Source organism: Silanimonas sp., from assembly GCF_027531545.1.
Taxonomy (GTDB): Bacteria; Pseudomonadota; Gammaproteobacteria; order Xanthomonadales; family Xanthomonadaceae; genus Silanimonas.
In genome coordinates, this window is the sequence record NZ_JAPZSC010000030.1 from 1 (window position 1) to 57,671 (window position 57,671).

Annotated in this window: 42 protein-coding genes (1 of these 42 running past the window's edge); 17 read left to right on the forward strand and 25 right to left on the reverse strand. The window is 70.6% G+C overall.

Annotated features, from left to right (window positions below; all coding sequences use genetic code 11):
- Positions 1 to 262: 262 nt before the first annotated feature.
- Entirely contained in the window at positions 263 to 1,474 is a 1,212-nt protein-coding gene (gene tyrS, locus O9280_RS14050) for a tyrosine--tRNA ligase (RefSeq protein WP_298344056.1), read from the reverse strand.
- A 168-nt stretch (positions 1,475 to 1,642) separates the two neighbouring features.
- Here tyrS and O9280_RS14055 point away from each other — a divergent pair, with 168 nt between their 5' ends.
- Both O9280_RS14055 and O9280_RS14060 read left to right on the forward strand, forming a co-directional pair.
- A complete protein-coding gene (locus O9280_RS14055; RefSeq protein WP_298344060.1) occupies positions 1,643 to 2,929 on the forward strand; it encodes a peptidoglycan DD-metalloendopeptidase family protein in 1,287 nt (428 codons plus the stop codon).
- A gap of 6 nt (positions 2,930 to 2,935) precedes the next feature.
- Positions 2,936 to 4,078 carry an anhydro-N-acetylmuramic acid kinase gene (locus O9280_RS14060; RefSeq protein WP_298344063.1) on the forward strand — a complete coding sequence of 381 codons (1,143 nt, stop codon included), beginning with the start codon at positions 2,936 to 2,938 and terminating at the stop codon, positions 4,076 to 4,078.
- A 15-nt stretch (positions 4,079 to 4,093) separates the two neighbouring features.
- Here O9280_RS14060 and O9280_RS14065 read toward each other — a convergent pair whose 3' ends face one another.
- The 3 genes from O9280_RS14065 to O9280_RS14075 are packed head-to-tail and all read right to left on the reverse strand — an operon-like array spanning position 4,094 to position 6,528.
- A complete protein-coding gene (locus O9280_RS14065) occupies positions 4,094 to 4,378 on the reverse strand; it encodes a hypothetical protein (RefSeq protein ID WP_297876013.1) in 285 nt (94 codons plus the stop codon).
- A 28-nt stretch (positions 4,379 to 4,406) separates the two neighbouring features.
- Positions 4,407 to 5,768: an MFS transporter gene (locus O9280_RS14070; RefSeq protein WP_298344065.1), complete on the reverse strand. Its 1,362-nt coding sequence runs from the start codon at positions 5,766 to 5,768 to the stop codon at positions 4,407 to 4,409.
- On the reverse strand, positions 5,758 to 6,528 hold the full coding sequence (locus O9280_RS14075; protein WP_298344068.1) for an exodeoxyribonuclease III: 771 nt from the start codon (positions 6,526 to 6,528) through the stop codon (positions 5,758 to 5,760). Before O9280_RS14075 ends, O9280_RS14070 begins: the two co-directional genes overlap by 11 nt.
- A 134-nt stretch (positions 6,529 to 6,662) precedes the next feature.
- On the opposite strand from O9280_RS14075, the gene pyrE reads away from it, so the two are divergent.
- Positions 6,663 to 7,313, forward strand: a complete 651-nt coding sequence (gene pyrE, locus O9280_RS14080; protein ID WP_298344071.1) for an orotate phosphoribosyltransferase — start codon at positions 6,663 to 6,665, stop codon at positions 7,311 to 7,313.
- A 6-nt stretch (positions 7,314 to 7,319) separates the two neighbouring features.
- Positions 7,320 to 8,021, forward strand: coding sequence for a DUF4124 domain-containing protein (locus tag O9280_RS14085; RefSeq protein WP_298344074.1), 702 nt, complete (start codon positions 7,320 to 7,322; stop codon positions 8,019 to 8,021).
- A gap of 48 nt (positions 8,022 to 8,069) precedes the next feature.
- On the opposite strand, the gene O9280_RS14090 is transcribed toward O9280_RS14085, so the two are convergent.
- Genes O9280_RS14090 through coaBC form a run of 3 tightly spaced genes read right to left on the reverse strand, consistent with a single transcriptional unit; the run spans position 8,070 to position 12,088 of the window.
- Positions 8,070 to 10,394, reverse strand: coding sequence for a phosphomannomutase/phosphoglucomutase (locus O9280_RS14090; RefSeq protein WP_298344079.1), 2,325 nt, complete (start codon positions 10,392 to 10,394; stop codon positions 8,070 to 8,072).
- 15 nt (positions 10,395 to 10,409) lie between these two features.
- Positions 10,410 to 10,877 carry a dUTP diphosphatase gene (dut, locus tag O9280_RS14095; RefSeq protein ID WP_343228764.1) on the reverse strand — a complete coding sequence of 156 codons (468 nt, stop codon included), beginning with the start codon at positions 10,875 to 10,877 and terminating at the stop codon, positions 10,410 to 10,412.
- Positions 10,874 to 12,088 (reverse strand): bifunctional phosphopantothenoylcysteine decarboxylase/phosphopantothenate--cysteine ligase CoaBC, encoded by a 1,215-nt coding sequence (gene coaBC, locus O9280_RS14100; protein WP_298344082.1) that lies wholly within the window; start codon positions 12,086 to 12,088, stop codon positions 10,874 to 10,876. The genes dut and coaBC overlap by 4 nt, the downstream gene beginning before the upstream one ends.
- Positions 12,089 to 12,179: 91 nt before the next feature.
- On the opposite strand from coaBC, the gene radC reads away from it, so the two are divergent.
- Together radC and O9280_RS14110 are read left to right on the forward strand one after the other, a co-directional pair.
- The gene (gene radC / locus O9280_RS14105; RefSeq protein WP_297867635.1) at positions 12,180 to 12,854 is read left to right on the forward strand and encodes a DNA repair protein RadC; all 675 of its coding nucleotides are present in this window, start codon (positions 12,180 to 12,182) and stop codon (positions 12,852 to 12,854) included.
- 56 nt (positions 12,855 to 12,910) lie between these two features.
- Positions 12,911 to 13,903 carry a hypothetical protein gene (locus O9280_RS14110; RefSeq protein WP_298344085.1) on the forward strand — a complete coding sequence of 331 codons (993 nt, stop codon included), beginning with the start codon at positions 12,911 to 12,913 and terminating at the stop codon, positions 13,901 to 13,903.
- A 77-nt stretch (positions 13,904 to 13,980) separates the two neighbouring features.
- Here O9280_RS14110 and O9280_RS14115 read toward each other — a convergent pair whose 3' ends face one another.
- Positions 13,981 to 15,765 carry a hypothetical protein gene (locus O9280_RS14115; protein ID WP_298344088.1) on the reverse strand — a complete coding sequence of 595 codons (1,785 nt, stop codon included), beginning with the start codon at positions 15,763 to 15,765 and terminating at the stop codon, positions 13,981 to 13,983.
- A gap of 231 nt (positions 15,766 to 15,996) precedes the next feature.
- Between O9280_RS14115 and argS the strand changes: the two genes are divergently transcribed.
- Together argS and O9280_RS14125 are read left to right on the forward strand one after the other, a co-directional pair.
- Positions 15,997 to 17,760 carry an arginine--tRNA ligase gene (gene argS, locus O9280_RS14120; protein ID WP_298344092.1) on the forward strand — a complete coding sequence of 588 codons (1,764 nt, stop codon included), beginning with the start codon at positions 15,997 to 15,999 and terminating at the stop codon, positions 17,758 to 17,760.
- On the forward strand, positions 17,760 to 18,395 hold the full coding sequence (locus O9280_RS14125) for an SPOR domain-containing protein (protein ID WP_298344095.1): 636 nt from the start codon (positions 17,760 to 17,762) through the stop codon (positions 18,393 to 18,395). The genes argS and O9280_RS14125 overlap by 1 nt, the downstream gene beginning before the upstream one ends.
- Positions 18,396 to 18,417: 22 nt before the next feature.
- Here O9280_RS14125 and O9280_RS14130 read toward each other — a convergent pair whose 3' ends face one another.
- Genes O9280_RS14130 through speA form a run of 3 tightly spaced genes read right to left on the reverse strand, consistent with a single transcriptional unit; the run spans position 18,418 to position 23,333 of the window.
- Positions 18,418 to 20,478 carry a tetratricopeptide repeat protein gene (locus O9280_RS14130; protein ID WP_298344098.1) on the reverse strand — a complete coding sequence of 687 codons (2,061 nt, stop codon included), beginning with the start codon at positions 20,476 to 20,478 and terminating at the stop codon, positions 18,418 to 18,420.
- A 54-nt stretch (positions 20,479 to 20,532) separates the two neighbouring features.
- The gene (locus tag O9280_RS14135; protein WP_298344101.1) at positions 20,533 to 21,408 is read right to left on the reverse strand and encodes an NAD(P)-dependent oxidoreductase; all 876 of its coding nucleotides are present in this window, start codon (positions 21,406 to 21,408) and stop codon (positions 20,533 to 20,535) included.
- Positions 21,409 to 21,416: 8 nt separating this feature from the next.
- A complete protein-coding gene (speA, locus tag O9280_RS14140) occupies positions 21,417 to 23,333 on the reverse strand; it encodes an arginine decarboxylase (protein ID WP_298344104.1) in 1,917 nt (638 codons plus the stop codon).
- A 223-nt stretch (positions 23,334 to 23,556) separates the two neighbouring features.
- Here speA and speE point away from each other — a divergent pair, with 223 nt between their 5' ends.
- On the forward strand, positions 23,557 to 24,414 hold the full coding sequence (speE, locus tag O9280_RS14145; protein WP_298344107.1) for a polyamine aminopropyltransferase: 858 nt from the start codon (positions 23,557 to 23,559) through the stop codon (positions 24,412 to 24,414).
- Positions 24,415 to 24,488: 74 nt separating this feature from the next.
- Here speE and O9280_RS14150 read toward each other — a convergent pair whose 3' ends face one another.
- Positions 24,489 to 24,827 (reverse strand): P-II family nitrogen regulator, encoded by a 339-nt coding sequence (locus O9280_RS14150; protein WP_297867625.1) that lies wholly within the window; start codon positions 24,825 to 24,827, stop codon positions 24,489 to 24,491.
- 68 nt (positions 24,828 to 24,895) lie between these two features.
- Positions 24,896 to 26,251 (reverse strand): ammonium transporter, encoded by a 1,356-nt coding sequence (locus O9280_RS14155; RefSeq protein ID WP_298344110.1) that lies wholly within the window; start codon positions 26,249 to 26,251, stop codon positions 24,896 to 24,898.
- 213 nt (positions 26,252 to 26,464) lie between these two features.
- On the opposite strand from O9280_RS14155, the gene O9280_RS14160 reads away from it, so the two are divergent.
- The 4 genes from O9280_RS14160 (at position 26,465) to O9280_RS14175 (ending at position 33,682) form a co-directional block, all read left to right on the forward strand.
- Positions 26,465 to 26,734, forward strand: coding sequence for an accessory factor UbiK family protein (locus tag O9280_RS14160; protein WP_298344113.1), 270 nt, complete (start codon positions 26,465 to 26,467; stop codon positions 26,732 to 26,734).
- 9 nt (positions 26,735 to 26,743) lie between these two features.
- The gene (locus O9280_RS14165) at positions 26,744 to 28,372 is read left to right on the forward strand and encodes a YifB family Mg chelatase-like AAA ATPase (protein ID WP_298344116.1); all 1,629 of its coding nucleotides are present in this window, start codon (positions 26,744 to 26,746) and stop codon (positions 28,370 to 28,372) included.
- Positions 28,359 to 30,122: a potassium/proton antiporter gene (locus O9280_RS14170; RefSeq protein WP_298344119.1), complete on the forward strand. Its 1,764-nt coding sequence runs from the start codon at positions 28,359 to 28,361 to the stop codon at positions 30,120 to 30,122. The genes O9280_RS14165 and O9280_RS14170 overlap by 14 nt, the downstream gene beginning before the upstream one ends.
- A gap of 209 nt (positions 30,123 to 30,331) precedes the next feature.
- Complete coding sequence (locus tag O9280_RS14175) at positions 30,332 to 33,682, forward strand: S8 family serine peptidase (protein WP_298344122.1); 3,351 nt, start codon at positions 30,332 to 30,334, stop codon at positions 33,680 to 33,682.
- Positions 33,683 to 33,788: 106 nt separating this feature from the next.
- Here O9280_RS14175 and aceA read toward each other — a convergent pair whose 3' ends face one another.
- Both aceA and aceB read right to left on the reverse strand, forming a co-directional pair.
- Positions 33,789 to 35,090, reverse strand: coding sequence for an isocitrate lyase (aceA, locus tag O9280_RS14180; RefSeq protein ID WP_298344125.1), 1,302 nt, complete (start codon positions 35,088 to 35,090; stop codon positions 33,789 to 33,791).
- Between the two features lie 50 nt (positions 35,091 to 35,140).
- Positions 35,141 to 36,826, reverse strand: coding sequence for a malate synthase A (gene aceB, locus O9280_RS14185; RefSeq protein ID WP_298344128.1), 1,686 nt, complete (start codon positions 36,824 to 36,826; stop codon positions 35,141 to 35,143).
- A gap of 154 nt (positions 36,827 to 36,980) precedes the next feature.
- Between aceB and O9280_RS14190 the strand changes: the two genes are divergently transcribed.
- Genes O9280_RS14190 through O9280_RS14200 form a run of 3 tightly spaced genes read left to right on the forward strand, consistent with a single transcriptional unit; the run spans position 36,981 to position 39,310 of the window.
- On the forward strand, positions 36,981 to 37,982 hold the full coding sequence (locus O9280_RS14190) for a LysR family transcriptional regulator (RefSeq protein WP_298344132.1): 1,002 nt from the start codon (positions 36,981 to 36,983) through the stop codon (positions 37,980 to 37,982).
- Between the two features lie 45 nt (positions 37,983 to 38,027).
- Positions 38,028 to 38,603, forward strand: a complete 576-nt coding sequence (locus tag O9280_RS14195; protein ID WP_298344135.1) for a sigma-70 family RNA polymerase sigma factor — start codon at positions 38,028 to 38,030, stop codon at positions 38,601 to 38,603.
- Positions 38,604 to 38,617: 14 nt separating this feature from the next.
- The gene (locus O9280_RS14200) at positions 38,618 to 39,310 is read left to right on the forward strand and encodes a hypothetical protein (RefSeq protein ID WP_298344138.1); all 693 of its coding nucleotides are present in this window, start codon (positions 38,618 to 38,620) and stop codon (positions 39,308 to 39,310) included.
- Between the two features lie 8 nt (positions 39,311 to 39,318).
- Here the strand turns inward: O9280_RS14200 and O9280_RS14205 are convergent, their stop codons facing one another.
- On the reverse strand, positions 39,319 to 39,885 hold the full coding sequence (locus O9280_RS14205; protein WP_298344141.1) for a DUF805 domain-containing protein: 567 nt from the start codon (positions 39,883 to 39,885) through the stop codon (positions 39,319 to 39,321).
- 196 nt (positions 39,886 to 40,081) lie between these two features.
- Between O9280_RS14205 and ppk2 the strand changes: the two genes are divergently transcribed.
- Positions 40,082 to 41,224 carry a polyphosphate kinase 2 gene (gene ppk2 / locus O9280_RS14210; protein WP_298344144.1) on the forward strand — a complete coding sequence of 381 codons (1,143 nt, stop codon included), beginning with the start codon at positions 40,082 to 40,084 and terminating at the stop codon, positions 41,222 to 41,224.
- 3 nt (positions 41,225 to 41,227) lie between these two features.
- Here ppk2 and pbpC read toward each other — a convergent pair whose 3' ends face one another.
- The 9 genes from pbpC to O9280_RS14255 form a co-directional block, all read right to left on the reverse strand.
- Positions 41,228 to 43,594, reverse strand: coding sequence for a penicillin-binding protein 1C (gene pbpC, locus O9280_RS14215; protein WP_298344146.1), 2,367 nt, complete (start codon positions 43,592 to 43,594; stop codon positions 41,228 to 41,230).
- A gap of 34 nt (positions 43,595 to 43,628) precedes the next feature.
- Positions 43,629 to 49,547, reverse strand: a complete 5,919-nt coding sequence (locus tag O9280_RS14220; protein ID WP_298344148.1) for an alpha-2-macroglobulin — start codon at positions 49,545 to 49,547, stop codon at positions 43,629 to 43,631.
- A 132-nt stretch (positions 49,548 to 49,679) separates the two neighbouring features.
- Positions 49,680 to 53,042, reverse strand: coding sequence for an EAL domain-containing protein (locus O9280_RS14225; RefSeq protein WP_298344150.1), 3,363 nt, complete (start codon positions 53,040 to 53,042; stop codon positions 49,680 to 49,682).
- 61 nt (positions 53,043 to 53,103) lie between these two features.
- Entirely contained in the window at positions 53,104 to 54,045 is a 942-nt protein-coding gene (locus tag O9280_RS14230) for a pirin family protein (protein WP_298344152.1), read from the reverse strand.
- A 120-nt stretch (positions 54,046 to 54,165) separates the two neighbouring features.
- A complete protein-coding gene (locus tag O9280_RS14235; RefSeq protein WP_298344156.1) occupies positions 54,166 to 54,789 on the reverse strand; it encodes a 1-acyl-sn-glycerol-3-phosphate acyltransferase in 624 nt (207 codons plus the stop codon).
- Positions 54,786 to 55,211, reverse strand: a complete 426-nt coding sequence (arfB, locus tag O9280_RS14240; protein ID WP_297866530.1) for an alternative ribosome rescue aminoacyl-tRNA hydrolase ArfB — start codon at positions 55,209 to 55,211, stop codon at positions 54,786 to 54,788. The genes O9280_RS14235 and arfB overlap by 4 nt, the downstream gene beginning before the upstream one ends.
- 42 nt (positions 55,212 to 55,253) lie before the next feature.
- Complete coding sequence (locus tag O9280_RS14245) at positions 55,254 to 56,510, reverse strand: heme biosynthesis HemY N-terminal domain-containing protein (RefSeq protein WP_298344159.1); 1,257 nt, start codon at positions 56,508 to 56,510, stop codon at positions 55,254 to 55,256.
- Positions 56,507 to 57,472: a uroporphyrinogen-III C-methyltransferase gene (locus O9280_RS14250; RefSeq protein WP_298344161.1), complete on the reverse strand. Its 966-nt coding sequence runs from the start codon at positions 57,470 to 57,472 to the stop codon at positions 56,507 to 56,509. Before O9280_RS14250 ends, O9280_RS14245 begins: the two co-directional genes overlap by 4 nt.
- Before the next feature lie 43 nt (positions 57,473 to 57,515).
- Positions 57,516 to 57,671: the 3' portion of a uroporphyrinogen-III synthase gene (locus O9280_RS14255; RefSeq protein ID WP_298344163.1), read on the reverse strand. The gene runs 600 nt beyond the window's last position; 156 of the gene's 756 nt are visible here — the last part of the coding sequence; its start codon lies beyond the right edge, outside the window; the stop codon is at positions 57,516 to 57,518.

Here is a 57,671-nt window from a genome sequence, read left to right on the forward strand (position 1 = left end):
CGTTTCGCCCGAGGGAGCCGCACACTATACAGCAGTTTCGAAGTTCGTCAACACCGTAAAGCGAAACTTTCTTCTCAACCCCCCTCCGCCGCGCCGCTCGTTTCCGAGCCACCCTGCGAAGGGGCGCGAACTATAGGCAACCGAGGGAGGGCGTCGCAAGCCCTTCACGGTGTTTTGTCCGCCAAGGGCGATCGCCGTTCAGTTTCGGCCGCGAAAACGCGGCCGAACGCGCATCAAAACTGAACGACGGGGCGCGAAGCCCTCAAGCCACCACGAGGCGGATGCGCGCGAAGGTGCGCTTGCCCACCTGCAGCACGGCTTCGAACCCGGGCTCGAACAAGCGCTGAGGGTCTTCGAACACCTCGCCATCAATACGTACAGCGCGCTCTTTCAGTTTGCGCATCGCCTCGGAGTTGCTCGGCGTCAGTCCGGCCTGCGTCAGAAGGGCGGCGATTCGCAGCCCTTCCGCCGGTGCCGCGAGTTCCGTCAGCGGCAGCTGTGAGGTATCGCCTGCGCCGGTGACCACCGCCTGCCAGCCCGCGATCGCCTTTTCGGCCTCGGCCACGCCATGGAAGCGGACCGTCAGTTCGCGCGCGAGGCGCAGCTTCAGATCGCGCGGATGGAGGGTGCCACCCGCGACGTCCGCCTTCAGCGTGGCGAGCTCGGCCAGCGAAATCTCGAAGCTCAGCAGCTCGATCCATCGCCACATCAGCTCGTCACCGATCTTCATCGTCTTGGTGACGATGTCGATGGCTGGTTCATTGATGCCGATGTAGTTGCCGAGCGACTTGCTCATCTTGTTGACGCCGTCGAGGCCCTCGAGCAGCGGCATCGTCATGACCACCTGTGGCGCCTGCCCGTGGTGCTCCTGCAGGCCGCGGCCCATCAGCAGGTTGAAGCGCTGGTCGGTGCCGCCCAATTCCACGTCAGCCTTCAGCGCCACCGAGTCGTAGCCCTGCACCAGCGGGTAGAGGAACTCATGGATGGCGATCGGCTGCTGGCCGCTGAAGCGCTTTTGGAAGTCGTCGCGCTCCAGCATGCGCGCCACGGTGTGCTGGGCCGCCAGCTTGATCATGTCGGCCGCGGACATGGCGCCGAACCACTCACTATTGAAGCGGACCTCGGTCTTCTCGCGGTCGAGGACCTTGAAGACTTGGTCGGCGTAGGTCTTCGCGTTCGCCAGCACGTCCTCGCGGGTCAGTGGCTTGCGGGTGGCGCTCTTGCCGGTCGGGTCGCCGATCATTCCGGTGAAATCGCCGATCAGGAAGATGACCTGGTGCCCGAGGTCCTGGAACTGCCGCATCTTGTTGAGCAGGACGGTGTGGCCCAGATGCAGGTCGGGCGCCGTCGGATCGAAGCCCGCCTTGATGCGCAGGGGACGGCCGGTGGCGAGGCGGGCGGCGAGGTCCTCGAGCTTGATGATGTCGTCCGTCCCGCGCGCGAGTTGCGCAAGGGCGGTGTCCGGCGTGGTCATGGGCGGCACTTCATGAAGATGAAAAGGTGAGCAGGGGCCCGGTTCGGGCGCCAGCGCGTTAACCTCAGGTTAAACGCCGGGGCCAAAAAAACCAATCGCTTCAAAGGTTTGACGATGGTTTTCCGCTGTGGGTAAGTTACGGCCGTTTCCGTCCTCCGGAGTTGCGCCTTGTCGAATGCCCGCCGTCTCGCGCCCAAGGCGCCGCGAGCCCTGCCGATCGCCCTCGCGGGCGCCCTTGCCGTGCTGCTGGGTTCGATCGTTCCGGCGCTGGATGGCGCGATGGAGCGGGAAGCCCAGCCGGAGCGCGTGACGCAGGCCATCGCCCTGCCCCCGCCGCCGGCCGCAACGGTCGCCAGCGCGCCGCGCAATGACTGGCAGACGGTGCGCATCGCTTCCGGCCAGACCCTCGGCAGCGTGTTCGCCGACCTCGGCTTGCCCGCCAGCACCATGCATCGCGTGCTGGAAGTGCCGGAAGCCAGCCAGATGGCCACGCGTCTGCGCGTGGGCAGCGAACTCGCCTTCGAGATCGGCGCGGACGGCGAGCTCAAGGGCCTGCGCTTCGACCAGGACGAGAGCAAGCGCGTGCAGTTGGCGGTCTCGGAGGACGCCATCGAGCGCGAAGTGATCGAGCGGCCGATGGAGCGCCGGGTGGTGATCGCCGGCGGCACGATCCGCAGCTCGCTGTTCGCTGACGGCGCCAAGGCCGGCCTCAGCGCCGCCGTCATGAACGACATGGTGAAGGCGCTGCAGTACGACATCGACTTCGCGCAGGACCTGCGTGAAGGCGACGCCTTCCAGATCGTCTACGAGGAACTGTGGCGCGAAGGCGAGCGCCTGCGCGACGGCGGCGTGGTCGCGGTCAACTTCATCAACCAGGGGAAGCCGTACACGGCAGTGCGCTTCGAACATAACGGCCAGCAGGAGTTCTTCGACCTCGACGGCCGCCCGCTGCGCAAGAGCTTCATGCGCACGCCGATCGAATTCGCGCGCCTGAGCTCCGGCTTCGGTGCGCGTCGCCATCCGATCCTCGGCCGCATGCGCATGCACAAGGGCGTCGATTACGCCGCGCCGACCGGCACACCGATCTTCGCGGCCGGCGACGCGCGGGTGAAGTTCGCCGGTTGGCAGAACGGCTATGGCCGCACGGTCATCCTCGACCACGGCAATGGCATCACCACGCTGTATGCGCACATGTCGCGCCTCGGCAGCTATCGCGTGGGCCAGCGCGTGCAGCAGGGCCGCACCATCGGCTACGTCGGCACCAGCGGCCTGTCGTCCGGTCCGCACCTGCACTACGAATTCCGCGTCAACGGCGTGCACCGCAACCCGTTGACCGTGACGATGCCGAAGCCCGAGCCGCTGACCGGCGCGGCGCTGGCCGAGTACCGCCGCGCCACCGCCCCGGCGCTGGCCCAGCTGAAGCGCATCGAAGGCTTCCAGCTCGCGGCGCGCTGACCGGCCGTGCCTTCGCAGGGCGACGCGCTGTTCGTCGGGCTGATTTCCGGCACCAGCGCCGATGGCATCGATGCCGCGCTGATCTCGGTTTCGCCGCCCATCGTGGGCACCGCGCCGCGCATCGCGGTGCTGCGCGCCCGCACCACCCCTTACGAACCCGACCTTCGCGCCACGATCCTGCGCGTCTCGCAAAGCGAGGCCACGGTGCATCTCGATGAGTTCGGCGCGCTGGACAGCGCGATCGGCGAGGCTTTCGCGCAGGCGACCCTGGCGCTGCTGGACGAGGCCGGCATCGCACCGGCGCAGGTGCGTGCGATCGGCTCGCACGGGCAGACCCTGCGGCACCGGCCGCGGCCGCCGCACCGGTTCACCCTACAGGTGGGCGACCCGAATGTGATCGCGGAGCGCACCGGCTGCGACGTGGTGGCCGATTTCCGCCGCCGCGACGTGGCCGCCGGCGGTGAAGGCGCGCCCTTGATGCCGGCTTTCCATGCCGCCGTACTCGGCGACGCCCGCGAAGTGCGTGCGGTGTTGAACCTCGGGGGCATCGGCAACCTCACCCTGCTCCCGACGACGGGCCCGGTGCGCGGCTTCGACACGGGCCCGGCGAACGGATTGATGGACGCGTGGTGCTTCGAGCACACCGGCCATGCCTATGACGCTCACGGCGCCTGGGGCGCCACCGGCCGCGTGCTGCCCGGGCTGCTGCAGCGCTGCCTGGCCGAGCCGTGGCTGGCCCTACCACCGCCCAAGAGCAGCGGCCGCGACCAGTTCCATCTGGGCTGGCTGCGCGAGCGGCTGGAAGGCGACGAGGCGCCGCAGGACGTGCAGGCGACGCTGGTGGAATTCAGTGCGCGCAGCATCGTCGATGCGCTGCGTGCCACGCAGCCGGACACCACGCGTCTGATCGCCTGCGGTGGCGGCGTGCACAACGCCCTGCTGATGGCGCGCCTTGCCGCCCTGCTGCCGGGCGTGGCGGTGGAAAGCAGCGCCGCGCACGGCATCGACCCCGATGCGGTCGAGGCGGCGGGCTTCGCGTGGCTGGCCTGGCAAACGCTGGAGGGGCGGCCGGGCAATCGCCCGGAAGTGACGGGGGCCGCCGGCCCGCGCGTGCTGGGCGTGATCGTTCCGGGGCGTCGCGGCGACTGAACCCTGCCGGCGGAATCAGCTGCCTTCGGAAGGATTGCGCGTGTACGCCGGCGCGTCGTTGGGCAGATCGGTCATCGCGTTCATGGCTTCGTAGAACGCGCGGGCTTCCTCGTCGTTCCACGCGCCACGCAGGCGGGCGATGTCGCCCGGCACCGGCGGCGGCTCGGGCTCGGCCATGCCGAGCGCCTGCTTGAGCAGGTGCAGGATCACGTCGTTGAGCGGCCAGCCCTTCTGACGGGCCAGCTCTTTCAGCCGTTCGGCCACACGCTCATCGATGTCGCGGACGAGGAAATCGGCCATGGGGGCGGGCCGCGCTCCGTGGAAGGGATCAGGATTTCGAGCTTACGCCCGCGGGCGCATGGCGCGCCAGCCACGCCACCAGCGCGATCGCGGGCACAGCCAGCGCTGCGGTGCCGGCGAAGAACAAGGCGTAGGCCTCCATCAGCGGCCGCGTCTGGGCCAGCGTCTCGACGATGACGCCGGAAAAGCCCTTCATCACCTTGCCAAGCAATGCATAAAACGAACTCAGCAACGCGTACTGGGTGGCGGTGTAGCCGACGTTGGTGAGGCTCGACATGTAGGCGATCAGCGCGATGCCGGCGAAACCGGCGCTGAAGTTGTCGATCGCCATGGCGATGCCGAACACAACGTTGTTCGCACCGGACAGGGCGAGCCAAGCGAACGCGAGGTTCGACAACGGGCCCAGCACCGCGCCGAGCAGCAGGGTCGGGAACAAGCCGAGGCGCAGGGCGGCCACGCCCGCCGCCGCGGTGCCGAAGAACGTGGCCGCGAGGCCGATGCCGCCACGCACCTTGCCGATCGTCTGCTCGGCGATGCCGAGATCGGCATACAGCGGGTTCGCCATCGGCCCCATCACGAAGTCGGCGAGGCGGTACAGGCTGATCGCGGCGAGGACGGCCAAGGCCATCTGCCGGTGCTGGAGGAAGAAGGCGATGAACGGGCCGAGGATGGCGTCGTAAAGCCCGCGCGGCGTCCACAGCGGCGGAAGGCCCACCGTCGACGACGGCCCGGCGCTGCGCGGTTCACCGACGAACAGCACCACGACGAGGCCGGCGAAAGCCATCGCGGCGAAGGCGGCGTAGGACGAGGCCCAACCAACCTGGGCGGCCACGAGGAAGATCAGGGCGTCGGTCAGCAGCAGCGCCGTGCGGTAACCGAGCTGGTAGGCCGCGCTGAGGATCGCCAGCTGGTCGCTGCTCTCGGCGCACTCGATGCGCCAGGCGTCGATGACGATGTCTTGCGTGGCGGAAGCGAGGGCAACGCCCAGCGCAATCGCCCCGAACAGCTGCAGATGGCCCTTTGGCGTGAGGATCGCCATGGCGAGCAGGCCGAGCACCACCCCGCCCTGCGCCAGCAGCAACCAGCCGCGGCGCCGACCGAGGCGGCCGAGCAGCGGCACCGTGGTGCGATCGACCACCGGTGCCCAGAGGAACTTCACGGAATAGGCGATACCGACCCACGAGAGGAAACCGATGGCCCCCAGCTCGATGCCCTCGGTGCGCAGCCAGAAGCCCAGCGTGTTCCCGACCAGCATGAAAGGCAGGCCGGCGGCGAGGCCAAGCACCAGCAGCAGCGCCACCTTCGGATCGCGCACGCCGCGCAGCACTTCGCGCCAGCCGGGGCGCGGGGCCGCTGCAGGCGTCGAGGTGGCGGTTGAATCAGTCGGCATAGTCGACGACGAAGGGCGCGTGATCAGAGAAGCGCGGTTCCGGGTGGATCGCGCAATCCTTCAGCCGCGACGCCAGACCGGGGCTGACCAGCTGGTAATCGATGCGCCAGCCGACGTTCTTGGCCCGGGCCGCGCCGCGCTGGCTCCACCACGTGTAGTCCTGCCCGTCCGGGCGCAGGCGCCGGTAGGCGTCGACCCAGCCGTCTTCTTCGAGCAGGGCTGTCAGCCACTGGCGCTCTTCCGGAAGGAAACCGGAGTTCTTCTCGTTCGACTTGGCGTTGCGGATGTCCTTCGGCGTGTGCGCGATGTTCCAGTCGCCGCAGACCACCACATCGCGGCCCGAGGCCAGCAGCGCCTGCAACTGCGGCCGGAACCAGCGCATCACTTCGAACTTGAAGCCTTGGCGCTCGTCGCCCGAGCTGCCGGAAGGCAAGTACAGGGAAACGACGGACAGGTTGCCGATGCGGGCCTCCAGCCAGCGCCCCTCTTCGTCGAAGGGCGCCCAGCCGAGGCCGGTGGCGTACGCATCCGGCTTCGTGCGGCTGTAGACCGCCACGCCCGAATAGCCCTTCTTCGTCGACGCGTCGCGAAACGCCACGTGCCAGCCCGCCGGACGGAACAGCGCGTCGGCCAGCTGGTGCTCCTGCGCCTTGGTCTCCTGCACGCACAGCACGTCGATGCCGGACGCAGCAAACCAGTCGAAGAACCCCTTGCTGGCCGCGGAGCGCAGGCCGTTGGCGTTGAAGCTGCAGATGCGCATGAAAAGGCGGGTCAGGGATCACAGCCGGATTGTCGCCGATCCGGCCGTGCCGCCGCGCGTCGCAGCCCTGCAGATGCGCGGGGAATGGGCTTTCCGCTAGCCTGACGACCTTTCCGATCCATGCCGGAGCCCGCGTGAGCACCTACCGCCAAGCTTTCCTCGATCTGTCGCTGCGCGCGGAAGCGCTGCGCTTCGGCGAGTTCCACCTGAAATCCGGCCGCACCAGCCCCTACTTCTTCAATGCCGGGCAGTTCAACACTGGCGCCACGCTGTCGGGCCTCGCCGACTGCTACGCCGAGGCGCTGCTGGAGAGCGGCGTGGCCTTCGACATGCTGTTCGGCCCCGCCTACAAGGGCATCCCGCTGGCCACCGCGCTGGCGATGGCGCTGGCGAAGCGCGGCCGCGACGTGCCGGTCGCGTTCAACCGCAAGGAAGCCAAGACCCATGGCGAGGGCGGCACGCTGATTGGCGCCCCGCTCAAGGGCCGCGTGCTGATCGTCGACGACGTGATCACCGCCGGCACCGCCGTCCGCGAGTCGGTGGAGATCATCCGCGCTGCCGGTGGTACGCCCTGCGGCGTGCTGATCGCGCTGGACCGCCAGGAGCGAGGTGCGGAAGGCCAGCGTTCCGCGGCCCAGGAGGCCTCGGCGGCACTGGGCGTGCCGGTGGTCTCGGTCGCCCGGCTGGACGACCTGTTCACCTTTGTCGCGGACCGCCCCGAACTGGCCCTGCATCGCGAGCGCCTGCTGGCGTATCGTGCGGCCTACGGTTCGATCGACGGATGATCTGGCATGGCCCGTACCGCCCTTCCCCGCCGCGTGATCCGGCCCGCCGCGCTCGCGGTCGCCCTGCTGGCCGCCCTGCCCATCGCCATCGCGCCGGTGGCGGCCCAGGGCACCGAAGCAACCGCGGAGAAGAAGCTCTACCGCTGGACGGATTCCAGCGGCAAGGTCCACTACACCGACGCCCTGCCGGCCGACGTGGTGAACCAAGCGCGCGCCGAACTGAGCGTGGCCACGGGCCTGGTGCGCAGTACCGTCGACCGCGCCCTGACGGCCGAAGAACGCCGCGCCGCCGAAGCGGAGGCCCTCCGTGCCGCCGAGGCCCAGGCGCGCGTCGAGAACTCACAGCGCTCCGAAGAGGCAAAGGTCAGCAGCTTCCGCACCGAAGAGGACCTGCGCATGGCCTACATCGACCGCCAGAGGGTCATCGACGAGACGCTCGAAAGCCTCGAGGCCGCCATCAATTCGCAGCGCGGCAGCCTGCACCAGCAGCTGGGCGTCGCTGGCGATGCCGAGCTGGCCGGCCGCCCGGTGCCGCGGCGCACGATCGACGTCATCCTCGAACTGCGCGAGGAGGTGCAGAAGCAGGAGCAGGCGCGCGTCGAGCGTGCGGCGGAGCGCCAGGTGCTTGGCGAGGAGATGGAACGGCTGGTCGTGCTGTTCCGCGAGCGCCAAGCGGCCCGCGAGCGCGGGATGGCCACCGAGATGTAACCGCCCGGTGCCGGGTCCGCGAGCGGACACCGGCGCGAGGGGCTGGGATCAGAACGGCAGGGTCAGATCGCTCCGGATAGCGAGGATCGCGGCGCGGAAACCTTCCTGCACCCGGGCCAGCGCCTCCTCGTTGTCCGCCTCGAAGCGCAACACGAGGATGGGCGTCGTGTTCGAAGCTCGAACCAGCCCCCAGCCATCCGGCCAATCGGCGCGAAGGCCGTCGATCGTGGAGACGCGGGCCCCTTCGAAACGGGCCCCGGCCACGAAGGCCTCGATGAAGGCATGCGGCTCGCCCTCCTGCATCTCGATCTTGAGCTCGGGCGTGCTGGTGGCCTTCGGCAGCTCGGCAAAGACCGCTTCCGGCTCCTCCGCGCGGGTGGCGAGGATCTCGAGCAGGCGCGCGGCCGCATAGAGGCCGTCGTCGAACCCGTACCAGCGCTCCTTGAAGAAGAAGTGGCCGCTCATCTCGCCGGCGAGCTCCGCCTCCGTCTCCTTCATCTTCGCCTTGATCAGCGAATGACCGGTCTTCCACATCAGCGGGCTGCCGCCATGGCGCAGCACGTAGCCGGCGAGGTGCCCCGAGCACTTCACGTCGTAGATGATGCAAGCACCCGGGTTGCGCTCCAGCACGTCGGCCGCGAACAGCATCAGCAGGCGATCGGGGTAGATCATCTCCCCGTCGCGGGTCACCACGCCGAGGCGGTCGCCGTCGCCGTCGAAGGCGAGGCCGATGTCGGCACCGGCGCGCTGCACCGCCTGCACGAGGTCCTCGAGGTTGTGCGGGTCGCTCGGGTCCGGATGGTGGAAGGGGAAGGTGCCGTCGATGTCGCAGTAAAGCGTCTCGACATCGGCGCCGATGGCTTCGAGCAGGCGCGGGCCGAGATCGCCGGCCACGCCGCTGCCGGCGTCGACCACCACGCGAAGGCGGCGCTCGATCTGGATGTCGCCAGCGACGCGGTCGATGTAGTCCTGGCCGATGTCGACGGTGTCGAGTTCGCCGCGGCGCTCGGCCACCGGCATGCGCCCTTCCGCGATGCGCACGTAGAGATCGCTGATCGCGCCACCGGACAGGGTTTCGCCGTCGACGACGATCTTGAAGCCGTTGTAGTCGGGCGGGTTGTGGCTGCCGGTGACGGCGATGGCGCTGCCGAGGCGCAGGTGGTGCGCGGCGAAATACGCGACCGGCGTCGGGACCATGCCGACGTCGGTGACGTCGATACCCGACATGCGCAAGCCGTCGATGAGCGCGCGCGACATCTCCGGCGAGGAGATCCGGCCGTCGCGACCGATGGCGATGCCACGCAGGCCTTTCTCCTTCATCAGCGCGCCGACGGCGCGGCCGATCAGGCGGGCGACGTCGGGGCTGAGCGTCTGGCCAACCACGCCACGAATGTCGTAGGCGCGGAAAATGCTGCGCTCGACGGTGAACTCCGGGGCGCTCGGCTTCACCTCGACGGGCCTCGCCGGGGACGGCCGAGCGGTTTCGAGTTTGCCGTCGGCCTGCAGCTCGGCGAGGGTCGGCTCCGCTTCCACGACCCCCTTGGCCTTGCGCTCCGTGAGGCGCCTCGCAAGCGCCGCCGCCTTCTCGCGAGGAACGAGCACGAGCGCCAGACCGAACAGGACGACCAGACTGCCGGCGACCAGTTCGACCAAGCCACCCATGTCGAGCGTGCCCGGGTCGGCGTACGGCGACGTACCGACGACCCGCAGCCGGCTTTCCGCCAGCGCAACGGCGCCGCGTTCCGCCTCTTCCGAAAGGGTGATGTTTCCGGACTCGATCAGCGAGCGACCGCCCTGACGCAAGGCCGCGTAAGCCCCGGAGGGCGCGGCGCGGTCGATCAGCGGCTGCAGGAGGTCGAGCGGACGACGCACGTAGGCAAGGCCGACCAGACCGTTCTCGTCGGGAATCGGGGCGGCGAGCGCCAGCCACGGACGCCCGGCGTCCTGCACGACCGCCATCTGCACGCCATCGCGATCAAGGGCGGTGACCAGCAGTCCGAGCTTTCCGTAGCCGAAGCGCTCGGCGTTCGCCCACAGCGGGGTGATGTCGGCCGGATGGATCTCGACGGCTTCGATGCCCACCCAGCTACCAGCCAAGGCGGCACGCGCGCCATCGATGTTGTTGCCGAGCACGGCGTCGCGCACGCGCGGGAGTTTGCGCTGCTCTTCGAGGCTGGCGCGCTCGGCGTCGAGCAGGGCACGCAGCTCGGCGACCGCGGCCGTCCGCGCCTCCTGGGCCGTGACGGACAGGGCCGAGGCCGAGTGCAGGGTCCAGCCGCCCCAAGCCAGCAGGGCGCCCGCCACGATGGCGAACACCGCCAGCAGGATGTTGAGGATGCGGATCTTCGGACGGGGCGTTTCGGCGTTCTGCATGCGGGGGTCCGGGGGTCAGCGGGTGCCAGTGTGGCCGAAACCACCTTCACCGCGCTCGGAGGCATCGAAGGCGGCCACGACGTTCCAGCGGGCGCGGGCGACGGGGAGGAACACCAGCTGGGCGACGCGGTCGCCGGGCTGGACGGTGACAGGAGCGGTGCCGCGGTTCCACAGGCTGATCATCAGCGGCCCCTGGTAATCGGCGTCGATGAGGCCGGTGAGGTTGCCCAGCACGAGGCCGTGCTTGTGGCCAAGGCCCGAACGCGGCAAGACCACGGCGCACAGCGCAGCGTCGCCGATGTGGAACGCCAGCCCGCTGGGCACGAGGGCGGTCTCGCCGGGGGCCAGGGTGTGCGGTGCCTCGAGCATGGCGCGCAGGTCCATGCCGGCGGACTGCGCCGTGGCGTAGTCCGGCAGGGGGAACTCGGCGCCGAGCCGGGCGTCGAGGATCTTCAGGTCGACGGCGGGCGACAGGGCACTCATGCACGGCCCAGCCAGTCGGCGATCCAGTCGACCAAGCCGCGGGCGATGTCGGCCTTGCGCGCGGTGGCGAAGGTTTTCTCGCCGCCGTTCCAAAAGAGCGTGAGCGCGTTCTCGTCGGCATCGAACCCGCAACCCGGCACGCCAACCTGGTTGGCGGCGATGGCGTCGAGCTTCTTGGCCGCGAGCTTGCCGCGCGCGTAGGCCTCGACGTCATGCGTCTCCGCCGCGAATCCCATCACGCAACGCGGGCGCTGCGCGTGCACGGCAACCTCGGCGAGCACGTCGGCGGTGCGTTCGAGCAGCAACGTCATCGGGCCGGCGCCCTTCTTGATCTTTTGCCCGGCGACTTCGGCCGGCCGGTAGTCGGCGACGGCCGCGGCGCCCACGTAGGCGTCATTCCCGGGCAGGGCGGCCAGCACGGCGGTGTGCATCTCGGCGGCGCTGCGGACATCGATGCGACGCACGCCGGCCGGCGTGGCCAGCTTCACGGGGCCGGCCACCAGCGTGACCTCGGCGCCGGCACGCACGGCCGCTTCGGCCACGGCGAAACCCATCCGGCCGCTGCTGCGGTTGCCGACGAAACGCACCGGATCGATGTCCTCGAAGGTGGGGCCGGCGCTAACCAGCACGCGACGCCCGGCGAGGCGCTTCGGCGTCGTGCCCTCGGCGAGCGCCTCAGCGAGATCGGCCACGAGTTCGGTGGGCTCGCGCATCCGGCCTTCGCCGGTCTCCCCGCAAGCCTGCTCACCGGCGCCCGGACCGAACACGGCAACGCCGCGCTGGCGCAGGGTGGCGACATTGGCTTGCGTGGCGGCATTCGCCCACATCACGCGATTCATCGCCGGTGCAACGGCGAGAGGCGCTTCGGTCGCGAGGCAGAGCGTGCTGAGCAGGTCGTCGGCGCGGCCCTGGGCAAGGCGGGCGAGCATGTCGGCAGTGGCGGGCGCCACCAGCACGCGCGTGGCCCAGCGCGCCAGCTCGATATGGCCCATGGCCGCTTCGGCCGACTCGTCCCACAGCGACGTGCGAACCGGGTGGCCGGAGAGGGCCTGCAGCGTGGTGGCGGTGATGAAGTGCGCCGCGCCTTCGGTCATGACCACGCGGACCTCCGCGCCGGCTTCGCGCAGGCGACGCACGAGATCCGCCGACTTGTATGCGGCGATGCCTCCGCTGACGCCGAGCAGGATCCGTTCCCCGTGCAATGCCGCCACGCCGCGCTCCATCAAGATTGAGCGGGAAGCTTACCCCAGCGCACCGCGGGTTCGGACGGCCAATCCGCCCCGCGCACGCCACGCTGGCGCCATGACCCTGCACGACTGGCCAGCCACCGACCGCCCCCGCGAACGCCTCCACGCCCAAGGCCCGGATGCCTTGTCCGACGCCGAGCTCCTGGCCCTGTTCCTCGGCACCGGGCCACGCGGAAGCAATGCCGTCGCCCACGCCCAAGGCCTCATCAACCGCTGCGGCGGGCTGCGTGCCCTGCTCGACCGCGCTCCCGCTGAGCTACGCCAATTGCCCGGGATCGGGCCGGCGCGGGCCGCGCTGATCTCGGCGGCGCTGGCCTTGGGGCGACGCCAGTTGCAGGGCGAGCTCGCCCGCGGCGACGCCCTCGCCTCGCCGCGGCAGGCCGGCGAGTACTTCAGCCGCTGGCTGCGCGCCTCGCCACGCGAACGCTTCGGCGTGCTGTTCCTCGACAATCGCCACCGCGTGATCGCCCACGAAGTACTGTTCGAGGGCTCCATCGATTCGGCCGCAGTGCACCCCCGCGTGGTGGTGCAGCGCGCCATGGGCTTGAATGCGGCGGCCGTGGTGCTGGGGCACAACCATCCAAGCGGCGTCGCCGAGCCGAGCGCGGCCGACCGCCAACTCACCGCGGCACTCAAGCAGGCGCTGGCCCTCGTGGAGGTGCGACTGCTCGACCACTTCGTGGTTGGCGACGGCCCTGCCGTCTCGATGGCCGAGCGCGGCTGGGTCTAGCGGTGGCGGGGAAAACCGCCCGTATACTCCGATCGAACCGCTCCCCGGGCTCGCCCATGCCGATCGACTACCGTCTGGTGTACCCGGCCGATGCCGTCGAGCAGGCCGTGCCGATTGGCGCGCTGGCGAGTGCGGAGTTCGACCCGCGCGCCGGCGCCTACGCCAACCGCGTCGCCCGGGCCTGCGAACGAGCCGGGATCGGCAACGCGGCGGTCATCGACGTCGCCAGCGTCGCGGTGGTGCGCATGGCGATGCGCTACGGTCCGCTGGGCCAGGACGGCCACGCGTACCACAACCAGGACCACCTGCTGGAGCTCCTGGAAGACAAGCTGCCGGCCCTGCTCGCGCAGGCTGGCCTGACCACCGTCGGACGCGAAGCGCTGGCCTTGTTCTGCGCCTGCCACGACCTGCGCCAGCGCGAAGCGCGACGACATGACGACGAGCCGATCGGCGCCAACGAAGCGGCGAGCCTGGCCGAAACCGAACGGCTGCTCGATGCCGCCGGCCTCTCCGAGACCACGCTCCGCATGATGCTGCGCTTCGCCATCGTCGGCAGCACCTTCGCCGCCGGGAACGACGAGAACGTGCAGTCGCAGGGGGCGTTCGCGCATCGGCTTGCCGGATGGCTGGACGGCTCGCAACCGGGTTGGCGCGACGATCCAATTGCCGCGGAGGCCGAGCACCTGGCCCGCATGGCGGCGGACATCGACACCAGCAACGTGGCGTCGCCCTACATCGATTTCGCGCAGTCCGCAGTCGCGCTCGCCAGCGAGATCCAATACCGCGCGGGCCGTGCGCTGGACGCTGCGGAATCCGCCGCAGGCTGCCTCGGCTTCCTCACCGAGGGGCAGGAGCGCTACGTTTTCGCCCTGCAGCGCTTCGCCTCGCGCGAGGGCCGCGCCGCCTTCGGCGCCCAGCGCGACGCGAACGCGGCCCGCGTGCGCGAGACCGGGCGCCGGCTCCGTGAGCGCTTCCCCGCCGGTTCGTCGCCGAGCTCGGGGCATGCGGTGATCAACGCCTTCCGCGAGATCGCCGCGCAGGCGCCCTGAGCCCACACCCTCCACCCGGAAAACGGAAGGGCCGGCGATCGCTCGCCGGCCCCTCTTCTTGCCGCCGTGCTTCGAGATCAGGGGTTGAACGGACGCGACCAGCTCAGGGTCCAGTTGTCGTTGTCCGAGTTGCTGCGGAAGGCGCCCACGTAATCGGTCGGGACGAACCAGTCATTCACGCTCGGAGCCGCTCCGCCCGGCGGGAACACGCCGGCCGGGGCATTGCCGTTCGGCAGGAAGCTGCCGGCGACGAGCGGCGACGTCGCGAGGACCTCATTGCCGGTCTGCGACGAGAACCAGCGCTGGGCGAAGTTCGTCGACAGGCCCGTGCCGGTGCGGGTGTTCGCCACGCAGCCGGCGACCTTGATGTTGTTGCCGGTGAGGACACCGCTCAGCCCGATGTCCGGGTTGCCGGCCGCGGCCTCGGTTGCCACGCCGTCGAATGCCACGCAAGCGCGCGGGAACCCGGCGATGATCAGGTTGTAGAAGTTGCCGCCCGAACCGCTGTTCACCAGCAGGCCGTCGCTACCGGTGACGGCCGACGGGCCCAGGACCGTGACGTTGGCAACGGTGCCACGAGCACGCGGGTTGGCGTCGACGTTCGTCGGGCTGTTCGACAGCTCGAAACCGTGGTTGGAACCCGGGCAGCCGCGCTGGTCGACCACGCCGAACTGGAGCTTGCCGGTGAAGCCCTCGTCCCAGTCGAAGCCGTCGTCGCCGCCGCAGGTCACCAGCGCGTAGCGGACGTTCGCCGTGCCGCCGAACCACTCGAAGCCGTCGTCCTGGCCGCGGAAGGCCTGCAGGTACTCGAGCGTCGTGCCCGAGCCCACGCCGTTGAAGGTGAAGGCGTTGAGCTCGCGGTTCGTGGTGAAGATGTAGCCCGAGTAGCGGACCTGCATGTAGCGCACGACGCCGCTGTTGTCTTTGGCGTCGGTGCCGCCGTAGCGATTGGTGGTATCCCACTCGGCCACGCAGTTGGGGTTGCAGTTCGACGGGGCGTTGCCGGAGAGCACGAGGCCACCCAGCTGGCCCGGCGCCGGAGCGCCCGGAGCGCCCGGCAGCTCGTTGCCCGTGGTCATGATGATCGGGAACGCGCGCGACCCTTCGGCGAAGATCTTCGAGCCGCGGTTGACGGCAAGGTGGTCGAAGGAGTTCGCGCTCGCGCCGGTCGAGACCAGCAGGGTCCCCGGCTGGATCCGCAGCGTGGCGGCCGTGCCGCCCTGCCCGGTGTCGGTGCCGACCTGCACCTTGCCGTTCATCACCCACGTGATGTTGTTGGTGAGGGTCTGGTCGCCGGTGATCGTGGCCGGGAGCTGACAGGCGCGTGCGCCGAAGGCCGGGGCGGCCGTCGCGAACGACGGGCAAGCCGTGAAAGCCTGCTGGTAGGCGCAGCTGGCGGAGTCCACGCCGCCGAGACGCTGCAGCGTCTGCGTGCGGTTCGCCAGGCCCGTGCTCCCGTTCATGGTGTAGCTGACGGTGATCGAGTTGCAGCTGTTGACGGTGAAGGTCGCGGTGCCGATCTGCGTGTTGGCCGAGGTGCCCGGGGCCGGCCAGGTGCCCGCCGCCGAACGGAAGATCGGCACCGTCGTCGAGGTGTTCTGGAACTCCGACCAGTTCTGCTGGAGCGTGATCCAGAACGGGTTGCCAGCGTTGTCGTACACGAAGTCCGCCGCGAACAGCGTGCCGCCCGCGCGCTGCGCGTTCGGGATGAAGTCGATCAGGACGCCGCGGCCGGAGGCGGCCGGGTCGAACCAGGCGCCGTCGAAGGCTTCGGACAGACGCACCGAGGCGTGGGCCTGGGTGGCGGCGAGCGCAATGGCGCTGGCCAGCGCGAGTCGGGTGAGACGGGTCGTGGCGGACATGTCGGAACTCCAGAAGTCGGGAAACGGGACCGGCGACGGCCGGTTGCCGTCGAGCGCCGCCATGCTCGGGCCCGTCGATGACAGCCCGACGAGGCTTTCTTGACGGTCAGGTTGCAGTTCGGCCGCCCTGCCGGCCTTCCGGTAAACTTCGCGACCGCCTGCGAGCGGGCCCCCAGGCCCGCGCCGCGCCTCGATGTCGGACCGGCCCCGCCGGCCACCCCGGAACCCGCCGTGAAAGAACACCTCCGCGAACTGCTTGCCCAGGCCCTGCTCGACCTCCGTCGCCATGGCCGCCTGCCGGCGGACCTCGTCCTCCCCGAAGTCGTCATCGATCGCACCAAGACGCCCGAACACGGCGACTACGCGACCAGCCTCGCCCTGATGCTGGCCAAGCCGGCCGGGATGAAGCCGCGCGACGCCGCGCAGGCGCTGGTCGACGCGCTGCCGACGTCGCAGCACGTGGCCAAGGTCGACATCGCCGGCCCCGGCTTCCTGAATTTCCACATCTCGCAGGGCTGCCGCCTCGCGACGATCCGCAAAGTCTTCGAGCAGGGCGAGGCCTACGGTCGCGGCGACCCGGGCTCGCTGGAGTCGGTGACGGTCGAGTTCGTCTCGGCCAATCCGAATGGCCCGCTGCACGTGGGCCATGGCCGCGGCGCCGCCTACGGCGCCACCGTCGCCACCCTGCTCGAGGCCGCCGGGCACACCGTGCAGCGCGAGTACTACGTCAACGACGCCGGCCGGCAGATGGACATCCTCGCCGTCTCGGTGTGGGTGCGCTACCACGAGCTGGCGGGCGTGGCCCTGCGCTTCCCCGACAACGGCTACAAGGGCGACTACGTCATCGAGATCGCCCGCAAGCTGCGCGGCAAGGTCGGTGATGCGTTCAAGCGCGGCGCCACCGAGGTGACGGACGGCCTGCCGGCGGACGAATCGCAGGGCGGCGACAAGGAAGCCCACGTCGACGGGCTGATCGCCCGCGCCAAGGCGCTGCTGGGCGACGCCGACTACCGCAAGGTGTTCGATGCCGGCCTGTCGTGGTGCCTCGCGGACATCAAGGACGACCTCAAGGGCTTCGGCGTCGTCCACGACAACTTCTTCAGCGAACGCTCGCTGATGACCGACGGCTACGTGCAGCGCGCCATCGACACGCTGCAGGCCAACGGCCACCTGTACGAGCAGGAAGGCGCGCTGTGGTTCCGCGCGACCACCTTCGGCGACGACAAGGACCGCGTGGTCAAGCGCGAGAACGGCGTCACCACCTACTTCGCCTCCGACCTCGGCTACCTGCTCAGCAAGTTCGAGCGCGGCTTCGAGCGCGCCATCTACATCTTCGGCGCCGACCACCACGGCTACATCGCCCGCTTGAAGGCCGCGGCGCAGGGCCTCGGCCTCGACCCGGCGAAGATCGACATCGAACTCGTGCAGTTCGCCATCCTGTTCCGCGGCGGCGAGCGCGTGCAGATGTCGACCCGCGCCGGCAGCTTCGTCACCCTGCGCGAACTGCGCGAGGAAGTGGGCACCGACGCGGCGCGCTTCTTCTACGTGATGCGCGGCAACGACCAGCACCTCGACTTCGACCTCGACCTCGCCAAGAGCGAGTCGAACGAGAACCCGGTCTATTACATCCAGTACGCCCACGCGCGCATCGCCTCGATCTTCCGTCAGGCGGTCGAGAAGGGCTACGCGTGGAACCGCACCGCCGCCGAAGCCGCACGCGCGAAGCTGGTCGAGCCGCAGGAGAACGCGCTGATCACCGAGCTGATGCGCTTCCCGGAGGTCGTGCAGGCCGCCGCGCAGCATCGCGGCCCGCAGATCATCGCGAACTACCTGCGTGAGCTCGCCGCCTGCTTCCACGCCTTCTACAACGCCCAGCCGATCCTGATCGCCGACGAGGAACTGCGCCATGCGCGCCTCGGCCTCGCCGCGGCGACGCGCCAGGTGCTGGCGAACGGCCTCGGCCTGCTGGGCGTCTCGGCCCCGGAGAGCATGTGATGGCGTCGAAGCGTGGCGGAAAAACGCAGGCGAAGCGCGGTGGCGGCCTGAAGACCGGCCTGATCCTCGTCACCGGCCTCGCGCTGGGCCTCGGCCTCGCGGCGGCCTACCTGATGTTCGGCGACCGGCAGAAGCTCGACGCGATCCTGCCGCAGCCGAACCCGCAGGCCGAAGCCCCGGCGCCGCGCCGCGACGCCGAGCCGGTCGCGCAGGAGCCGGAAGAGGCGACGGAAGCGCCGAAGCCGACCTACGACTTCTACACCGTGCTGCCGGAGAAGGAAGTGGAACTGCCGGGCGAGACCGCCGAGGCGGCCGCGCCGGGCAGCACGGCGCCGGCATCGGCGGCTCCGACGACGACACCTGCGGCAAACGCTGGTACGACGACGCCGTCAGCGGCGCCTGCGGCGCCAAGCGGCCTGCAGCTGCAGGCCGGCGCCTTCGGCAATGCCGGCGACGCCGAAGCGCTCCGCGCGCGGCTGGCCCTGGTCGGGCAGATGGCGCGCATCGAAACCGTGCAGGCCAATGGCCGCACCCTGCATCGCGTCCGCCTTGGCCCCTATGCCGACGTGGCCGCCCGCGATGCCGCGCAGAAGGCGCTGGCGGAAGCCGGCGTCACCGCGACACCGGCGCGCTGAGGAATCCGTCGGCGGCTCGGGCCTACGGGGCCCCGCCGCCCTCGCGATCGAAGGATCGCACCAGTTCGAAAGCCCCGGCCCGCAGTAGCGACCTCACGTCCTGGCACTCGGTGGCGGGCTCGTCGTCGAGCCGCCGCACGACGCCCACCCAAGCATCGCGGCGTGCCTTCGCGAGATACAGGGCCTCGTCCGCCAGCGCGAGGGTGGCGTCCCAGTCCCCGGCGGTGGCCTCCGGAAGGATCGGGAACGCCGCGAAGCCGATCGAACAGGTGAGCGCGAGCGGGGCTTCACCGTCGATGGCGAAGCGCTCGGACCGCACGGCGGCGGCGAGACGCGCTGCCAGCACCGGCGCCTGCGCCCGGTCGACGAAACGCTGGACGACGAGGAACTCCTCGCCACCCCACCGCACCAGCACGTCGGAACTCCGGCAGGTGGCCTTCAGCACGGCGGCGAACCGCGCCAGCACCCGGTCGCCCACGGCATGCCCGCGCTGGTCGTTCACGGCCTTGAAGTGGTCGATGTCGATGAGCAGGGCCACCAGATCGCTGTCGGCGGCACGCTGGCCGTCGGCGCGCCGCCGCAGGCTGAGCGGCAGGTCGGCCTGCAGCGTGTCTTCGAGCAAGCGGCGATTGCCGAGGCCAGTGAGCTGGTCGGTTCGCGTCAGATCGGCCAGACGGCGGTTGATCGCCTGCAGTTCGCGACGACGCAGCAGGAAGCCGCCGAACACCAGGGCAAGGGCGACGAGGGCGGCGGCAAGCCAAAGACGCGTCGTCCGCTCCTCGCTGAGCTGCAGGCCCTGCTCGGCCCGCTCGCGTCGCAAGGTCTCGAGCTCCAGCTCCCGTTGTTCGGCCTCGTAACGGCGGTCGAGGGCGTCGAGGCGGCGCGTGCGCTCCTCGTCGAAGATGCGGTCGCTGAGCGCTTTGTGGCGGCGAAAGGTATCGAGGGCCTCGCGATGGCGCCCGGCCGCCGCCTGCACCTCGGAAAGCTGCAGCGTGGCTTGGCGCTGCACCTCGTGGGCTTCGCCCTGCTCGGCCTGCGCGAGGGCGCCGAGGATCCGGGCCTCCGCCGTCGCCCAATCGCCCTGGCGGAAGGCAAGGCGCCCTTGGGCAAGCCCCACCAGCATCCGCTCCCGGGGTTGGTCGAGCGCTTCGGCGATGGCCTCGGCGTCGCGCAGGTGCTCCGCCGCATCGGCCAGCCGGTCGTCTTCGAGCCCGACCTGGGCCAGGGCGATCAGGGAGATCAGTTCGCCGGGCCGGTCACCCGCCTGCCGCCGCAGGGCGAGAGCTTCCTCGTGGTGGGCACGGGCGGTGGCGACATCCTCCGCGTCGAGCGCGAGGTCCCCGAGGTTGTGCAGGGTTCCCGCGATGCGTGTCGGCACGCCGAGCTCGCGACGAACCGCCAGCGCGAGCTGGTAGTGCTCGAGGGCACGCTCGCGGTCGCCGAGTCGGGCATACAGCACGCCGAGATTGTTCTCGGACAACGCGATGTCCTGCGCCTCGCCCAGCGATTCGCGCAGGCGCAGGGCTTCGTGCGTGTAGCGCAGGGCGGTGTCGTAATCGGCGAGATCGAAGCCGTGCGCCACGCCGAGGTTGTTCAATACCCCGGCGATTTCGCGGGGGCGCGCCAGCGAACGCTCGATCACGAGCGCCTGTTCGAACAGAACGATGGCTTGTCCCGGCTCACCGCGGCTCCGCGCGATCACGCCGAGATTGTTCAGGGCGCGCGCGAGTCCGGGCGAATCACCCTCGCGCTCGGCCAGCGCACGCGCGCGGCCGGCGATGGTCGTTGCCTCGTCGTAGCGGCCGAGCACCATGTGCGCCCAGCCCATCTCGTTGAGCACGCGCACTTCGGAAGCCGGGTCCGGCCATTGTGCAAGGAGCGCCAACGCCTCCCCGCCAGCCGAGAGGGCGCGCTCGGGGGCCTCCTGTCGCGAGGCCACCACGAGGTCCACCAGGGGAGCGATGCGCGCTTGCCCTTCGAGGCCCTGCAGCGCGGCCTCGCTCCGCGCGCGCTCGTCGGCCGGGGCCGCCGCTGAAGGCGGGGCCGGGGCCGGCGCCAGCGCCAGCACAAGCGCTGTGATCACCAACCATCGCATCGGGGGCGATTGGCGGGGTCGGTCCGGCGCCATGCGGGGACCTCAGCGCTTGAGTTGGATCAGGGCCGAGGTGTCGAGGTCGCCGTCACCGCGGCGCTCGAGTTCGCTGTAATCCGCCAGCGTGCGGTCGATGACCGGATGCCGGATGCCGGCTGCCTCAGCCATCGCTTGGACGATCCGCAGATCTTTGGCCATGTGCGCGCACTTGAAGCCGGGCTTGAACTCGTCGCGGAGCATTGTCGCACCGCGCTTTTCGAGAAACCAGTTGCTGGCCGCACCGGCCATCAGGGTCGGGAGCAGGCGTTCGGCGTCGAGGCCCAGCTTCTCGGCGAAGGCCAGGCCCTCGCAGACCGCTTCGTTGATGCCGGCGACCAGGATCTGGTTCACGGCCTTGGTCGCCTGCCCGGCACCGGTCGGGCCCATCAGGGCGATGCGCGCGCCGTAGGCCTCAAGCACCGGACGGGCGCGTTCGAGGGTGCCCTCGTCGCCGCCGACCATGATCGAGAGCTTGCCGTTCTTCGCCCCTTCGACGCCGCCCGAGACCGGCGCGTCGAGGAAGCCGATGCCGCGCGCGCCGAGGCGCTTCGCCGCTTCGCGGGCGGTCTCGACGGCGACGGTGCTGTGGTCGATGACGATGGCGCCCGCGGCCAGCACCGCGGCCAGGCCGTCGACGTTCTCCAGCACGTCGGCATCGGCTGAAACACAGAGCGCGACCACGTCGCAACCGGCGTAGTCGCCGAAGGCCGTCGCCGCTGTCACGCCCGCGCGGCCTTCGGCGAAGGCCCGCGCCTTCGCAGACGTTCGGTTGCCCACGACAGCGAGCAGGCCGCGGTCGGCAAGGTGGCCGGCCATGGAATGGCCCATGGCGCCGAGGCCGATGAACCCGGCACGCGGACCGGTCGGAAGCACGGTGGTCATCGTCGCGCTCACTCCAAGGGCTCTTCGGAGAGGTAGGTGTAGCCGGTCAGACCGGTTTCGAGCGCCGCGAGGAACTCGGCCGACGTCGCTCCCGGCAGGTTGGCCGCTTCGACGTTGGCGCGGTAGCGCGCGCGCAGGTCGGCGAGCTTGTAGCCGACGTAGTCGAGCATCACGTCGGTGGTGTCGCCGCGACGCTGGGTGTCGAGCCGGTAGCCGTCCGTACCATCGAGGTGCACGGCCACGGTGTCGGTGTCGCCGAACAGGTTGTGGATGTCGCCGAGCGTTTCCTGATACGCGCCCACCATCGCGATGGCCAGCAGGTAGGACTCACCGGGCTTCAATGCATGCAGCGGCAAGGAGGCATCCAGCGCCTCGCTCTCGACATAAGTATCGATGCGGCCGTCGGAATCACAGGTCAGGTCGGCGATCACGCCACGACGCGTCGGCTCTTCGTCGAGGCGCTCGACCGGCACGATCGGGAACACCTGTTCGATGGCCCAGACGTCCGGGATGGATTCGAACACCGAGAAGTTGACGAAGTACTTGTCGACCAGGCGCTCATTGAGCTCGTCGAGCACCGGGCGGTGGCTCTTCTCTTCGGCCGACAGGCGCTGCCGAACCGCGTGGGCGATGGCGTAGAAGAGATCATCCAGCTGGGCGCGCTGCTCGACGCCGAGCTGGCCCAGCGCGAACAGCGTCTGGCCCTCGGCGAGATGGTGCTGGGCCTCGTGGAAGAGTTCGACCGGCGGGCGCACATCGAGCTCGGCCTGCACTTCGCGCAGGTGGCGGATCACCGACGGCTCGCCGGGCTGCGAAGGGCCGACGCGGCCTTCCGGCGCACGCTCCACTTCCGAGACATTCACCACCATCACCGCGTGGTGCGCGGTCATCGCGCGGCCGGCCTCGGTGATCAGGCGCGGCTGCGGCAGGCCGTGCTCGGCGCAGGCCTCGGCCAGCGGCTGCAGCAGGGTGTAGGCGTACTGGTCGAGGCCGTAGTTGATCGAGCAGAAGGAGCGCGAACGCGTGCCTTCGTAGTCGACGCCGAGGCCGCCGCCGGAATCCATCAGGCGAATCGGGCAGCCGCGCTTCGACAGCTCGACGAAGTAGTTCACCGCCTCGCGCATGCCGCTGGCGATGTCACGCACGTTGCTGATCTGCGAGCCCATGTGGAAATGGAGCATCGCGACGCTCTCGCCGAGGCCCGCGGCCTGCAGCTTGTCGACGGCATCCAGCACGTGGCGCGGCGAGAGGCCGAACTTGGCCTTGTCGCCACCGCTGTTCTGCCACTTGCCGGCCCCGAGCGACGCCAGGCGCAGGCGGATGCCCACGACCGGCGTGATGCCGAGTTCGCGCGACTCCTCGATGATCAGCCCGACTTCCGACGGCTTCTCGATGACAAGGATGGTGTCGAGGCCGAGCTTGCGGCTCATCAGGGCGAGGCGGATGAACTCGCGGTCCTTGTAGCCGTTGCACACCACGACGCTGCCCGGCTGCGCCAGCGCCAGCACGGCCATCAGCTCCGGCTTGCTGCCGGCCTCGAGGCCGAAGTCCGCGGTATAGGGCGCTTCGCCGACCGCCGCACCCACCCGCGCCAGCTCGCCAGCCACGCCGGCGTGCTGGTTCACCTTGATCGGGTAGACCGCCGTATAGCCGCCGCGGTAGTCGAGCTCACGCATGGCCTGCGCGAACGCCTGCTGCAGCTTGCCGAGGCGATGGCCGAGCACGTCGGAGAAGCGCACCAGCAAGGGCAGCTTGTGGCCCATGCCGCGCGCCCGTTCCACCACGTCGGAGAGCGCGATCGCCGGGCCCTCGTCGCCGTTCGGGCGTGCCACGAGGCGGCCGCGACCGTCGATGTCGAAATACCCGTCCGACCAGTACGGCACGGAATAGGTGTGGCGGGCGCGGTCGAGCGTCCAGGCGGTCATGGGCTGGGGGCCAGGTGGAAACAAAGGGCGCGTAGTGTACGACCGGGGGGTGAACAGGGGGACGATGGCCGGGGCCGCGCCGGACAAACGGGGGTAGACTGCGCGCCGCCCGGGGCGGGGCGGCCCGCGCGGCGGCGGCGAGCAGGGCTCGCGCCGCGCATCCAGAGCGGGGCTCGCGCCCCACCGACCCGCTTCGCCTTCATTCCTTCGAGGAGTACCGACAGTGAACTCATCCCCGACTTGGCTCCACGAGACCTTCGATCACACCGGTTCGGCCTTCGGCCTGCGCGTGACGGCGAAGCTGGATGAGGTGCAGTCGCCGTTTCAGAAGATCGAGATCTACGACAGCACCGACTGGGGCAAGGTCATGCTGATCGACGGCGCGATGATGGTCACGACGCGCGACAATTTCTTCTATCACGAGATGATGGCGCACGCGCCGCTGTTCACCCACGCCAACCCGGAGAACGTCGTCATCATCGGCGGCGGCGACTGCGGCACGCTGCGCGAAGTGCTCAAGCACCCGGGCGTGAAGACCGCCGTGCAGTGCGACATCGACGAGCAGGTCACGGTGATGGCCCGCAAATACTTCCCGGAGCTGTGCGAGAGCAACGACGACCCGCGCGCGACGGTGATGTTCGATGACGGCATCGCCTACATGAAGAACGCCGCCCCGGAGAGCATCGATGTCGTGATCGTCGACTCGACCGACCCGGTGGGCCCGGCCGAAGGCCTGTTCAACCGCGCCTTCTACGAAGACTGCCTGCGCGCGCTGAAGCCGGGCGGCCTGCTCGTGCAGCAGAGCGAGAGCCCGCTGGCGCTGATGCACCTGATCCTCGACATGCGCGCCGCGATGCGCGACGCCGGCTTCAAGGATTTCCGCGTGCTGCCCTTCCCGCAGCCCTGCTATCCGACGGGCTACTGGAGCTGCCTTGTCGCCTCGAAGGAATCGCGTGATCTCACGCAGTTCCGCATGAAGGACGCCGCCGCGCGCCCGTTCGAGACGCAGTACTACAGCGCCGCCATCCACCAGGCCGCGCTCGCCCTGCCACCCTTCGTCGAGAAGGCGTTGGCGAAGTAACCCGGCCGGCACGGGAGAGGGAAAAGAGAAAGGGCGCCGCGAGGCGCCCTTCTCCGTTGCGCCGATCCCTCGGCTTAGAGCGCGTCGCCGTCCAGCTCGCCGGTGCGGATGCGCATCACCCGCTCGAGGTCGTAGACGAAGATCTTGCCGTCGCCGATCTTTCCGCTGTTCGCGGCGCCGGCGATGGCTTCGACCACGCGGTCGACCTGGTCGTTGGTGACCGCCACTTCCAGTTTGATCTTCGGCAGGAAGTCGACGACGTACTCGGCGCCGCGGTAAAGCTCGGTGTGGCCCTTCTGCCGCCCGAAGCCCTTGACCTCGGTGGCGGTGATGCCGGTGACCCCCACCTCGGACAGCGCTTCGCGCACGTCGTCGAGCTTGAAGGGCTTGATGATGGCCGTGACCATTTTCATCGGGATGTCCTTTCGTCAGTTCAGTGCGAAGCCTAAGGCGCGGGGCATTCCCCGCGCTATGGCCGCGATCAGAGGTTGTAGCCGTTCTCGCCGTGCAGGGCGAGGTCGAGGCCTTCCTGCTCTTCTTCCGGCGTGGCGCGCAGCCCGCCGAAGAGACCGGCGATCTTCAGCGTGATGACGGTGACCACCGCCGACCACACCACGGTGATGCCGACGGCCGCGGCCTGCCAGAACACCTGCTCGCCGATCGTGCGGTCGCCGGGCAGGCCGGCACCGCCGAGAGCAGCCGACGCGAACACGCCGGTCAGCAGGGCGCCAATGATGCCGCCCACGCCGTGCACACCGAACACATCCAGCGAATCGTCGTAGCCGAAAATGCGCTTGAGCTTGGTCGCGGCGAAGAAGCAGACCACGCCCGAGATCGCGCCGATGGCCAACGCGCCCATCGGACCGGCCGTGCCGGCGGCCGGCGTGATGGCGACGAGGCCCGCGACCGCACCGGAGGCGATGCCCAGCACCGAGGGCTTGCCGTGGGTGATCCACTCCGCGGCGATCCAGCCCAGCGCCGCGGTGGCCGCCGCGATCTGCGTGACCAGCAGGGCCATCGCGGCGCCGCCATTGGCCGCCACCGCACTGCCGGCGTTGAAGCCGAACCAGCCCACCCACAGCAGGGCGGCGCCGATCAGCGTGTAGCCGAGGTGGTGCGGAGCCATCGCCGTGGTCGGCCAGCCCTTGCGCTTGCCGAGCATGATCGCGGCCACGAGGCCGGCGACGCCCGCATTGATGTGCACGACCGTGCCACCCGCGAAGTCGATGACGCCCCAGTCCCAGAACAGGCCACCCGCGCCGGCCCAGGTCATGTGCGCGATCGGCAGGTAGGCGAAGGTGAACCACAGCGCCGAGAACACCAGGAGCGCGGCGAAGCGCATGCGTTCGGCGAAAGCACCGACGATCAGCGCCGGCGTGATGATGGCGAAGGTCATCTGGAAGGCCACGAACAGGCTTTCCGGGATGGCCAGCACCAGCGAATCGCGGGTGACGCCCTCGAGGAACAGCTTCGAGGTGCCGCCGATGAAGCTGGCCAGGTTGATCTCGCCTTCCACCATCCCCGTGGTGTCGAAGGCCAGCGAATAGCCGTAGACCACCCACAGCACGGTGATCAGGCCAGCAATGGCGAAGCACTGCATCAGCACCGACAGCACGTTCTTGGCCCGCACCATGCCGGCGTAGAACAGCGCCAGGCCCGGCAGGGTCATCAGCAGCACCAGTGCCGTGGCCACCAGCATCCAGGCGGTGTCACCCGCCGAGATCGTGGCCTCTTGGGCACTCGCTGCACCCGCTGCCGTCAGGCCAGCCAGGCCGACCGCCCACGCCGACGCCCCTTTCGCGGCGCGTCGAAGCGCGCCCTCCCCTCGAACTCGCATTCGCATCGTTGTCTCCCCAGGTGAAGTGATCCCCACCATCGATGCGACCAGAAACGGATCGATTGTCTACGTCACGCGGGCTGTGCTTTGATACTGGCCCTCGCTCGGGACCCCGGCCTGCCGGCATCGGCCCACCTCTCGCCGCGACGTCTCCTGACATTCGCGCGGCCGTCCCGCCGCCACGCTGTCGTCGACCGCCCACGGACCTCCGCCATGATCGACCTCAAGGCCATCGACGACCTCGCCCGCCGCCTCAACGACCTCGTGCCGCCCGGTCTGGAGGGCGCGCGCGCCGATCTCGAGAAGAATTTCCGCGCCGCGCTGCAGGCCGGCCTCGGCAAGCTCGACCTCGTCACCCGCGAGGAATTCGAAGTGCAGAAGGCCGTGCTTCGCCGCACCCGCGAGAAGCTGGAGGCGCTGGAGCGCCAGCTCGACGCGCTGGACGCCGCCTCGCGTCCTGCGTCGCCCGACACCCGCAACTGAGTCGCCGCCATGGCGTTGGCGTTGGTGCACACCCGTGCACGCTGCGGCGTGCGCGCGCCCGAAGTGCGCGTCGAAGTCTTCATGGCCGGCGGCCTGCCGCAAGTGACCATTGCGGGGCTCGCCGGCACGGTCGCCCGCGAATCGCGCGAACGCATCCGCGCTGCGCTACAGGCCAGCCAGTTCGAGCTGCCGAGCAAGCGCGTCACCATCAACGTGGCGCCCGCCGAATTGCCGAAGGACGGCGCGCGCTTCGACCTGCCGATGGCGGTCGGCCTGCTTGCCGCCGCGGGACAGATCCCGCTGGGGGCCCTGTGCGAGGTCGAACTGCTCGGCGAACTGTCGCTGTCCGGCGCCCTGCGGGGCATCAGTGGCGCGCTGCCGGCCGCCATCGCCGCCGGTGAGGCGGGGCGCGCGCTGATCGTGCCCGAGGAGAACGCCACCGACGCGGCGTATGCGAGCCAGGCGAAGATATTCGGCGCACGCACGCTGGCGCAGGTGGTGGCCCACCTGCGCGGCGAACGGATGCTGGCACCCGTGCCATCGCCCCTGCCGGAAGAAGCCACGACGCGCGGTGCCGAAGGCGCCGACCTCGCCGATGTGATTGGCCAGACCCTCGGCAAGCGCGCGCTCGAAGTCGCCGCGGCCGGCATGCACGGCCTGCGTTTCACCGGTCCGCCGGGCTGCGGCAAGACACTGCTCGCGCGCTGCCTGCCGGGGCTGATGCCGCCGCTCACCGAAACGGAGGCATTGGAGCTGGCGGTGATTCGTAGCCTCGCCGCACCCCTGCGGGAGGCCGGCGGCTGGCCCACGGCGCGACCGTTCCGCGCTCCGATGCACGGCGCCAGCGCCGTCGCGCTCGTCGGCGGCGGCGGGATTCCGCGGCCCGGCGAGTTGTCGCTGTCACACCACGGCGTTCTGTTCCTCGACGAACTCCCCGAGTGGAGCCGCAGCACCCTCGAAGCGCTTCGCGAACCGCTGGAATCCGGCGATGTGCAGATCGCGCGCGCGGCGATGCAAGCGGTGTTTCCCGCGCGCCCGCTGCTCGTCACCGCGATGAACCCCTGCCCCTGCGGCTGGGCCGGCGACCCTTCCGGCCGCTGCGACTGTCCGACCGACGCCATCGCGCGCTACCAGTCGCGCGTCAGCGGCCCGCTGCTCGACCGCATCGACCTGCACGTGGCACTGGGCCGGGTGCCGGCCGCGGCATTGATGGCTGCGGGCGCTCCCGGCCCTTCGACCACGGTCGAGGCGTCGCCGGCGAACGAGACCAGCGCCACCGTCCGCGCCCGCGTGGTGCGGGCCCGCGAGCGACAGCAGGCCCGGCAAGGCAAGCCGAACGCGCATCTCGCCCCGGGCGAGCTCGAGGCCGTCATCGCCGCCACGCCAGCGGCGCGGGCCTTGCTCGAACGCGCGGCCGATCGCCTCACCCTCTCGGCGCGCGCAGTGCATCGCACGCTGCGGGTGGCGCGCACCCTCGCCGACCTGGCCGGTGACGACGCGGTCGAAACGCCACACATGGCCGAGGCGATCGGCTTCCGCGCGATGAGCATCGACTCGAATCCGCCGTTGCAGGCTACGCTGCAAGCCTCGACGCAAACGGAGCACCGGGCCGGGCATGGAGTGGTTGGCACGCACTGACACGTGGTTGCTGGGCGGCGCCCTCGTCGCCCTGCTGGGCATTGGCTCGAGCCTCGTTGCCCGCCGTTTCGGCGCGCCGCTGCTGCTGGTGTTCCTCGCGCTCGGTGTCGCGCTCGGCCCGGAGGGCGCCGGCTTCACCATGGCGCCGGGCATCGTCTACGCGATCGGCGCGCTGGCGCTGGCCATCATCCTGTTCGACGGCGGCCTGCAGACCCGCCTCGCACCGCTGCGCCCAGCCATCGCCCCGGCGCTTTGGCTGGCGACGGCCGGCGTGGCCATCACCGCGGTGCTTACGGCCCTGGCGGCCATGTGGCTGCTCGGCCTGGGCTGGGTGGAAGGCCTGCTGCTGGGCGCGGTGTTGGCCTCGACCGACGCCGCGGCCGTGTTCTTCCTGCTGCGCGGTGCCGGCATCGCGTTGCCGAAGCGCGTCAACGGCGTGCTGGAGATCGAATCCGGCAGCAACGATCCCGTCGCCGTGTTCCTGACCGTGCTGCTGTGCACCTGGCTGTCGGTGGGCAACGTCGGCGGACCGGGCGGACTGGCGCTGACCCTCGTACTCCACCTCGTGCTGGGCCTGGGCTTGGGGGTCCTCGGGGGTCGCCTGATCGCCCTCGGCCTCAATCGCCTGTCGTTGCCCGAAGGCCTGCACCCACTGTTCGCGCTGGCGGGCGCCGTGGGCTTGTTCGCGGCGACCAACACCCTGCACGGCAGCGGCTTCCTCGCCGTCTATGTCGCGGGCCTCGTGCTTGGGCAGAGGCCGGTACGCGCGATCGCCAACGTCACCACCGTGCTCAACGCTTCCACCTGGCTGGCGCAGGGCGGCATGTTCCTGCTGCTCGGCATGCTGGTCGTGCCCTCCACCCTGCTCGATGTGCTCGGCCCGGCGCTGGCCCTGGCCGCGGTGCTGATGCTGGTGGCGCGCCCCGTCGCCGTGGCCGCCTGCCTGGCGCCGTTCGGCTTCCACAAGCGCGAGATCGGCTTCGTCGGCTGGGTCGGGCTGCGCGGCGCGGTGGGCATCTTCCTCGCCTCCCTGCCGCTGCTGATGGCGCTGCCGCAGGCCTCGCTGTACTTCAACGTCGCCTTCGTCGTCGTGGTGACCTCGCTGCTGGTGCAGGGCTGGACGTTGAAGCCGGCGGCGAAGCTCTTCCGCGTGGCGCTGCCGCGCCGCGACACGGCCACGCGCCGCATCGAACTCGACCTGCCGGGCCAGCTCGAGTTCGAACTGGTGGGCTATCGCGTCGGGCCGACCAGCGCCGTGCTGACCAAGAACGCCGAGCTGCCCGGCTGGGCGCGGCCGGCGATGGTGGTGCGCGAGGGGCGCATCCTGCTGCCAACCGAGGCCGGGCCCGCGCAGGCCGACGACACCGCCTATTTCCTCGCGCCGCCGGGCGAGGTCTACCGCCTCGACTGGCTGTTCGCCGAGGGCAACGAGGCGCGCGAGGCCGAACACGAGACCTTCGGGGCCTTCAGCCTGGCGGGGGACGTGCCGCTGGGCGAACTGGCCGGCTTCTACGGGCTGCCGATCCCGCCGCGCTACGCGGCACACACCGCCAGCGAGATGTTCGCGACGCGCTTCGAGGGCGAAGTGCACATCGGCGACCGGATCGCCCTCGGCGGCGCCACCCTGGTGGCGCGACGCATCCGCGACGGCCGCGCGACCGAGATCGGCATCGTCTTCCACACCGACTCGCTGGGCCGGCTGCAGCGCTGGATGTCAGGATGGCGTGAGCGTCTGAAGCGCGCGTTCTGATGCAGCGCAGCGCAAGACCGGCATCCAGGCCGGAGCAGGACCTCGCGCACTTGCGGGCCCGCGCGCTTCACGTTACACAGTAACGGTACGACCGTCGCGCCCCCGCTTCCGGTCGTCCTGTCCCCGCGAACCCGCCAAGGCGTCGATGCCAAGACCATCGACCCGCGGGGGCGCGGACTTCATCTGAACGTTTCGTTGGGGAGTCATCCATGCGTCGCTTGCAGCAGAAGTGGTGTTCGATCGCGGTTTCGTCGGCCCTCGTGGCCATGGTGGGTGCGGCACAAGCGGCTTCGTTGGACAACGCCGCGGTGGCGAAGTCCGATTCGCCGGCGCTGAAGGCCTTCGCCGCGACGGGCCGCATGCCCTACATCGTGGGCTTCCGCGACATGCCCACCGTCACCTACGAAGCACAGCTGAAGCAGGCGCCGACGCCGCCGCTGCGCGGCAAGATGGCCGTCGACCTCGACGCCTCGGTGGCCGCCTACGCCACTCAGCTCGAAGGGCGCCAGCGCAGCAACGAGGCACGCCTGAAGGCGAGCGTCGGCCGCAATTTCGAGGTCCAACACCGCATGCAGCATGCCTTCAACGGCATCATCGCCGAGCTGACGCCGGCGGAAGCGGCGGCGTTCGCCAACGACCCGACGGTCACCCTAGTCGAGCCCTACGCCGAGTACTTGCTGGATGACGACGCCGCCCCCTCGGTGATTGGCGCAAACACGGTCTGGGAGGACGGCACCGGCTTCCACCGCGCCGCCTTCATGACGCGCGGCCGCACCGAAGTGTCGGTCTACAACCGTCGCGCGAAGGGCGAGGGCGTGCTGGTGGGCGTCATCGATTCCGGCATCAACTTCAACAGCCCCTCCTTTGCCGGTGTCGAGGCGGAAACGGGCTTCGAGTTCCGCAATCCGTTCGGTGAGGGCAACTACCGCGGCCAGTGCGCAAACGGCAGCATTGATGCCGGACGTTGCAACGACAAACTGGTGGGCGGCTACGACTTCGCTTACAGCGCGCACTGCACCCCCGCCACGCCAGCGACCGATCCGTGCCGACCGGGCGGCCCGTCGCGCGAAGACCCAAGCTTCGGCGACACCGACGGCCACGGCTCGCACACGGCCGGCACCAGCGTCGGCAATACGCGCGACGTGAGCTTCCGCGGCAATGCCCTGACGCTGAGCGGCATCGCGCCGCGCGCCAACATCATCGCTTACGACGCCTGCTACACCATCATCGCAACGAATCAAGGCCCCTGCCCCAACGTCGCGACGCTCGCGGCCATCAACCAAGCCGTCGCCGACGGCGTCGACGTCATCAACTACTCGATTGGCGGCGGCGGCCAGCCCTGGTCGGAAGCCATCTCGCAGGCTTTCCTCGCTGCGGCCGACGCCGGGATCTTCATTTCCGCTTCGGCGGGCAATAGCGGCCCGAACCCCTCAACAAACGGTCACAACCAGCCATGGGTGATGACCGTGGCCGCCGCCCAGTCGGGCCGCTCGGGCTTTGAGTTCACCCTCAACACCAGCGGCGCCGGCGTGCCGACCAACCTCTCGCAGGTGCTGCTCAACGCGGGCACGGGCGGCGTCGAGCTGACCGGCTCGATTCCGAGCAGCGTGCTGCGCGCGGGCCCTGGCTTCACCGGCACGGCCGACGGCTGCACCGCCAGCGGCGCGTTCCCGGCCGGCTTCTTCAGCAACCGCATCGCCCTCGTGCGCCGCGGCACCTGCGCCTTCACCGAGAAGGCCGCGAACGCGGCCGCCGCTGGTGCGCGTGCGGTGATCATCGTCAACAACGCGGCCGGCGGCATCGCGCCGTCGGTGCCGGGCGCCACCGTGCCGGTGTTCGGCATGGCGCAGGACAGCGGCGTGGCCCTGCAGGCGCTGACGGTGTCGAACCCGGCGCTGGCCTCGACGGTGCCCTTCCCGGCCACCCGCATCGACAATACCGCCGACCAGCTGGCGGCCTTCAGCTCGCGCGGCCCGTCGCCGTTCTCGGTGCTGAAGCCAGACATCACCGGACATGGCGTCAACATCCTCGAGCCGCTGACGTGCACCGATCCGACGCAGCTTCCCACGGCGGCCTGCGGCAACGCGATCGGCTTCCTCAGCGGTACGTCCATGTCCTCGCCGCAGGTGGCGGGCAGCGGCGCCCTTCTGCGCCAGCTGTTCCCGACCTGGACGCCGGCCGAGATCAAGTCGGCGCTGATGATGACGGCGCGCCAGGGCGTGCTCAATGAGTCGGGGGCTGTCGCCACGCCCTTCCAGGCCGGTGCGGGCCGCGTGCAGGTCGACGCCGCGGCGAAGGCCGGCCTCGTGCTCGACGAGCAGCGCGCCGACTACACGGCGGCGAACCCGGCGCTGGGCGGTGATGTCTCGGCGCTCAACCTCGCCAGCATGACCAACCGCGGCTGCAGCACGACCAGTTGCACCTTCACCCGCACCTTCCGCAGCACGCGCGGCACCTTCCAGACCTTCAGCCTCTCGCTGTCGGGCGTGACTGGCACGATCAGCACGCCGGTGTTCACCATCGCGCCCTTCGGCACGCAGACGGTCACGGTCACCGTGAACACGGCGGGCCAGCCGGCCGATGGCACGTACCGCTTCGGCACGCTGGCGCTGACCTCGACCGGCGATGACGCCAGCACGCGCTCGCCGATCCTGCGCCTGCCGATCGCCGTCGCGGTGCGCAACCCGGAGCTGGGCCTCAGCGCCGATTCGATCGCCATCAGCGCCCCGGCCAACACCACGCGCAGCGCCAACTTCACCCTGTGGAGCAACAGCAACCCGGTCGACTTCACCACGAGCACCACGGGCACTGGCACCGGCGCGGTCGTTTCGCAAAGCAGCACGGGCGCTACCAGCGGTTACGCCACGGGTCGCTACAGCGATCTCGGCATCGGCCAGTTCGCCGCCGATGACTTCGTGTTGACGCAGGCGACCACGCTCGCCAGCATCGCCAACGAGGGCTTCGTGCTGGGCACCGGCACCATCCCGGCGACGACGGTGATCGGCTGGTCGATCTTCGCGGACGCCGGCGGCGTGCCGGCCGGCAACCCGGAGACCTCGCCGAATGCGGCCGTGTGGCGCTACTCGGCGCCGGCCAACTCCGCGGGGATCAGCACCGCGGGTGGCGTGCTTCGCCTGAACCTTGCGGCCGCGGGCCAGAACGTCACCCTGCAGCCGGGGCGCTACTGGCTGGTTCCGCAGGTGAATGCCGTCTTCGCCAACCGGTTCGCATGGTTCTTCTCGCAGCAGGGCAACGGCACGGCGCCGCGCACGATCGTCCCCAGCAACGCGGCGCCCAACAACGTGTGGACGACCCCGGCCGGTGCGCCCACGGGCCTCGCCTACACGCTGAACGGAACGGTGGGCTGCGGCGCCCCGTGGATCAGCGGCCTGGCCCCGGCCTCGGGTCGCGCGGTGGCAGGTGCACCGTCCACGGTGAGCTTCAACGTCAACACTGCGGGCCTCGCGCCGGGCAACTACTCGGGCTTCGTCTGCCTGGGCAGCAACGACCCGAACCGCGCGACGGCCACCGTCCGCGTGAACCTGACCGTGACGCCGTAAGGCCCGCGGGATCAGGCAAAAAGAACGGGCCCTTCGGGGCCCGTTCTTTTTTTGCACTGGTGGATCGGAACCCGGCCCCGCTCCCCGCGGGGCCGATCGCCGCGGCTCAGGCCGCGACGGTTTCCTTCTCGCCGTGGAACTGCTCTTCCTCGGTGCTGCCGCGCATCGCCGTGGTCGAGCTCTGGCCGGCCTGGATCGTCTGCGTCACCGCGTCGAAGTAGCCGGTGCCGACCTCGCGCTGGTGCTTGACCGCGGTGAAGCCGCGATCAGCGGCGGCGAACTCGCGCTCCTGCAGCTCGACGAAGGCGCTCATCTGGCGGCGGGCGTAGCCGTGGGCCAGGTCGAACATGCCGTAGTTGAGGCTGTGGAAGCCGGCCAGGGTGATGAACTGGAACTTGTAGCCCATGGCCGCGAGTTCCTTCTGGAAGCGCGCGATGGTGGCGTCGTCGAGGTTCTTCTTCCAGTTGAAGGACGGCGAGCAGTTGTAGGCCAGCGGCTTGCCCGGGTACTTGGCGTGAATGGCCTCGGCGAAGCGCTTGGCGAAGGCGAGGTCGGGCTTGCCCGTCTCGCACCACACGAGATCGGCGTAGGGGGCGTAGGCGAGGCCGCGGCTGATCGCCTGCTCCGCACCCGGACGCGTCTTGTAGAAGCCTTCGACGGTGCGCTGGCCGGTGCAGAACGGCTTGTCGTTGGCGTCGATGTCGCTGGTAAGCAGGTCGGCGGCCTCGGCGTCGGTGCGGGCGACGATGAGCGTGGGCACGCCCATCACGTCGGCGGCGAGGCGCGCGGCGTTGAGCTTCTCGATGGCTTCGCGGGTCGGCACCAGCACCTTGCCGCCCATGTGGCCGCACTTCTTCACCGAGGCGAGCTGGTCCTCGAAGTGCACGCCCGAGGCGCCGGCTTCGATCATCGCCTTCATCAGCTCGAAGGCGTTCAGCACGCCGCCGAAGCCGGCTTCGGCGTCGGCCACGATCGGCTGCAGGTAGTCGATGTCGCCCTGGCCTTCGGCGCACTGGATCTGGTCGGCGCGCAGCAGGGTGTTGTTGATGCGCTTGACCACCTGCGGCACCGAGTTGGCCGGGTACAGCGACTGGTCGGGGTACATCTCGCCGGCAAGGTTGGCGTCGGCCGCGACCTGCCAGCCCGAGAGGTAGATGGCCTTGAGCCCCGCCTTGACCTGCTGCATGGCCTGGTTGCCGGTCAGCGCGCCGAGCGCGTTGATGAAGTCTTCCGTCTGCAGGTAGCGCCACAGCTTCTGCGCGCCGAGCTTGGCGATGCTGTGCTCGACCGGGACGGTGCCGCGGAGGCGCACGACGTCGTGGGCGGTGTAGTTGCGGGTCACGCCCTTCCAGCGGGGGTTGGTGGCCCAGTCGTGCTTCAGTTGGTCGGCGGTCGGCAGCGTGCTCATGGCGGTGTCCTTGCGAGGTGTCGTGGGGTCGGGGAGCGGAGGGAGGGGGATCAGGGGGTACGGAGTTCGGCCTCGACCAGCTGCGGATAGGCCGCACCGGTGAGGAAGGGTTCGAGCGTGGTGGCGTGGGTGAGGCGGTCGAGCAGGGCGATGGCGGCGTCGATGCGGTCGCCTCCCGGGATCGCGAGGCGGTCGCCCAGCCGCGACGGCAGGTTGATCAGCGCGCGCTCGAACAGCGCCCAGTCGACCGGCGTGCCGTCGTCGAGGTGCAGTGGTTCGGCGGGGACGCCGTTCTTCGCGGCGACCTGCGGGTGGTGCAGCCAGCGCCACAGTTGGGTACGGCTGATCTCGGCGGTGGCGGCGTCCTCCATCAGGTGGTGGATCGGCACGCAGCCGCTTCCGGCCAGCCACGCCGCCATGTAGCGCACGCAGACGTCGACGTTGTTGTCGAAGCCGGCGCGGGTGATGGTGCCGAGAGAGGGCTTCAGCAGGTCGTCGCGCGTCACCTGCACGTCCTCGCGCTTGACGTGGTGCTGGTTGGGCTTCGGCATGTGCGCGTCGAAGACCTCGCGCGCGATCGGGATCAGGGCCGGATGCGCCACCCAGGTGCCGTCGTGGCCGGCGGTGACTTCGCGCAGCTTGTCGGCGCGCACGCGCTGCATCGCGCGCTCGTTGGCCTCGTCATCGCCCTTGATCGGGATCTGCGCGGCCATGCCGCCCATCGCATGCGCACCACGGCGGTGGCAGGTCTGGATCAACAGTTCCGAATAGGCCTTCAGGAACGGCTGGGCCATCGTCACCTGGCCACGCTCCGGCAGCACCTTGTCGGCGTGGCGGCGCAGCGTCTTCAGCCAGCTGAAGATGTAGTCCCAGCGACCGCAGTTCAGGCCGACGATGCGGCCGCGCAGCGCGTGCAGGATCTCGTGCATCTCGAACACGGCCGGCAGCGTTTCGATCAGCACCGTCGCCTTCATCGTGCCCACCGGCAGGTTGAGGCGCACTTCGAGGAAAGCCATCACCTCGTCCCACAGGCGCGCTTCCTCCATGCACTCCATCTTCGGCAGGTAGAAGTACGGGCCGCGCTCGCGCCAGGCGAGCGTCTTGGCGTTGTGGAAGGCGAAGGTGGCGAGGTCGAACAGGCCGCCACCCATCGGCTGGCCGTCGACCGTCACGTGCATCTCGTCGAGGTGCCAGCCGCGCGGGCGGACGATCAGCACGGTCTTGCTCGCCGGGTCGAGCGCGTAGCGCTTGCCGGTCTCGGGGGCGGTGAAGGTCAGGATGCCGTCGACGGCGTCGCGCAGCGCGCGCTGGCCGGTGATCTGGTTGGCGAAAGACGGCGCGTTGCTGTCCTCAAAGTCGGCCATGAAGCAGTTCGCGCCGGAGTTCAGCGCGTTGATGACCATCTTCGGGTCGACCGGGCCGGTGATCTCGACGCGGCGGTCCTGCAGGGCGGCCGGGATCGGCGCCACGGTCCAGTCGCCTTCGCGGATCGAACGCGTGTCGGCGCGGAAGTCCGGCAGCATCCCAGCATCAAACTCGGCCTGGCGGGCGACGCGGGCGGCCAGGCGCTGGCGGCGGGCCGGCTCGAACAGGCGGTGCAGGTCGGTGAGCAGGGCCTGCAGCTCCGGCACCAGGATCGTGGCCTCACCCTCGACCGGGCGGCCGACGCGGCGGAAGCCGGTCGCGGCCTGCGTGGGGGAGTCGGGGGTGCGGGTGGGCTCGGTGGCGGTGCTCATGGGGCGAGGCGGGTCCGTAGGGCGGTGTCGGGGGCCGGACGCAACCGGCGTCGGGCATGGACCCCAAACTCACCCTCCGAGCGAGTGTTGACAAAGCAAATCTTTGGATACGATGTATGAGTTCCTCAAATACCTATAGGAAAACATGGCCAACGTGACGCGAAAGCGCGCTCAAAAGGCGGCTACGGAGCGGAAGCCCGAGGTCGACTCGGGGCGCTTCTACTACAAGGGCAGCCGCCTCAAGCCCTTGCAGGCCTTCTGCCAGGTCGCCCGACTGGGCTCGGTGAGCCGCGCCGCGGAAGCCCTGTTCCTCAGCCAGCCGGCGGTTTCCCTCCAGCTCAAGGCGCTGGAAAGCCATTACGGGGTGCCCCTCTTGGAACGTGTCGGCCGGCGCCTCTCGCTGACCCGCGACGGGCAGGCGCTCTACGACCTGGCGCGGCCGCTGATCGACGGCTTCGAGGGCCTCGACGAGGCCTTCCGCGGCAGCCAGGGTGGGCTTGACGGCGGCGAACTGCACATCGCCGCGGGCAGCTCCACCCTGCTGCACCTGCTGCCGGAGCCTTTGGCCGCCTTCCGCGCGCTGCGCCCCGACGTGCGCCTGCACCTGCACAGCGTCACCGGCCAGGCCGGCCTCGCGAAACTGCGCGCCGATGAAGTGGACTTCGCCGTCGGCGCGATGTGGGAAGTGCCCAACGACATCGACTACGCGCCATTGCAGCGCTTCGACGCGATGCTGATCACCGCGCCGCAGCATCCGCTGGCGAAGAAGTCGGCGATCAAGCTCGAAGACCTGTCGCCGCACGGCCTGATCCTGCCGCCGAAGCAGCTCTCGACGTGGCGCATGGTGACCACCGCCTTCGAACAGCGCCGCGTGCCCTACAGCGTCGCGATCGAGGTCGGCGGCTGGGAGGTGATCAAGCAGTACGTCGCGCAGGACCTCGGCATCTCGGTCGTTTCTGCGCTCTGCCTCACCGACGCCGACAAGGCGCGCCTCGTCGCGCGCCCGCTTCGCGAGTACTTCCCATCGCGCACCTACGGCGTGCTGGTGCGCAAAGGGCGATCACTGAGCGGCCCTGCGCGGGCGTTCGTCGATCTGATCAAACCCGGATTGTTCAAGCGCAAGGACTGGTTCGAGGCGGGGCATTCGGAGCGCTGAAGCCGTCGTGTAAGGATCCGCGATGCCGGCGCGTATCACCCCGGCATGGACGCCCTCACCGCCCCGATGAACGACACCATCGACCTCCGCCGCGAACGCTTCGCGATGCTGCTCGCCCAGCACCGCGGACTGCTGCGCAAGATCGCCTGGGGCTTCAGCGACTGCCCGGCCGACCGCGCCGACCTCGAGCAGGACATGGCCGCGCAGCTGTGGGCCGTATTTCCCGCCTGGGACGGCGAACGTCCCTTTGCCACCTGGGCCTACCGCGTGGCGCTCAACGTCTGCCTGAGTGGGCGGCGCGCGACGCAGGTGCGCGGCGGCCGCGCGATGCGTGCCCCGGGGCGCGGCACCTCGGGCGCGACGGACTCGCTCGACGACGACGCACACGACCCGCTCGACCACCTCGTCGATCCCGGCGCCACGCCGGAACAGATCGCGCAGCAACGCGACCTGCACCGCGTTATCGCCGCGCTCGACCCGCTGAACCGCGCGCTGCTCCTGCTCTGGCTCGACGACTTGGGTTACCGCGAGATCGGCGACGTGCTCGGCCTCTCCGAGAGCAACGTCGGCGTCCGCCTCAACCGACTGAAAGCGCGACTGCGCACTGAACTGGCCCCCTGACCGTGGAGACCGCCATGGACCTCGACACCCTCAAGACCACGTGGAAGGCGCTCGACGAGCGGCTGGCCCGCATCGAAGCGCTGCAGGCGCAAGCGAACGACCTCGAGCGCGCCCGCGACGCCGAAGCCCGCGCGAAGGCCGGACAACTCGCCAGCCACCGGGCGCTGCGCCCGCTGGCCATCGGCCTCGGCCTGCAGGCGATCGCCGGCGTCGTGCTCGCCACGATCGCCGTCGCCTTCTGGGCGAAGCGCATGGACGCCGGCGCGCATTTCGTCGTCTACGGCGTGCTGGTGCAGGCCTATGCCGTCGCGCTGATCGCCTCCGCCGGCCACGAGCTCTCGCTGATCCGCCGCGTGCGGATGACCGGCGCCGTGCTCGACATGCAGGGCGCCCTCGCCGCGCTGCGGCGCTGGCGCGAAACCGTCGGCTGGGTGCTGGGCCTCGCCGGCGGCGTGATCTGGGTGCCGCTGCTGCTGATGGGCCTGGCCGTGCTGGGCTTCGACGTGTGGACCCACCGCCCGTCCTTCATCGGCTGGCTGGGGCTGTGGGCCGTCGGCGGCACCGCCGCGGTGTGGGCCATCCTTCGCTGGGCCGAACGCCATCCGCGCTTCGGCGCGTCGATGCGCGCCAATGCCGCCGGACAGAGCGTGCGCCGCGCCGAGCTGGCGCTAGCGGATGTGCGGGCGTTCGAGGCCGAAGGCCGCTGATCCGGGCCTCAGAACGCCTTCACCTCATCCGGGACTTCGACGGCCTTGGTCGGGAAGGTCCACAGCCACAGGAGGATCAGGATGCCGCCCACCGGCGCCAGGCTGATCAGCGTCCACCAGGGGCTCAGGCCGGCATCGCGAAGTCGCCGGCAGCTGGCGGCGATCCACGGCAGCAGCACGATCAGGCCGACCAGCCGTGCCGGAAACGGCCCGAGCAGTTCCGCGAACGCCTCGCCCAAGCCGAGCACCATGACGACGGCGAGCATGAACCACCAGAACGCGGGGCGCGGGCTGATGCCGGTGAAGTCGAGGCCCCGCATCACGCCCTCCAGCATCGCGTCGAGGACGGCTTGGCTGGGGGCATTGGGGCGGAAGCGGGCATCGTGCACCAGCAGGGTCTCGGCCGGCACCTCGAACACCGCGGCAAGGGCGCGCAGCGATTCGGTGGAGACCTTGGCCCCGGTTTCCAGACGTTGGATGGTTCGCAGGTTAAGGCCGCTGAGTTCGGCCAGTTGCTCCTGCGACCACCGCTTGGCGGTGCGCAGCTCGCGAAGACGGGTGCTGTCGATGTGCATGGGGTCCTCCTCCTACGGGGAACGGCGTCCGACCCCGCCAGCATCCTGCCCGAGCCCACGGTGGCGTGACGACAGCAGGCCGACACGACCCCGACACAAGGCCGACAGCGCCTTTGACCCGGCTCAATTCCCGCCCGCGAGGCCCGGCGCAGAGTGAACGGGTGGGGCCACTCCGGCCCCGGAAGGAGCCCCGCCGATGAGCACCCCGTCCCGCCGCCGCCCACCCTCGCCGCGCCGCGTGGCCGGCGAAGTCCGGCCCAGCCGCCGCGGTGACGTGCCGCCGAAGCTCGAGCCCGAGGCCATCGGCGCCCGCGTGGCGGCCGTTCGGACCGTCGCCGCACAGAACGGCGTGGTCGCGGCGGCGGAAGGGCTGTTGCACCCCGCCCATCCGGACGCCGTCAGCGACCGCGCCCGGGCCCTGCGCGCCCTGATCGAAGGCGCCGACCCGGAGGATGCCCGCGTGCTCCGATCCGCCCTGCTCGCCCCGGCACCGCCGCCGCCAGACATTCCCGACCCGGACGACGTCCTCGCCCCGGACTGGCGCGAGGGCGGCTACCCCTACCTCAACCTGCTGCGCCGCGGCCCCTACGAGCGAACGAAGTTCAACCTGCAGGTGGAGCTGCTCAAGCTGCAGGCCTGGGTGAAGGACACCGGGCAGCGCGTGGTGATCCTCTTCGAGGGCCGCGACGCCGCCGGCAAGGGCGGCGCGATCAAGCGCTTCATGGAGCACCTCAACCCACGCGGCGCCCGCGTCGTCGCGCTCGAGAAGCCCACGCCCACCGAGCAGGGCCAGTGGTACTTCCAACGCTACGTCGAGCACCTGCCGACGCGAGGCGAGATCGTGATGTTCGACCGCAGCTGGTACAACCGCGCCGGCGTCGAGCGGGTGATGGGCTTCTGCAGTGATGCCGAGTACACCGAGTTCATGCGCCAGGCGCCGGAGTTCGAGCGCCACCTCGTGCGCAGCGGCGTGCATCTGGTGAAGTTCTGGTTCAGCGTGAGCCGCAAGGAGCAACGCCGCCGCTTCAAGGAGCGCGAATCGCATCCGCTCAAGCAGTGGAAGCTCTCGCCCATCGACAAGGCCTCGCTCGACAAGTGGGACGACTACACGCGGGCAAAGGAGGCGATGTTCTTCGGCACCGACACCGCCGACTCCCCGTGGACGGTCATCAAGAGCGACTGCAAGAAGCGCGCGCGGCTCAATGCCATGCGCTACGTGCTGCACAAGCTGCCGTACACGAACAAGGAGGCCGCGGCGATCGGCAAGCTCGACCCGCTGATCGTCGGCCGCGCCCACGTCGTCTACGAGCAGGGCGAGCAGACCGCGCAGGGCATGTAGGCCCTACTCCGCCTCCACCACCACCTCGCGCTCGTCGCCGCGACCATGCTCGTCGACGGCGCGCAGCAACACGCGGCCCGCGCGGCGCGGCGTCCACGCGATGGCGCGGCCGCTCGCCGATTCACCGATGAAGGCGCCATCGGCGAACCAGAAGACCGTGCGCGCGTCGGCGTCGGTGGTGGCGGCCAGCGGGATGCCCGGCTGCTCGCGGCCGTCGAAATGCAGGCGATAACGCGTGGCCCGATAGGGCTGGGTGATCTGCGGCGCGCTGCCCAGCCACTCGGCCGCGCCCGCGCAATCCGCGCCCGGCGGCGGCTTGCGGCGCGGCAGCCCCGCTTGGGCGAAGACACGGGCGAGGTCGCTCGGCCAGAACTCGTAGACCTCGCGGCGCATCGTCGCCGGGTCGAAGGCGCCACAAGCGACGCGCCCGGTGGCGCGGTCGAGCTGCACCGGCCGATGCACGGTGCTCACGCGAATGGGCGAGACGCCGGGGATGAACCAGGTCTCGCCGCGCTGCGGGCACCAGGCGTTCGGCAGGTCGCCGCTGGCGAGGCACACGCTCACGCGCTTCATCCGCGCAGCGGTCGTGCGCTGCGGCGTCACGTCGAGGCCTTCGGCGCGCATCGCGTCGGCAATCGAGAAGAACAGCGGCGCGGCCGCTTCCACGCCGATCAGCGCCGGGTTCGCGCGGCCGTCGAAATGCCCCATCCACACCACGACCGCGTATGGCCCGACGACACCCGCCGTCCATGCGTCGCGGAAGCCCCAGCTGGTGCCGGTCTTCCACGCCACCGGCCAGTGACCTAGATCGCTGGCCGTCGCGCCACCCGGCCGCGGATTGCGACGCAGCATGTCGAGCGTCATGAATGCCGCTTCGGGGCTGAGCATCGCCGTGCCCTCGCTGCGCTCGTCCGCCGCGCGGAAGCGCAGGGGCCGAAGCCGGCCGTCGCCGCCGAACATCGCGTAGAGCCGCGCGAGGTCTTCCGCGCGCACCTCGCCGCCACCAAGAACGAGGGCGAGACCGTAGTGCTCGCGCGTCCGCAGCTTCGGTACGCCGGCGTCGCGCAGCAGGTCGAAGAGGTCGGGTGAGCGCAGCCGCGAGGCCACGGTGACGGCCGGGATGTTGCGGCTGCGGTTCAGCGCCTCGGTGGCGGTGACCGGGCCTTGGAAACGCCCGTCGTAGTTCTCCGGCGTGTAGGCGCCGTAGGCACTCGGCACGTCGCGCAGCACGGTGGCGGGATGCAGCTGGCCCTGGTCGATGGCCAGCGCATAGAGGAAGGGCTTCAGTGTCGAGCCGGGCGAACGCAGCGCCGCCGTGCCGTTGACCTGCCCGCCGATGGCGGCGTTGCGCCAGTCGGCCGAACCCATCAGCGCGACCACGCTCATGTCGCGGGTGTCCACGATGAGTACGGCGGCGTTGTCGAGCCCTCGCGACGCTTCGCGCTGCAGGTGGGCGCGCACGCGGCGCTCGACAAGCCGCTGCAATCGACGGTCGAGCGGCGTGGCGAGCTCGGGCGGGCGCGGGCCGTGGCGCTGCTGCGCGGCCAAGACGCGGTCGACGTAATGCGGTGCCGCGAACGGCAGCGCCCGCGTCGGGCGCAGGCGCAGCGGCAAGGCCATGCGCGCGGCCATGTCGGTGGTGGCCTCGGTGTCCGAGTCGGCGCCGTAGGCCTCGACCCAGCGCATGTACAAGCGCTGTCGCGCGGCCTGCAAGCCGGGGCCGAGCGTGGTGACGCCGCGAGTATCGACGACGAAGCGCCCACGCGGGTTGGGCGCCTGCGGCATCACCGCGAGCGCCAGTGCTTCCGGCAATGAGAGTTCGGCGGCGGCCTTGTCGAAGTAGATGCGCGAGGCCGCGCCCACGCCCTCGACGTTGCCACCGTAGGGCGCGAGGTTGAGGTAGGCCTCGAGCAGATCGTCCTTCGAATACATCGCCTCGAGCTGCAGCGCACGGGCGATCTGCACGAGCTTGCCGGGCACGTCGCGCGTTTCCAGCCGCCAGCGCAGGCGCGCGAGCTGCATCGTGATCGTCGAGCCGCCGATGCGCGGGCCGCCGGAATAGGTGCTGCCCGCCGCGCGCAGCAGCGCGATCGGATTGACGCCGGGATGCCAGCGGTAGTGGCGGTCTTCGTGCAGCAGCACGGCGTCCACAAGCTTTGGAGAAATGGCTTCGATGGGCAGCCACTGCCGGTAGCGCTCATCGGCCGCCAGCGTCAGGCGCAGCAGGCGGCCGTCGGCATCGAGCACCGCCGTCGACACCGGCACGCCGGCCGACAGCGGCGGCTTCGGCCACAGGCGCACCACCAGCAGGGTCGCGGCCAGCAGCGCCGCGACACCCAAGCCCCACCTCAGCGCGCGCGGCAGACGCATGGGCACGCGCAAAGTGGGGAAGACGAACCGGCGCTCAGCGCGCCGGCTCGGTGACGATGATCGTGCCGGCCGGGCCGCCGCGCGCAATCACGCCGTTGCGGTACATGTGCTCGGCGAAGATCGGCGGCACTTGGAACGTGCCGGTGGCCGTCGCGCGGATGCGGTAACGGAACTCCTGCATCCCGTTCGACACGCTGCCGTAGAGCACGAGACGGTCCTCGCGGATCTCTTCGTGCACGGGGCGGAACGTCGATTCCGGCAGGGCCAGCACCGGCGCGGCGGGCTGGGCCGCGCCCTGCGCGCCGTCGCCCTCGATCATCTCGCCGCTTTCATCGTCGTAACCGTCGCCATCCGTATCGCGCTGTCGGGCCTCGGCGGGGTCGCTGCCGCCTTCGGCGGCCGTCGGCGGCGTCAGCACCGTCTCGAAGCCACCGGGCAGCAGATCGAGGATGGCGACGTTGTCCCAACCCGTGCCGCGGACGCGCAGCCGCACCGTAAGTTCCTTGCCCTGCGCCACCGTCGTGGTCGGCTTGCCGGCCTCGTCGAGGAAGTCGCGCTGCACTTCAAGGCCCTGGTCCTGCACGGCCGGCGGCGGCGCGCGATCGAAACCGGTTTCCGTGCGCGCCACCCACACCGTCTTGCCGGCCTCCGGCATCACCATCAAGCGCGTGGCATCGGCGCGGAACGGCCCGGCAAGCACGCCGTCCTTCGATTCGCCGAACGCCGCCTTGCCGCCGCGCCATTCCTGCTCGAAGCGCACCGGCGCCGCGGTCTCGCCACCCACGGCGTCGAGAGCCAACACGGCCAGCGCGCTATTAAGGCTGTTGAGGCCCTGCTCATTCACCGATGCCAGCAGGCGGGTCGTGGCTTCGGCATTCAGCAGGCGACGCTGGTCGGGGAAGTGCTTGCCCAGCAGGTACAGGCGCCAGGCCTGCGCGCCGAAGGGGTCGTAGTAGTCGCCGTAGCCCCAGCGCGAATACAGCGCCACGCGCTCCGCTTCGGTGAACTGCGACCACGGCTTCGCGACTTCGTTGGCGATCTCGCGGTGCCGACGCGCCAGCGGGGCGGCGGCGGCCGTCTGCTGCAGGCCGCCATAGCTCGCGGCCACCAGCAGACCGGCGAGATCCTCGCGCCAGGCCTTGGGCTGGTCGCGCTCCAGCTGCTCGACGAGCGCCGCCAGCGCGTTGCCGGCCGACTCGCCCTGGCGCACCTGCAGGTACACCGCCAGCGCCCGGGCACGAAGGCCGGCGAGGTCGTTGCGGCTCGCATCCGTCGCCGCCTGCGCCAGCCACTGGTTGGCGCGGTCGAGCAGGTCGCCGGGCACGCGTTCGCCGCGCTCTCGTGCTTCCACCAGCACCATCACGGCGTAGGCCGACACCAGCGGGTCGACGTCCGGCGTCGATGTCCAGGTGCCGAAGCCGCCATCGCCGTTCTGTCGCGCGCGCAGCGTGTTGAACAGGCCGCTCAGGTCGCCGTCGCCGCGCGTTCTTCCGAAGGCGGGGTGCGAGCGCAGCACGAGGCCGGGCAGCGCTTGGCTGGCGAGCTGTTCGGTGCAGCTGTAGCGGTAGTCGCCGAGCCACGCCTGCAGACCGGTCAAGGCGACCAGCGGCGAGCTCGACGCCGCAAGCCGGCGGGTCGAACGCTCGTCGAACATCGCGCGCAGGTCGGTGATCGCCATGTTGCGCGAGGCCTGCTGCACCGTCACGGTGGTGAGCGAGGGCTGCAGCGGCCGCACCGACACTTCGAGGCGGCGCTGCGCGGCGAATCGCCCGCTGCTCGCCCGCAGCGTGATCGGCACGGCACCGAGCGCCTGCGACGCCTTCAGCCGCACGTTCACGACGGTCTCGTCGCCCGGTTTCAGCGTGACCGGCGCCGGCGCGGCGCCGACCAGGGCGAGCGAGGGTGGCAGCGTGAGCTGCAGCGCCACGTTGGCGGGCTGCGTGGCGCCTTCGATGGTGTTGGCGATCCCAACGGGCACGACGAACTCGTCGCCCGGGGCCACGTGGGTCGGCAGCGTCGGCGTCAGCACGAAATCACCGCGGATCGTCGCCTTGCCTTCGCGGAAACCCACGCGCTCCGGCGTCACCGCGACGGCCACGAGGCGCAGCTCGCCGTTGAAGTGGTCCGGCGGCGTGAACTCGAAGCGCTTGGCGCCCTCGATGTCGACCACGCCCGACCACCACACCGCCGGCTTCTCGCCCTTGCGCTTGAACGGATTCAGATGGCGCGCACCGGCGCCCTCGCCGTCACCGCCGGGGGCCGCGCCATCGGCGAAGCGCGCGAACTCCGGCAGCAGCAGATCGAGTATCTGCGCGCTGTCCACCTGGTGCATGCGCTTGGCGAAGAAGGCATCGAGCGGATCGTCGACGCGGTAGCCCGCCACCTGGAGGATGCCCTCGTCGACGGCGAACACGGCCACGCGGGCCGGCCCACCGGCATCGACATCGATGGCCAGCGGCTGGCCGGGACGCGAACGCGCCGGCGCGCTCATCGTCAGCGGCAGCTGCCGCGGCGTGCGATCGATGGCGAAGGGCACCACGCCCCAGGACAGCGGGCTCAGGTGGATCTCCTCGCTCGCCGGATCACGCAGGAGGGTCACGGAGACGTAGGCGTTGCCCTCGAGGCCCTCCGGAACGCGGATGCGCTGCACGGTGCTGGTGGTGTCGGCCTTGAACCAGCGCTGCGCCACGACGGTGTCGCGCTCGATGGTGATCAGGCCGGCACCCGAGTACGGGCCGCGGATCGAGACCTCGATCTCCTCGCCCGCCGCGTAGCTCGGCTTCGACAGGCTCAGCTGCAGCTCGGCGTTGCGCTCCAGCGAGCGCGAAAGGTTGGCATCGCCCACGACGGTCCAAGCCTGCGAGTTCAGCACGCGGCCCTGCGCGTCCTGGATCTCGAGCACGAAATCGCCGGGCGTGGCGGTGTCGAGCGCCAGCGCCTGCGCCCCGGCCTTCGAGGCCAGCGCCGCGCGGGATTTCTCGTCGCGACGTTCGCGGGAGACGAAGCGGAACAGGCCGTCGTCGCCGCGCGTCAGCACCGAGACCATGCGCTTCTCGATGCGCACGGCCTGAAGGCCATCGACGGCCAGCGGCGCGCCATCCGGGCCGATCACCAGCACCTCGGCCGAGGCGCGCGAGCCGCGATTCACGTAGCCGAGCGAATCAGCCGCCTTGATGCCGACGAGGTAGGGCTGGTCGGAGACCAGCGCGCGCAGCGTCGAGGCCACGCCGCGGCCACTGCCGGGCTCGTAGGCACGCACGAGCAGGTCGAGGCGGTAACTGGCGCGCTCGTACTGCTCGAGGCCCAGCGCGATCTCGGCGCGGCCTTCCGCGTCCGTGCGCGCGTCTTCGAGGTCCTGCTGCACGCCCTCGCGCGCCTGCTGCGGATCACTGAAACGGAAACCGGGATGCTGGTCGAAGGCCGGCACGCTGGGCGTCAGCCGCAACTGGGCGGTGACACGACGGTCCTGCGCCGCCGTGCCGAACAGGTTCTCGACGTCGACCACCGCCTTCAATTCATCCGGTCGCACCCAGCCGCGCTGCGGCGGCGTCGATAGCGTCGTCTTGACGCGCAGCGTGTCGGGCTGGAACTCGCGCACCTGCACCGTGGTGCTGCCGACCAAGCGGCGGTCGTAGGCGTTGCGGCCCTTGAGGTAGAGCTGCGCCATCCACGTACCGGAGGGCGCGCTCTCGCCCGGCGTGAAGTCGAAACCTTCGAAGCCGGCGGCACCGAAGCGGATCGTCTCGCGGCGCGCGAGGTTGCCCGTGGGATCGAGGATGTCGAGCTCCAGCGGCGCACCCACGGGCGTCTTCGCCCAGTCCTGTGCGCGCAGGATCAGGCCGAGATGCACGGTCTCGCCGGGGCGGTACAGGCCGCGGTCGCTGAAGATCACCGCCTTCAGCGCGCCCGGATCGACGTGGTTGATCTCACCGCCGACGTCGAAGCGCGAGGTGTCGAGGCGTCGCGACCAGTCACCCAGCGGCAGGAAACTCATGTCCTCGCCGCGGGTGACCCGCAGCAGCACCGGTGTGCGCTCGCGCACGAAGGGCTCGAAGGTCGGCAGCGTGGCCACGCCCTCGCCGTCGGTGTTCGCCGCGACCACCACCTGGCCATTGCGGCCCACCACCGACACCAGCGCGCCGGCCACCGGCGTGCCGTCGGAGAGGCTCTGCACGAACACCTTGCGGCGGCCGTCCAGCTCGGTCTTGGCCAGCACGCCGAGGTCGGTCAGCACGACGAGTCGCGAGTCGGTCTGCTGGCCGGCGTTGCGGTCGAGGCGCTCGCGCGTGGTCAGCGCGGCCTCGTCGGCGTTCATCGAGCGCAGCGACAGCAGGAACACGCCGCATTCGTTGGCATTGAAGTAGGTGCCGAGATCGACGCCGCGATAGTTCGCCTTCGCCGGGTCGTCGGTCGGGATCGACAGCGTCTCCTCGAAGCGCTCGACCAGCATGTCCTCGTCGACGCGCCACAGCGAGGGGTTCTGCAGCTGCCCGTCGTTCGTCCCGACCAGCACCTGCAGCTGCTCGGGCAGCACGCGGCCGATCTCGAGGCGCACGTCCGGCGTGTTGCGCGCGACGAGGCTCACGCGGCGCTCGCCACGCAGCGAAAGCAACGCGCCTTCGCCTACGAAGCGCAGCAGCTTCGGGTATTCGGGCACGACGAGCAGGCGGCGCTGCGGCTGGCCGAGCAGGAAGCCGCCGAAGCTCTTCAGTCCCTTCGGCATTTCCAACCACAGCCGGCGGCCGGGCGGCGCCTCGAAACGCAGCGTGTGCGTTTCCACCCACTCGCGTTCGCCGGGCAGCAGCTCGAAACGCAGCGGCGTGGCGGCCTTGAGCGTGGCCGCGTCGACCTCGCCCTCCGACCACGGATACGGCACGGTCTTCTGGTAATCGCTGTCCGGATCGGCCCGGCGCTGCGGGCTCGGCACGAACGCTTCCGGCAGCAGCCAGAGCTTCACCTGCGAGGCGATGTCGCGGTCGTTCAGCGTGTCGTTGAACGACAGCACGACGAGCTGCTTCGGCTCACCGTTTTCGTCGTCGACGACGGTGGCTTCGACATTGTCGAGGGCCACCGAATAAAGCGACGGCATCGCCACGTTGGAAACGCTCTCACCAGCGCGGCCCGGCCCTTCGAGGCGGCTCTTCGCGCCCTCGGCAAGGGTGAGGGTCACGCGACCGCCGTTTTCCGGCACCGTGAGCGGCGCGGTCTGCACCCAGGCCTTGAGGCCGGGCTCGTCGAAGCGCAACTCAATGGGCGGCGCGGCGAGCGCCCGGTCCGCGCCGTCGAATGCCGTTGTCGAGAGTCGCGAGCGCAGCGCGTCGGCGTCCACCGGGTGCGAGAACGTGAGCGCCCACACGGCGCGCTTCAGGCCGGCGCTTTCCGGGTCCTGGTAGAACTCGGCGCTGTCGACGCCAGCCACGAACGGCGCGCTGTCGAACGCGAAGCGCGATTCGGCGAGGACGCGACCGGGCGCGAGGGCCTTCGGCGCATCCACGGTGACCTCGTAGCCCTGGCCCACGGGCCAATCCTCGGCGGGCGTGAACACGAGGGTCGATTCATCCTCGAAGGCCCAGCGGTTGGCCAGTGCAGGTTTCAGCGTGAGGCCTTCGACGGCCGGCGCGGTGCCTTCCTCCGCCCCCACCGCGTCGAGCGTCGCCACCGGGGCGCTGAAGCGCAGCCGCAGCGGCATCACCGTGATCGGCGTTGCCGAGTAGTCGCTGACGCCCGGCGCCTCGACGGCCACGGTGATCGCGTCCGGCGGCGGCGGCACCTCGCGGGTGAACCACCACGTCGCCAGCGCGACCAGGGCCAGCGCGGCGAGCGGCCCGCCCATGCGCGGGCCCGGCTTCGCCCGCAGCCATGCGGCGGATCGCCCGGTCCAGGCCGGCGGCTGCCACGCGCCGAACACGCGGTTGGACCACGAAGAAGGGGTGGATTCGTCCGTGACGCTCATGGGGGGCTCGCGCGGCGGGCGCGGCGGGGTGCCGCGCGTTCACCGCATCATAACGAGCCGCCGAACGCGGCCGAGGCCGAATCGTGGCGGCCGCGGGCCACCGATGGCGAAACGCGGGCAGGCGGGCCGCGATCAGCCGGGAATCACCACGCCGGCCAGTTGGCCGAGCACCGCCTCCAGCGGCTCGGGGCGGTGCAGCAGGTAGCCCTGCGCATGGTCGACGCCCATCTGGCGCACCCGGGCCAGCACCTCAGGGCGATCCACGAACTCGGCGACGGTGCGCGCGCCGAGCACGCGGGCGACCTCGACGAAGCTGCGCACCGCGGCTTCGTCGAGCGCATCGTCGACGACATCCCGGACGAACTGGCCGTCGATCTTCAGGTAGTCGACGCGCAGGGCCTTCAGGTAGCCCCAGGACGAGGCGCCGGCACCGAAGTCGTCCAACGCGACGCGCACGCCAAGACTGCGCACGCGCTCGATGAAGACGATGGCGTCGGCCATGTTGGTGACCGCGGCGGTTTCGGTGATCTCAACGCACAGGCGTGCACAGATCGCCGGACCGGCCGCTTCCAAGCGCTCGACGGCATGCCGGTGGAACGCACGGTCGCCGACGGACTGGCCGGAGAGATTGACGCAGAGCATCGCCGGCGCGGGCCCGTCGCCGAGGGCGGCCATGCGGTCCAACACGGCGCCGAGCACCCAGCGGTCGATGCGCGACGCGAGGTGGAAGCGCTCCGCGGCCGGCAGGAAGCCGGCCGGCGACACCAGCGCGCCATCGACATCGACGAGGCGCAGCAGCACTTCGGCATGCAGGCCGCCGGCATCGCCCTGCAGCGCGTCGATGCGCTGGGCGAAAAGCGCGAAGCGGCCTTCGTCCAACGCCCGCTCCAGCCGCGTGGCCCATTGCGCCTCGCCCTGCCTCGCCTGGATCGCCGCATCACTGTCGAACCAAAGGTGGACGCGGTTGCGGCCCTCCTCCTTCGCGGCGAAGCAGGCCGAGTCGGCCGCCTGCAGCACCGACTCCGCCGTCGGGAATCGGGCATCGACCGGGGCGAGGCCGATGCTGGCGCCGATGCGGAAGCGGTGGCCGTCGTGGTCGAAGCGGTAGACCTCGAGGCGGTCGCAGATCTGCTGGGCGACCCGCTGGCCCTGCTCGGGCGTGCAGCCCTCCAGCAGCACGGCGAACTCATCGCCCCCCAGGCGCGCCAGCAGGTCGCGGGACCGCACCGTGTCACCGAGCAGGCGCGCGACCTGCTGCAGCAACTGGTCGCCGGCGGCATGGCCGCAGGTGTCGTTGACGACCTTGAACTGGTCGAGGTCGATGTACATGAGCGCGTGCCCCGTATCGCCGTCCGCGGCGTCCGCCAAGGCTTCGCGAAGCCGCGCTTCGATCTCTTCGCGGTTGTGGAGCCCGGTCAGCGCATCGTGCGTCGCGCGGAAGCGCATCTCGACGCCGAGCCGGCGCTGTTCGGTGACGTCGTGGAACACCAGCACGGCACCCAGCAGCGTGCCGTCGGCATCACGGATCGGCGCGGCGGAATCCTCGACGCCGTATTCCCGGCCATCCCGCGACAGCAGCAGGGTCTGTGGCGCGAGCCCGACGACGCGGCCCTCCAGCAGGCAGGCGGCGACCGGATCCCGCGCCGGCTGGCGGGTCTCCTCATCGACGATCCTGAAGATCTGCGCCGCGGGCAAACCCTGCGCCTCGTCGCTCGACCAGCCGGTCAAGCGCTCCGCCACGGGATTCAGCCAGGTCACGTGGCCGCGGACGTCGGTGGTGACCACCGCGTCACCGATCGACTGCAGGGTGACCTGCAGCAGTTCGCGCTCGCGCCGGAGGTCGGCCTCGGCGAGGCGCTGCGCCGTCACGTCCCAATTGATGCCGACGAGGCGCGCGGTCCGACCATCGCCCGCCGGTACCGCACGGATGGCAGCGCGCAGATGGCGAACGCTGCCATCCGGCCACACCACGCGGAACTCGATGCCGGTCGTCGATTCACCGGCGATCACGCGGCGCAGCGCCGCCAGCAGCGGCGCGCGGTCCTCGGGGTGGAGCCACTCGACCCAGTCGGCATAAGTCACGGGTTGGCCGGTGGCCGGGCGACCGTACTGGCGGAACACCCAGTCGTCCCAGTGCGCCTGGTTGGTGCCGACATCGACGTGCCAGACGCCGAGATGGCCGGAGTCGACGGCGAGCGCCATGCGTTCGCGGGCGTCCTCGATGGCGAGACGCTGGGCGCGCTGGGCGGTGATGTCCTGGAACGCCCCGATGAGCCGGACCACTCGATCCCCCTCGAACACAGGGCTGCCGACCGCGCGCGCCCAGAAGGCGGTGCCGTCCCGGCGGAGCAGGGGCAGTTCGAGATCCCATGGCCGCCCGTCGCGGAAGCCGGCCTCGACGGCGGCGCGCATGGTGTCGCGGGCCTCGGGCGCATAGAACCCGATCGCCTGCTCGACGTCCGGCAGGAAATCCTCCGGTACGCCGTGCAGCCGTCGCGTCTCCTGCGTCCACTCCAATCGGCCGCTCTCCAGATCCAGCGCCCAGCCGCCCACCCCGGCGACGGTGCCGATGCTGTTCAGCAGGGCCTCGCTGCGACGCAGGGATTCCTCGTCGAGCTTGCGCGCCGTGATGTCGCTTTCGATGGCCATGAAGCCCTCGACGCGGCCGTCCGCGCCGAACAGCGGCTGGATCTCGAGATCGAGCCAATAGCGATGGCCATCCTTGTGGCCGTTGAGGATCTCGACCCGACACCCCTCGCCGCGTCGCAGCGCGTCCCGGATCGTCGCAACGGTCGCCGGATCGGACTCGGGCACCTGCAGCAGCTCGCCCGGCTTCCGCCCCATCACGTCGTCGGGAGAGAACCCGGTGATGCGCTCGAAGCCCTCGTTGACCCACGTCGTCCGCCCCTCGGCGTCGGCCATGATCAACGCGTGCGACGTGAAGCGCGCCACCTGCGACAGCCGCGCCAACTCGGCGGTGGCTCGCGCCACGTTTCGGCGATCACGCTGGCGTCCCTCCATGATGCGGACGGCGGCCTCGGCCAACGCCGAGAACGCCGCGCGCTGCGTGTCGTCGAGCCGGCGCGGCACGCGGTCGATCACACACAAGGTGCCGATGCGCGCGCCATCGGCGAAGGCCAGCGGCATCCCGGCATAGAAGCGGATGTCCGGCGCGCCGGTCACCAGCGCGTTGTCAGCGAAACGGGCGTCGCGCGTCGCGTCCTCGACCTCGAGCAGGTTTCCGTCCAGCAAGGCATGGGCACAGAAGGCGAGCTCGCGGGGGGTTTCCTCCACGCCCTCCAGACCGAGGTTGGCCTTGAACCACTGCCGATCCGCATCGACCAGGCTCACGAGGGAGATCGGCGTGCCGCAAATGGCCGCCGCGGCGCGGACCAGGGCATCGAGCTCCGGCTCCGGCGGCGTATCGAGCAAGCCAAGCTTTCGCAGCGCAGCGAGGCGCGCCGACTCGTCATCAGGGAAGCGGGCGGCTGGCATGGCGTTCCCGGGATGAAGACGCCCGCAGTGTGCCACCCTGACTGCGCGCTGGGGTACCGCCCTAGAAGCGCCCGGCCTGGAAGTCGGCGATCGCCTCGCGGATCTCGTCGGCGGTGTTCATCACGAAGGGCCCGTGCCAGGCCACCGGCTCGCGCAGCGGCCGGCCCGCGACGACGATCAAGCGCGCGCCCTCGCTGCCGGCGCGCAAGGCGAGGTGGTCGCCGTCCGACAGCACGGCGAGCTGGCCCATGCGCACCTCGGCCTCACCGCCGCTGGCAGCCAAGCGCAAGGCGCCGCCGAACACATGCACGAAGCCCTGGTGGCCGATCGCGATCGGCAGCGCGAGGGTCGCGTTGGGCGCCAACACCACATCGACGAAGAGCGGCTGCGTGGCTTCGGCCTGCACGGGGCCTTCCACCCCGGCCACCGCACCGGCGATCACCTTCAGCGCCGCGATCGCGCCGGGCGCGTCGATGACCGGCGCCTCGAGTCCCGCGCCCCGTGCGAGCACTTCGCCATTCGCGTCGAACTGCAGCACCGGCAGGTGCTCCGGCCCGATGTCCTGGTAGCGCGGCGCGCGCATCTTGTCCTTGGCCGGCAGGTTCACCCACAGCTGGAAGCCGCGCATCTCGCCTTCCACCTGTTCAGGCATCTCGGAATGCACGATGCCGCGGCCCGCGGTCATCCACTGCACGCTACCGGGCACCAGGAGGCCTTCGCCGCCCTTGTTGTCGCGATGGCGCATGCGCCCCTTGAGCATGTAGGTGACAGTCTCGAAGCCGCGGTGCGGATGCGGCGGGAAGCCGGCGATGTAGTCCTGCGGCCGCTCGGTGCCGAAGGCATCGAGCATCAGGAAGGGATCGACCGGCGGCTGCTGCGGCGTGCCGATCAGGCGCGTGAGCTTCACACCGGCACCGTCCGAGGTCGGCTGGCCGGCGGTGAGGCGAAGGACGTGGCGCGGGGCGTGCCGCAGCGGCGTGGTGGAGGCGGGGATCGCGTTCATGCCGACGATGCTCCGCGCCCTGCCCCAGCCGCTCAAGGCGCGGGCCGGAACGCCGCATTGCGCGGCCGCAACGGCCGCCGATGCCACACGGGCGCGCCCGCACGGCCCAAGCCTCGCGCGCTAGACCGTACCCCGGTTCTTGCCCATGAACGGCCGGTACCACGCGCGGATGCCGACCATGTCGACGTCGAAATCCTCGCTGCAGCGCATCAGCGGACCGATGCGGACGCAGCGGTTGGGGTAGTCGAAGGCCACGCAGAGCACCGGCACGTCGGCGGCGCGCGCGATCTTCCAGAAGCCGGTCTTCCACTTGTCGACGCGGCGGCGCGTGCCCTCCGGCGCCAGCACGAACCACATGCGGTCCGCCTCACGGAGGCGCGTGGCCACCTGGTCGGCCACACCACCCGGTGCGGCGCGGTCGACCGGAAGACCACCCATGCGTCGCATGTACCAAGCGAGGGGGCCGACGAAGATCTCCTTCTTCGCCATGAAAACCACGCCGAGATCCATGGCCAGCAGCATCGCGAAGCCCCACACCGCATCCCAAGCCGAGGAATGCGGGGCGGCGATCACCACCAGTCGTGGTTCGTCGGGCCACTCGCCCTCCATGCGCCAGCGCCCGAGGCGAAGGATCGCCGTCGCGACGCGTCGCCACAGCGGTGCGGTGCCGCCACGCGGCGCGTTCGGCGGCAGGACCGGGACCGGGGCGTCAGCCGCGCGGGCCTTGGCCGTGGTCGCGTTCATGGTTCGCGCTCCCAGCGCCGCGAGGCGCGCTCCCGCTTCACCTGCGCGCGCTCACGCTTGCTGCCGAGCCGACGCTCCTGCGAACCCTTCGTCGGCTTGGTGGCGATGCGCTTTTTCGGCGCCACGCGACAGGCTTCGATCAAGGCCTGCAGGCGCTCCCGCGCATCCTCGCGGTTGCGATCCTGCGTGCGGAACCGCTGCGCCTGGATCACCAGCACGCCGTCCTCGGTCATGCGCCGGTCGCGGCGCGCGAGCAGGCGGTCGCGCACGGCCTCGGGCAAGGTGGCCGAGGCGCGCACGTCGAAGCGGAGCTCCACCGCGCTGGCGACCTTGTTGACGTTCTGCCCGCCCGGCCCCGAGCTGCGCACGAAGCGCTCCTCGAGCTCGCTGTCGGGGATGGTGAGGGGCGGAAGCGCGGTCATTGCCGCGCAGTGTAAGCGCGGCACCGCAGGGCAGTCGTCGCCTCAGGCCGCCGGCAGTCGCGGATGGCCGAATTCGTCACGTTCCTCGCCAGCGGCGGCGTCGCCGATCCGCTCGCGCAGGCCGCGGCCCGGGAAGGCCAGCGGCGGCTCGGCGCGGGCCACCTTCAACGCATTGCCGAACGCGATCGCGGCGCGCGGATCGTTCCCCGCGGCCATCAGGTCGCCCAGCGCTTCCCAGGCCTCGGCGCCGGCACCCTGCGCGATGGCGCGGTGGAAGTAGGTTTCGGCCTTGCCCGGCAGCGCCTTGGCGCGGCACAAGCGGCCCAAGGCCAGCAGCAGGGCCGGCGAGGTGGAATGCGCGGCCAGCCAGGCTTCGGCCCGGGCAAGACGCTCGTCGCCGGCGAAGGCCGGCAGGGCACCGAAAGCCGCCACCGCCTCCTCGTCCCAGCGGGCGTCGATGGCTTCGGCGAGCGCCTGGGCCGCCTGTGCCTCGACGTGCAGGGCGGCGGCGCGGCGTGCAAAGGCCACCAGCACCGACGACTGGGCGCGCAACGCGGGCGGCAGGCCCTTCCAGCGGATCAGCAGGGTGCCGGCTTCCTGGGCGTCGATCAGGGCGGACTCCGCGAGGCGGGTCTCGAGGGTCGCGAGGGCCGCCGCATCGGTGCCGCGCTCGCTGCGCAGGCGCGCCACCATCGGCAGCGCCTCGTCCGCGCGCCCGAGCCGCGCCAGCGCCTCGGCCCGGAGCAGGACGCCGGCCGGCGGCAGGGTGGTGCCGGCCGCGGCGGTGTCGAGGCTGGCCAGCGCTTCCAGCGCGCGGTCCTCCGCCAGCCATGCCGCACTTTGTTCGAGCGAAGCAGCCAACGGGTCGGCCTTGGACAAGGCCACGCGATGCGCCCGAACGCGCTCGGCCAAACCCGCCGCACGGGCCGCGCTAATGGCATGCAGCAGGGCGGGCACGCGATCGATGCTGCTGCGCTTGGCCGCCAACGCGAGCAAGTGCTCGGCGCGCTCCGGACGACCCTGCTGCAGCGCGAGCAGGCCGTTGCTCAGGCGCTCGCGCGCGAGGCGCTGGGAATACTTCCGCACCGCGCGGAAGGGCAGGCGCAGCAGGGCGATCAGCCCGAGCAGCACGACGGTGGCGAGGCCCCAGGCCAGTGCTGCGACCTCGGCACGCAGGCTCACCAGGGTGTCGCCCCATTGCAGCACCAGCAAGCCGTCCTGTTCGCGCAGCAACTGCCAACCGAAGCCCGCCAACAAGGCGATCAGCAGTCCCAGCAGCAGCGCGGGAAACAGCTTCATCGCGCCCCCTCGCTCCGCCGCTGCGCGCGAAGCTGGACCAGGGTGCTGCCGAGCACCGGCACGTCGAGGGCGAGGCTCGTCTTGGCGAGCGCATCAAGCCGGGCGGCTTCGGCCTCCAGCGAGGCACTCGTGGCATACAGGCGGCGCATCCAGTCCTGCGCACGGATGGCCGCGGCCTGCAGCCCTTCGCTGTCGCGACGCTCGATGGCAAGGCGCGCGAGGCCGAGTTCGAGGCGCAGGGCCGCGAGGCCGCGCTGGCGGTCGGCCGGGGCCAACAGGTCCTGCGCGCCGCGCGGACGCACGTCGACCAGCGCATCCAGCACCTTGTCGAGCGCCGATGCCGGGGCCGCTGCAGCCGTCTCGGCCGGCGCGGTCTCGAGCGCCGGCAGGGCGGCTTCGATGGCATCGATGGCCCCACGCGCCGCCAGCCGCGGATCGGGCGGCAGCGCGGCAAGCGCCGCCTGCTCCTGCGCCAGCGACTGGCGGAGGTTCACGTACTGCGGTGCCGTGAGCGCGGACAGCAGACCGTCGGCGAAACCGTAGGCGCGGCGCGCGCCATCGATGTCGCCAGACAGCGCCAGCCGCGTTTCCGCGAAACTCAACAGCAAGTCGACCTCGTCGAGACGGAGCGCGATACCGCTCTCGCCCTGCGGACCCGCCGCGACCTGCTGCACGCTTTCCTCGAGCAGGGCCGTGCGCTGGCCCCAGCCAAGCAGTTCTTCGCGCTGCACTGTGCTCCGCGCCTCGAGATCGGCGAGCCGCTGCGACGTGCGCGACTGCCCCCGTTCGATCGAGGCGATCGCCTGCTCCACCGCCAGCAGGCGCTGGTCGAGCACCGCGTTGGAGAGCGGATCCGGCGTGGCCTCGGGCGCGGGCCGCGTGGACCACCACCACACACCGGCACCGCCGGCGGCCAGCAGGGGAAGGGCGATCAGCAGCGGGCGGAGGAACGGGCGATCCATCGAGGGCGTCATCAGGGGGGTGCGCGGCGCAGTGCCGCGAACGTCATTGTACGTTCGGTGCGCGCGACGCCGCCGCGACGAGCGCCGCCGGCGTGGGGCCTTCCGCGACGACCACCCGAACGAACCCGGCGTGGGCGGCCAGCGCCGCGAGCCGCGGGCTGCTCACCACCACCGGTCGCACCCGCAGGGCGCGGCCCCG

What these genes read in the sequence shown, in the direction of transcription:
- O9280_RS14200 (WP_298344138.1), top strand. Translation starts at nt 38,618, where the DNA reads ATGGACCTCGACACCCTCAAGACCACGTGGAAGGCGCTCGACGAGCGG.
- tyrS (WP_298344056.1), bottom strand. Translation starts at nt 1,474, where the DNA reads ATGACCACGCCGGACACCGCCCTTGCGCAACTCGCGCGCGGGACGGAC.
- O9280_RS14165 (WP_298344116.1), top strand. Translation starts at nt 26,744, where the DNA reads ATGGCGTTGGCGTTGGTGCACACCCGTGCACGCTGCGGCGTGCGCGCG.
- O9280_RS14125 (WP_298344095.1), top strand. Translation starts at nt 17,760, where the DNA reads ATGGCGTCGAAGCGTGGCGGAAAAACGCAGGCGAAGCGCGGTGGCGGC.
- O9280_RS14115 (WP_298344088.1), bottom strand. Translation starts at nt 15,765, where the DNA reads ATGTCCGCCACGACCCGTCTCACCCGACTCGCGCTGGCCAGCGCCATT.
- O9280_RS14235 (WP_298344156.1), bottom strand. Translation starts at nt 54,789, where the DNA reads ATGAACGCGACCACGGCCAAGGCCCGCGCGGCTGACGCCCCGGTCCCG.
- O9280_RS14220 (WP_298344148.1), bottom strand. Translation starts at nt 49,547, where the DNA reads ATGAGCGTCACGGACGAATCCACCCCTTCTTCGTGGTCCAACCGCGTG.
- speA (WP_298344104.1), bottom strand. Translation starts at nt 23,333, where the DNA reads ATGACCGCCTGGACGCTCGACCGCGCCCGCCACACCTATTCCGTGCCG.
- O9280_RS14205 (WP_298344141.1), bottom strand. Translation starts at nt 39,885, where the DNA reads ATGCACATCGACAGCACCCGTCTTCGCGAGCTGCGCACCGCCAAGCGG.
- O9280_RS14135 (WP_298344101.1), bottom strand. Translation starts at nt 21,408, where the DNA reads ATGACCACCGTGCTTCCGACCGGTCCGCGTGCCGGGTTCATCGGCCTC.
- O9280_RS14195 (WP_298344135.1), top strand. Translation starts at nt 38,028, where the DNA reads ATGGACGCCCTCACCGCCCCGATGAACGACACCATCGACCTCCGCCGC.
- O9280_RS14065 (WP_297876013.1), bottom strand. Translation starts at nt 4,378, where the DNA reads ATGGCCGATTTCCTCGTCCGCGACATCGATGAGCGTGTGGCCGAACGG.
- O9280_RS14160 (WP_298344113.1), top strand. Translation starts at nt 26,465, where the DNA reads ATGATCGACCTCAAGGCCATCGACGACCTCGCCCGCCGCCTCAACGAC.
- pbpC (WP_298344146.1), bottom strand. Translation starts at nt 43,594, where the DNA reads ATGCGTCTGCCGCGCGCGCTGAGGTGGGGCTTGGGTGTCGCGGCGCTG.
- O9280_RS14225 (WP_298344150.1), bottom strand. Translation starts at nt 53,042, where the DNA reads ATGCCAGCCGCCCGCTTCCCTGATGACGAGTCGGCGCGCCTCGCTGCG.
- O9280_RS14110 (WP_298344085.1), top strand. Translation starts at nt 12,911, where the DNA reads ATGCCGATCGACTACCGTCTGGTGTACCCGGCCGATGCCGTCGAGCAG.
- O9280_RS14155 (WP_298344110.1), bottom strand. Translation starts at nt 26,251, where the DNA reads ATGCGAGTTCGAGGGGAGGGCGCGCTTCGACGCGCCGCGAAAGGGGCG.
- O9280_RS14150 (WP_297867625.1), bottom strand. Translation starts at nt 24,827, where the DNA reads ATGAAAATGGTCACGGCCATCATCAAGCCCTTCAAGCTCGACGACGTG.
- O9280_RS14230 (WP_298344152.1), bottom strand. Translation starts at nt 54,045, where the DNA reads ATGAACGCGATCCCCGCCTCCACCACGCCGCTGCGGCACGCCCCGCGC.
- O9280_RS14175 (WP_298344122.1), top strand. Translation starts at nt 30,332, where the DNA reads ATGCGTCGCTTGCAGCAGAAGTGGTGTTCGATCGCGGTTTCGTCGGCC.
- O9280_RS14090 (WP_298344079.1), bottom strand. Translation starts at nt 10,394, where the DNA reads ATGCAGAACGCCGAAACGCCCCGTCCGAAGATCCGCATCCTCAACATC.
- aceA (WP_298344125.1), bottom strand. Translation starts at nt 35,090, where the DNA reads ATGAGCACGCTGCCGACCGCCGACCAACTGAAGCACGACTGGGCCACC.
- O9280_RS14070 (WP_298344065.1), bottom strand. Translation starts at nt 5,768, where the DNA reads ATGCCGACTGATTCAACCGCCACCTCGACGCCTGCAGCGGCCCCGCGC.
- aceB (WP_298344128.1), bottom strand. Translation starts at nt 36,826, where the DNA reads ATGAGCACCGCCACCGAGCCCACCCGCACCCCCGACTCCCCCACGCAG.
- arfB (WP_297866530.1), bottom strand. Translation starts at nt 55,211, where the DNA reads ATGACCGCGCTTCCGCCCCTCACCATCCCCGACAGCGAGCTCGAGGAG.
- O9280_RS14250 (WP_298344161.1), bottom strand. Translation starts at nt 57,472, where the DNA reads ATGGATCGCCCGTTCCTCCGCCCGCTGCTGATCGCCCTTCCCCTGCTG.
- O9280_RS14085 (WP_298344074.1), top strand. Translation starts at nt 7,320, where the DNA reads ATGGCCCGTACCGCCCTTCCCCGCCGCGTGATCCGGCCCGCCGCGCTC.
- ppk2 (WP_298344144.1), top strand. Translation starts at nt 40,082, where the DNA reads ATGAGCACCCCGTCCCGCCGCCGCCCACCCTCGCCGCGCCGCGTGGCC.
- radC (WP_297867635.1), top strand. Translation starts at nt 12,180, where the DNA reads ATGACCCTGCACGACTGGCCAGCCACCGACCGCCCCCGCGAACGCCTC.
- O9280_RS14245 (WP_298344159.1), bottom strand. Translation starts at nt 56,510, where the DNA reads ATGAAGCTGTTTCCCGCGCTGCTGCTGGGACTGCTGATCGCCTTGTTG.
- O9280_RS14075 (WP_298344068.1), bottom strand. Translation starts at nt 6,528, where the DNA reads ATGCGCATCTGCAGCTTCAACGCCAACGGCCTGCGCTCCGCGGCCAGC.
- dut (WP_343228764.1), bottom strand. Translation starts at nt 10,877, where the DNA reads ATGAGTGCCCTGTCGCCCGCCGTCGACCTGAAGATCCTCGACGCCCGG.